This is a genomic window from Nonomuraea ceibae (assembly GCF_019396325.1).
Classification (GTDB): domain Bacteria; phylum Actinomycetota; class Actinomycetes; order Streptosporangiales; family Streptosporangiaceae; genus Nonomuraea; species Nonomuraea ceibae.
This window is the reverse complement of record NZ_JAHKRO010000065.1, coordinates 1-54,337: the sequence shown is the minus strand read 5'-3', so window position 1 is coordinate 54,337 and position 54,337 is coordinate 1. Positions and strand designations below refer to the sequence as shown.

49 protein-coding genes are annotated in these 54,337 nt (G+C 75.5%); 36 read left to right on the top strand and 13 right to left on the bottom strand.

What is annotated here, in order from left to right; all coding sequences use genetic code 11:
* The coding region (locus KME80_RS31605; RefSeq protein WP_219510136.1) for an NAD(P)H-binding protein at window positions 1-188 on the bottom strand (188 nt) is incomplete at its 3' end.
* A 100-nt stretch (window positions 189-288) separates the two neighbouring features.
* Here KME80_RS31605 and KME80_RS31600 point away from each other — a divergent pair.
* The 3 genes from KME80_RS31600 (at window position 289) to KME80_RS31590 (ending at window position 3,127) form a co-directional block, all read left to right on the top strand.
* The gene (locus KME80_RS31600) at window positions 289-660 is read left to right on the top strand and encodes a winged helix-turn-helix transcriptional regulator (protein WP_219510135.1); all 372 of its coding nucleotides are present in this window, start codon (window positions 289-291) and stop codon (window positions 658-660) included.
* Window positions 661-728: 68 nt separating this feature from the next.
* Window positions 729-866, top strand: coding sequence for a hypothetical protein (locus tag KME80_RS31595; protein WP_219510134.1), 138 nt, complete (start codon window positions 729-731; stop codon window positions 864-866).
* A gap of 56 nt (window positions 867-922) precedes the next feature.
* The gene (locus KME80_RS31590; RefSeq protein WP_219510133.1) at window positions 923-3,127 is read left to right on the top strand and encodes a bifunctional SulP family inorganic anion transporter/carbonic anhydrase; all 2,205 of its coding nucleotides are present in this window, start codon (window positions 923-925) and stop codon (window positions 3,125-3,127) included.
* Between the two features lie 55 nt (window positions 3,128-3,182).
* Here the strand turns inward: KME80_RS31590 and KME80_RS31585 are convergent, their stop codons facing one another.
* Window positions 3,183-4,013, bottom strand: a complete 831-nt coding sequence (locus KME80_RS31585) for an NAD(P)H-binding protein (RefSeq protein ID WP_219510131.1) — start codon at window positions 4,011-4,013, stop codon at window positions 3,183-3,185.
* A gap of 74 nt (window positions 4,014-4,087) precedes the next feature.
* On the opposite strand from KME80_RS31585, the gene KME80_RS31580 reads away from it, so the two are divergent.
* Complete coding sequence (locus KME80_RS31580; protein WP_219510130.1) at window positions 4,088-5,020, top strand: AraC family transcriptional regulator; 933 nt, start codon at window positions 4,088-4,090, stop codon at window positions 5,018-5,020.
* Here the strand turns inward: KME80_RS31580 and KME80_RS31575 are convergent.
* A complete protein-coding gene (locus KME80_RS31575; RefSeq protein ID WP_219510129.1) occupies window positions 4,977-6,665 on the bottom strand; it encodes a protein kinase domain-containing protein in 1,689 nt (562 codons plus the stop codon). The genes KME80_RS31580 and KME80_RS31575 overlap by 44 nt on opposite strands.
* 134 nt (window positions 6,666-6,799) lie before the next feature.
* Between KME80_RS31575 and KME80_RS31570 the strand changes: the two genes are divergently transcribed.
* Entirely contained in the window at window positions 6,800-7,819 is a 1,020-nt protein-coding gene (locus KME80_RS31570; protein ID WP_219510128.1) for a hypothetical protein, read from the top strand.
* A gap of 91 nt (window positions 7,820-7,910) precedes the next feature.
* A complete protein-coding gene (gene ilvA, locus KME80_RS31565) occupies window positions 7,911-9,161 on the top strand; it encodes a threonine ammonia-lyase IlvA (RefSeq protein WP_219510127.1) in 1,251 nt (416 codons plus the stop codon).
* Here the strand turns inward: ilvA and KME80_RS31560 are convergent.
* Window positions 9,145-9,756: an NAD(P)-dependent oxidoreductase gene (locus KME80_RS31560; RefSeq protein WP_219510126.1), complete on the bottom strand. Its 612-nt coding sequence runs from the start codon at window positions 9,754-9,756 to the stop codon at window positions 9,145-9,147. The two genes, ilvA and KME80_RS31560, sit on opposite strands and share 17 nt — an antisense overlap.
* A gap of 85 nt (window positions 9,757-9,841) precedes the next feature.
* Between KME80_RS31560 and KME80_RS31555 the strand changes: the two genes are divergently transcribed.
* The 3 genes from KME80_RS31555 to KME80_RS31545 all read left to right on the top strand — a co-directional run bounded on the left by KME80_RS31555 (window position 9,842) and on the right by KME80_RS31545 (window position 11,331).
* Window positions 9,842-10,444 carry a PadR family transcriptional regulator gene (locus KME80_RS31555; protein WP_219510125.1) on the top strand — a complete coding sequence of 201 codons (603 nt, stop codon included), beginning with the start codon at window positions 9,842-9,844 and terminating at the stop codon, window positions 10,442-10,444.
* Window positions 10,445-10,558: 114 nt separating this feature from the next.
* Window positions 10,559-10,936, top strand: a complete 378-nt coding sequence (locus KME80_RS31550) for an SgcJ/EcaC family oxidoreductase (protein ID WP_219510124.1) — start codon at window positions 10,559-10,561, stop codon at window positions 10,934-10,936.
* A complete protein-coding gene (locus KME80_RS31545; protein ID WP_219510123.1) occupies window positions 10,933-11,331 on the top strand; it encodes a hypothetical protein in 399 nt (132 codons plus the stop codon). Before KME80_RS31550 ends, KME80_RS31545 begins: the two co-directional genes overlap by 4 nt.
* A 22-nt stretch (window positions 11,332-11,353) precedes the next feature.
* On the opposite strand, the gene KME80_RS31540 is transcribed toward KME80_RS31545, so the two are convergent.
* Complete coding sequence (locus KME80_RS31540; protein WP_219510122.1) at window positions 11,354-11,800, bottom strand: Lrp/AsnC family transcriptional regulator; 447 nt, start codon at window positions 11,798-11,800, stop codon at window positions 11,354-11,356.
* Between the two features lie 147 nt (window positions 11,801-11,947).
* On the opposite strand from KME80_RS31540, the gene KME80_RS31535 reads away from it, so the two are divergent.
* The 3 genes from KME80_RS31535 (at window position 11,948) to KME80_RS31525 (ending at window position 14,783) form a co-directional block, all read left to right on the top strand.
* Window positions 11,948-12,814 (top strand): tryptophan 2,3-dioxygenase, encoded by an 867-nt coding sequence (locus KME80_RS31535; protein WP_219510121.1) that lies wholly within the window; start codon window positions 11,948-11,950, stop codon window positions 12,812-12,814.
* A gap of 95 nt (window positions 12,815-12,909) precedes the next feature.
* A complete protein-coding gene (locus KME80_RS31530; protein ID WP_219510120.1) occupies window positions 12,910-13,758 on the top strand; it encodes a fumarylacetoacetate hydrolase family protein in 849 nt (282 codons plus the stop codon).
* Window positions 13,758-14,783: a zinc-dependent alcohol dehydrogenase gene (locus tag KME80_RS31525; protein WP_219510119.1), complete on the top strand. Its 1,026-nt coding sequence runs from the start codon at window positions 13,758-13,760 to the stop codon at window positions 14,781-14,783. Before KME80_RS31530 ends, KME80_RS31525 begins: the two co-directional genes overlap by 1 nt.
* On the opposite strand, the gene KME80_RS31520 is transcribed toward KME80_RS31525, so the two are convergent.
* The gene (locus KME80_RS31520) at window positions 14,770-15,594 is read right to left on the bottom strand and encodes a DUF6114 domain-containing protein (RefSeq protein ID WP_219510118.1); all 825 of its coding nucleotides are present in this window, start codon (window positions 15,592-15,594) and stop codon (window positions 14,770-14,772) included. The genes KME80_RS31525 and KME80_RS31520 overlap by 14 nt on opposite strands.
* A gap of 2 nt (window positions 15,595-15,596) precedes the next feature.
* The gene (locus KME80_RS31515; RefSeq protein ID WP_219510117.1) at window positions 15,597-16,208 is read right to left on the bottom strand and encodes a DUF6230 family protein; all 612 of its coding nucleotides are present in this window, start codon (window positions 16,206-16,208) and stop codon (window positions 15,597-15,599) included.
* Between the two features lie 242 nt (window positions 16,209-16,450).
* Here KME80_RS31515 and KME80_RS31510 point away from each other — a divergent pair, with 242 nt between their 5' ends.
* The 5 genes from KME80_RS31510 to KME80_RS31490 are packed head-to-tail and all read left to right on the top strand — an operon-like array spanning window position 16,451 to window position 29,034.
* Window positions 16,451-24,427 (top strand): type I polyketide synthase, encoded by a 7,977-nt coding sequence (locus KME80_RS31510; RefSeq protein WP_219510116.1) that lies wholly within the window; start codon window positions 16,451-16,453, stop codon window positions 24,425-24,427.
* Between the two features lie 11 nt (window positions 24,428-24,438).
* A complete protein-coding gene (locus KME80_RS31505) occupies window positions 24,439-25,458 on the top strand; it encodes a 3-oxoacyl-ACP synthase III family protein (protein WP_219510115.1) in 1,020 nt (339 codons plus the stop codon).
* Window positions 25,452-27,149 carry a fatty acid CoA ligase family protein gene (locus KME80_RS31500; protein ID WP_219510114.1) on the top strand — a complete coding sequence of 566 codons (1,698 nt, stop codon included), beginning with the start codon at window positions 25,452-25,454 and terminating at the stop codon, window positions 27,147-27,149. The genes KME80_RS31505 and KME80_RS31500 overlap by 7 nt, the downstream gene beginning before the upstream one ends.
* Complete coding sequence (locus KME80_RS31495) at window positions 27,146-28,117, top strand: NAD-dependent epimerase/dehydratase family protein (RefSeq protein WP_219510113.1); 972 nt, start codon at window positions 27,146-27,148, stop codon at window positions 28,115-28,117. Before KME80_RS31500 ends, KME80_RS31495 begins: the two co-directional genes overlap by 4 nt.
* Complete coding sequence (locus KME80_RS31490; protein ID WP_219510110.1) at window positions 28,114-29,034, top strand: alpha/beta fold hydrolase; 921 nt, start codon at window positions 28,114-28,116, stop codon at window positions 29,032-29,034. Before KME80_RS31495 ends, KME80_RS31490 begins: the two co-directional genes overlap by 4 nt.
* Before the next feature lie 9 nt (window positions 29,035-29,043).
* Here the strand turns inward: KME80_RS31490 and KME80_RS31485 are convergent, their stop codons facing one another.
* A complete protein-coding gene (locus KME80_RS31485) occupies window positions 29,044-29,514 on the bottom strand; it encodes a TspO/MBR family protein (protein ID WP_219510109.1) in 471 nt (156 codons plus the stop codon).
* A 133-nt stretch (window positions 29,515-29,647) separates the two neighbouring features.
* Between KME80_RS31485 and KME80_RS31480 the strand changes: the two genes are divergently transcribed.
* Both KME80_RS31480 and KME80_RS31475 read left to right on the top strand, forming a co-directional pair.
* Window positions 29,648-30,565, top strand: coding sequence for a glycoside hydrolase family 16 protein (locus KME80_RS31480; RefSeq protein WP_219510108.1), 918 nt, complete (start codon window positions 29,648-29,650; stop codon window positions 30,563-30,565).
* A gap of 17 nt (window positions 30,566-30,582) precedes the next feature.
* Window positions 30,583-31,437, top strand: a complete 855-nt coding sequence (locus KME80_RS31475; protein WP_219510107.1) for an endonuclease/exonuclease/phosphatase family protein — start codon at window positions 30,583-30,585, stop codon at window positions 31,435-31,437.
* 5 nt (window positions 31,438-31,442) lie between these two features.
* Here the strand turns inward: KME80_RS31475 and KME80_RS31470 are convergent, their stop codons facing one another.
* Together KME80_RS31470 and KME80_RS31465 are read right to left on the bottom strand one after the other, a co-directional pair.
* A complete protein-coding gene (locus tag KME80_RS31470) occupies window positions 31,443-32,207 on the bottom strand; it encodes an ABC transporter permease (protein ID WP_219510106.1) in 765 nt (254 codons plus the stop codon).
* Window positions 32,204-33,139 (bottom strand): ABC transporter ATP-binding protein, encoded by a 936-nt coding sequence (locus tag KME80_RS31465; protein ID WP_219510105.1) that lies wholly within the window; start codon window positions 33,137-33,139, stop codon window positions 32,204-32,206. Before KME80_RS31465 ends, KME80_RS31470 begins: the two co-directional genes overlap by 4 nt.
* Before the next feature lie 112 nt (window positions 33,140-33,251).
* Here KME80_RS31465 and KME80_RS31460 point away from each other — a divergent pair, with 112 nt between their 5' ends.
* The 13 genes from KME80_RS31460 (at window position 33,252) to KME80_RS31400 (ending at window position 43,711) form a co-directional block, all read left to right on the top strand.
* Complete coding sequence (locus tag KME80_RS31460) at window positions 33,252-34,361, top strand: sensor histidine kinase (protein ID WP_219510104.1); 1,110 nt, start codon at window positions 33,252-33,254, stop codon at window positions 34,359-34,361.
* A complete protein-coding gene (locus KME80_RS31455; RefSeq protein ID WP_308126002.1) occupies window positions 34,358-35,026 on the top strand; it encodes a response regulator in 669 nt (222 codons plus the stop codon). The genes KME80_RS31460 and KME80_RS31455 overlap by 4 nt, the downstream gene beginning before the upstream one ends.
* A gap of 41 nt (window positions 35,027-35,067) precedes the next feature.
* Window positions 35,068-35,361 (top strand): ArsR/SmtB family transcription factor, encoded by a 294-nt coding sequence (locus KME80_RS31450; RefSeq protein WP_219510103.1) that lies wholly within the window; start codon window positions 35,068-35,070, stop codon window positions 35,359-35,361.
* Window positions 35,358-35,744: a VOC family protein gene (locus tag KME80_RS31445; RefSeq protein ID WP_219510101.1), complete on the top strand. Its 387-nt coding sequence runs from the start codon at window positions 35,358-35,360 to the stop codon at window positions 35,742-35,744. Before KME80_RS31450 ends, KME80_RS31445 begins: the two co-directional genes overlap by 4 nt.
* 218 nt (window positions 35,745-35,962) lie before the next feature.
* A complete protein-coding gene (locus KME80_RS31440) occupies window positions 35,963-36,484 on the top strand; it encodes a TlpA disulfide reductase family protein (protein WP_219510099.1) in 522 nt (173 codons plus the stop codon).
* Window positions 36,485-36,601: 117 nt separating this feature from the next.
* A complete protein-coding gene (locus KME80_RS31435; RefSeq protein WP_219510097.1) occupies window positions 36,602-36,805 on the top strand; it encodes a hypothetical protein in 204 nt (67 codons plus the stop codon).
* Window positions 36,806-36,891: 86 nt separating this feature from the next.
* Complete coding sequence (locus KME80_RS31430) at window positions 36,892-37,428, top strand: MauE/DoxX family redox-associated membrane protein (protein ID WP_219510095.1); 537 nt, start codon at window positions 36,892-36,894, stop codon at window positions 37,426-37,428.
* Between the two features lie 22 nt (window positions 37,429-37,450).
* Window positions 37,451-38,113, top strand: a complete 663-nt coding sequence (locus KME80_RS31425) for a peroxiredoxin family protein (protein WP_219510094.1) — start codon at window positions 37,451-37,453, stop codon at window positions 38,111-38,113.
* Window positions 38,110-39,966 (top strand): ABC transporter ATP-binding protein, encoded by a 1,857-nt coding sequence (locus KME80_RS31420; protein WP_308126001.1) that lies wholly within the window; start codon window positions 38,110-38,112, stop codon window positions 39,964-39,966. The genes KME80_RS31425 and KME80_RS31420 overlap by 4 nt, the downstream gene beginning before the upstream one ends.
* Window positions 39,963-40,385 (top strand): S26 family signal peptidase, encoded by a 423-nt coding sequence (locus KME80_RS31415; RefSeq protein WP_219510093.1) that lies wholly within the window; start codon window positions 39,963-39,965, stop codon window positions 40,383-40,385. Before KME80_RS31420 ends, KME80_RS31415 begins: the two co-directional genes overlap by 4 nt.
* A 79-nt stretch (window positions 40,386-40,464) precedes the next feature.
* The gene (locus KME80_RS31410; protein WP_219510092.1) at window positions 40,465-41,574 is read left to right on the top strand and encodes a TetR/AcrR family transcriptional regulator; all 1,110 of its coding nucleotides are present in this window, start codon (window positions 40,465-40,467) and stop codon (window positions 41,572-41,574) included.
* Complete coding sequence (locus KME80_RS31405) at window positions 41,571-42,206, top strand: transcriptional regulator (RefSeq protein ID WP_219510091.1); 636 nt, start codon at window positions 41,571-41,573, stop codon at window positions 42,204-42,206. Before KME80_RS31410 ends, KME80_RS31405 begins: the two co-directional genes overlap by 4 nt.
* Window positions 42,203-43,711 (top strand): pyruvate, phosphate dikinase, encoded by a 1,509-nt coding sequence (locus KME80_RS31400; protein WP_219510090.1) that lies wholly within the window; start codon window positions 42,203-42,205, stop codon window positions 43,709-43,711. The genes KME80_RS31405 and KME80_RS31400 overlap by 4 nt, the downstream gene beginning before the upstream one ends.
* 56 nt (window positions 43,712-43,767) lie before the next feature.
* On the opposite strand, the gene KME80_RS31395 is transcribed toward KME80_RS31400, so the two are convergent.
* Together KME80_RS31395 and KME80_RS31390 are read right to left on the bottom strand one after the other, a co-directional pair.
* A complete protein-coding gene (locus tag KME80_RS31395; RefSeq protein WP_219510089.1) occupies window positions 43,768-44,355 on the bottom strand; it encodes a histidine phosphatase family protein in 588 nt (195 codons plus the stop codon).
* Between the two features lie 45 nt (window positions 44,356-44,400).
* Window positions 44,401-45,402 carry an aldo/keto reductase gene (locus tag KME80_RS31390; protein WP_219510088.1) on the bottom strand — a complete coding sequence of 334 codons (1,002 nt, stop codon included), beginning with the start codon at window positions 45,400-45,402 and terminating at the stop codon, window positions 44,401-44,403.
* A 100-nt stretch (window positions 45,403-45,502) separates the two neighbouring features.
* Between KME80_RS31390 and KME80_RS31385 the strand changes: the two genes are divergently transcribed.
* On the top strand, window positions 45,503-46,339 hold the full coding sequence (locus KME80_RS31385) for a helix-turn-helix transcriptional regulator (protein ID WP_308126000.1): 837 nt from the start codon (window positions 45,503-45,505) through the stop codon (window positions 46,337-46,339).
* A 9-nt stretch (window positions 46,340-46,348) separates the two neighbouring features.
* Here KME80_RS31385 and KME80_RS31380 read toward each other — a convergent pair whose 3' ends face one another.
* The gene (locus tag KME80_RS31380; protein ID WP_219510086.1) at window positions 46,349-47,473 is read right to left on the bottom strand and encodes an FAD-dependent monooxygenase; all 1,125 of its coding nucleotides are present in this window, start codon (window positions 47,471-47,473) and stop codon (window positions 46,349-46,351) included.
* A 63-nt stretch (window positions 47,474-47,536) separates the two neighbouring features.
* Here KME80_RS31380 and KME80_RS31375 point away from each other — a divergent pair, with 63 nt between their 5' ends.
* From KME80_RS31375 to KME80_RS31365, 3 genes are all read left to right on the top strand, one after another.
* Window positions 47,537-47,998 carry a MarR family winged helix-turn-helix transcriptional regulator gene (locus tag KME80_RS31375; RefSeq protein ID WP_219510084.1) on the top strand — a complete coding sequence of 154 codons (462 nt, stop codon included), beginning with the start codon at window positions 47,537-47,539 and terminating at the stop codon, window positions 47,996-47,998.
* A gap of 88 nt (window positions 47,999-48,086) precedes the next feature.
* Window positions 48,087-49,256, top strand: a complete 1,170-nt coding sequence (locus KME80_RS31370) for a geranylgeranyl reductase family protein (protein WP_219510082.1) — start codon at window positions 48,087-48,089, stop codon at window positions 49,254-49,256.
* Between the two features lie 27 nt (window positions 49,257-49,283).
* The coding region (locus tag KME80_RS31365) for a type I polyketide synthase (protein WP_219510080.1) at window positions 49,284-54,337 on the top strand (5,054 nt) is incomplete at its 3' end.

Here is a 54,337-nt window from a genome sequence, read left to right as displayed (position 1 = left end):
GGGGGGGCGGCGACGGCCGCCGCGTCGGTGACGTCCCCGGCGGCGACGCGTACGCCGTCGTCCGCCGGGCCGGTGTAGCGGGACGGGTCGCGGACGACCGCGGTGACCTGGTGCCCGCGCCCGCGCGCCTCGGCGACCGCCTGCCTGCCCGCCCTGCCGCCCGCCCCGAAGATCACATACTTGCTCATGGCCGGAATACCTCCCGTTGCGTGGATGCTCCGGGAAAGGTAGCCGCAGCCGCGGTTACCTTCTGGATACCGCGCGACCGGCCGACAGGCGGGAGAGACCGTGACGCATCGCCTACCGCTGCCCCGGGACATGTTCGACGAGCTGTGCCCGTCCTCGCTGCTGCCGTTCCGGTTCGGCGACAAGTGGGCGGCCCTGGTCATGCGCTGCCTGGAGGACGGCCCGCGCCGCTTCTCCGAGCTGCGTGTGCCGCTGCACCGCGTCACCCCGAAGGTGCTCACGCAGTCGCTGCGCGGGCTGGAGCGGGACGGGTTCGTCTCGCGCACCGTGCACGAGGGGCCGAGGCCGGCGGTGGAGTACGCGCTGACGCCGCTGGGGCGCAGCATGCTGGAGCCGTTGTACGCCGCGTGCGCGTGGGCGGCCGAGCACTGGGACGAGCTGCTCGACGCCCGGGAGCGGCACCCGGCCCCGTGACCCCGCCGGCGGCTCGCCGGTCGTGATTATCACCGAGCGTGACCGGACCGGCTGGTAGCGTCGCTGCCGTGGCTCGGTTCAAGGGCTTGCCCGGCGGCGACGGATGGCGGCGCGCGATGACCGCCGCGGCCGTCGTCCTGCTGATCGCCGTCGTCCTGTCCATCGCCGCGATCGCGATCCTGCTCCAGACCGCCGGGCTCGACTGAACGTCGCCGGATTCGCCCCTGTCGTGCGGAGGTGTCGCTCCCCTAAGGTTTGCGGCATGAAAACCATTACTCTGAGTAGTTGGATAACTACTCTAAGACATGATGTTCCGGCATCACTGGTGGTGTTCCTCGTCGCCGTGCCCCTTTCGCTCGGCGTCGCCATGGCGGCCGGGGCGCCGCTCGCCTCCGGCCTGATCGCCGCCGCGGCGGGCGGGATCGTCGCCGGCTGGCTCGGCGGATCGGCCGTCCAGGTGAGCGGGCCGACGGCGAGCCTCACGCTGGTGATCGCCGGGCTGGTGCAGACCTACGGCTGGCGCGCCACCTGCTTCATCACCATCCTCGCCGGGCTGCTCCAGCTCGTCCTGGGGGCGTTCAAGGCGGCGCGCGCCGCGCTGGCCGTCTCCCCCGCCGTCGTGCACGGCATGCTGACCGGCGTCGGCATCATCATCGCCGTGGCGCAGCTCCGCGTCGTGCTGGGCGGCGACCCGCAGCACTCCACCTGGGCCAACCTGGTCGAGCTGCCCGGCCAGATCATCGACGCGCACGGCCACAAGGTCATGGTGGGCGTGCTCACCATCACCGTGCTGCTGCTCTGGGGCCGCGCGCCCAAGCACGTCCGGGCGGTCCCGGCGCCGCTGGCGGCGCTGCTCGTGGCCGCGGGCACGGCGTGGGCGTTCGGCTGGGACGTCACCCGCATCGACCTCACCGGCGCCGTCACCTCGTGGCAGCCGCCGCAGATCCCGCAGGGCGAGTGGCAGCTCGTCGCGGTCGGGGTGCTCCTGGTCGCCCTGCTGGCCGGGGCCGAGTCGCTGCTGTGCTGCGTGGCCACCGACGCCACGCACACCGGCCCGCGCGCCGACCTCGACAGGGAGCTGTCCGGCCAGGGCGCGGCGAACGTCGTCAGCGGCCTGCTCGGCGGCCTCCCGGTGGCCGGGGTGATCGTGCGCAGCACGACGAACGTGCGCGCGGGCGCGCGCAGCCGCTGGTCCGCCGTCCTGCACGGCGTCTGGGTGCTGCTCTTCGCGCTCTGCCTGGGCTGGACCATCAAGCTCATCCCCATGGAGGCGCTGGCGGCGCTGCTCGTCTTCATCGGCATCCGGACGATCAGCCTGGGCCACATCAGGAAGGTGCACGGCCACAACGAGGTGCCCGTCTACCTGGTGACCATGCTCGTCGTGGTCGGCGTCGGGCTGGCCGAGGGCGTCGTCGCCGGGCTCGGCCTGGCGGCGCTGCTGGCGCTGCGGCGGCTCACCCGCGTGACCGTGGACAAGCGGCCCGCGCCGGACGGCCGCCTGCACGCGACGATCTCCGGCTCGCTCACCTTCCTCGGCGTGCCGCGCCTGACGCAGGAGCTGCGCGCCATCCCGGCCGGCACAGCCGTGGAGCTGGACCTGAACATCGACTTCATGGACTACGCCGCCTTCGAGGCGCTGCACTCCTGGCGGCTGGACCACGAACGGCTCGGCGGCACGATCACCATCGACGAGCTCCACGACGAGTGGTACACGATGGCGGCCAGCGGGGCCCGCATGTTCCCGGCCAAGAGCCCGCCCCGGGCGGCCCACCACTGGTGGCTGCCGTGGGCGCACCACCGCCGCCTCCCGGCCGTCGCGGCGGCCGGGCAGTGCCGGCTCACGCAGGGGGCCGACGAGTTCCACCAGCACCGGGCGCCGCTGATGCGGTCCATCTTCACCGAGCTGGCCCGCGCCCAGCAGCCGACGCACCTGTTCATCACCTGCGCCGACTCGCGGGTGGTGCCCAGCCTGATCACCTCCAGCGGCCCCGGCGACCTGTTCACCGTGCGCAACCTGGGCAACCTGGTGCCGCGCGCGGGCTCGGACCTGGGCGACAACTCGGTGGCGGCGGCCATCGAGTACGCCACCCGCGTCCTGGACGTGCGGACGATCACGGTGTGCGGGCACTCCGGCTGCGCGGCGATGGTGGCGCTGCTCACCGGCCAGCGCGACCGGCCCGACCTGCCGGAGCTGGACCGCTGGCTGCGGCACGGCGATCCGAGCCTGGCCAGACTAGGCCCGCCGGGCGACGGCGAGCCGCCGCCCGGCGACACGCTCGACAGGCTCTGCCGGCTGAACATCCAGCAGCAGCTGGAGAACCTGCGGACCTACCGCGGCATCGCCGAGCGGGTCGAGGCGGGGCAGCTGGAGCTGGTGGGGCTCTACTTCGACATCGCCTCGGCGCGGGTGCACGTGGTGCCGCCCGCGCCCTCGGCGCCCTCGGTGCCCGAGCTCAGCCAGGGCTGACCGCAGGAGGTCACCGTGCCGCGCCCGGCGCGGTGACCTTCCGGTCGCGGCGGGGTCAGGCGCTCCAGGCTCCCGCCTGGGCGGCCTCCTTGACGTACGCGGCGAAGGAGCGCGGTTCGCGGCCGAGCGCGCGCCGTACGCCGTCGCTGACGTGCTCACCGGCGCCGTCGCGGATCCGGACGAGGAGTTCGGTCACCAGGTCCGCGGCCTCGGCCGGCAGCCCCTGGCCGGTCAGCGCGGCGGTGAACCCGGCCGGCTCCAGGGGCGTGTAGCGGATCTCCCGCCCGGTGGCCTCGGCGATCAGCTCGACGGCGGTGCGGAACGACAGCGCCTCCGGCCCGGACAGCTCGTAGATCTCGCCCGCGTGACCGTCGCCGGTGAGCGCGGCGGCCGCGACGTCGGCGATGTCGCCGGCGTCGACGAACGCCTCGCGCCCCTCGCCGGTCGGCAGCGCCAGCTCCCCCGCCAGGATCGGCTCCAGGAACAGGTCCTCGCTGAAGTTCTGCGCGAACCAGGCCGGGCGCAGGATCGTCCACTCCAGGCCCGTCGCGCGCACGGCGCGCTCGACCGGCTCCTGGTACGACTCGGCCGCGCCGGCCGGGCCGCGCGCCGACAGCAGCACGACCCGGCGGACGCCGCTCTCGGCCGCCGCGCCGGCGAACTCCGCCACGGTGGCGACCGGGACGGACTCGTGCATCGGGACGAGATAGAGCGCGCCCGCCCCGGCCAGCGCGGGCCGCCAGGTGTCACGGTCGGCGAGGTCGAAGGCGGGACTGCCGGAGCGGGAGGCCGCGCGGACGGGAAGGCCGAGCCGGTCGAGCCGGGCGGCGACACGGCGGCCGGTCTTGCCCCGGGCGCCGATCACGAGAATGGGTGAAACGGACATGCGGCCAGCACATCAGAGGCTCAGGGAGACGATCCATGGCCATCTGTCTCCGTCATATGTGAGATCGTCTCAGCATGGATCTGCTGGAGGACTATCTCGCGGGCGTCCGGGCGCAGGGCGCGGTCTTCTGCCAGTCGGTCGCCGAGCCGCCGTGGGCGGTGCGGTTCACCGATCCGGCGCCGCTGGCGCTGGGCGCGATGCTGCGCGGCGAGTCCTGGATCGTGCGTGCCGGCCTGCCGCCCGTCCGGGTCCGCGAGCGCGGCGTGGTGCTGGTGCGCGGCCTGCGGCCGTTCACCGTGGCCGACCGGCCGGACACCGAGCCCCAGGTGGTGATCGACGGCGCCGACCGGTGCTGGACCACGGCCGGCGGCCCGCAGGCGGCCGGGGCCGAGCTGCTGCTCGGGCCGCGCACGTACGGGTTCAGCGCCGACGGGTCCGACCTGTTCGTCACCGCCGAGTACCCACTGCGCGGCGACGTGTCCGAGCGCCTGCTCAAGGCGCTGCCCGAGGTGGCCGTCATCCCGGCGGAGCCGCAGTTCGCGCCGCTGCTCGACCTGCTGGCCGCCGAGATCGGCGGCCAGGAGCCCGGCCAGCAGGTCATCCTGGACCGGCTGCTCGACCTGCTGCTGGTGCGGGCGCTGCGGGCGTGGTTCGCCCAGCCGGGCGTCGACGCCCCGCCCGGCTACCGGGCCCTGGCCGACCCCCGGATCGGGCGGGCGCTGCGGCTGATGCACGAGCAGCCCGCCCGCCCGTGGACGGTGGCGGCCCTGGGCGCGGAGGTGGGGATGTCGCGGGCGGTGTTCGCCCGGCGCTTCGCCGAGCTGGTCGGGCAGCCGCCGCTGGTCTACCTGCGGGAGTGGCGCATGACGGCCGCCGCCGACCTGCTGCGCGTGCCCGGCGCCACCGTGACCGCCGTGGCCAGGCGGGTCGGCTACGCCGACGGGTTCGCGTTCAGCACCGCTTTCAAGCGGGTACGCGGCGTGCCCCCGAGTGCGCTGACCCGCTGAGCCTGGCCGCCTGCATGGCGCTCAGCCGCCGCACGTACAGCGCGGTGACGACCGCCGCCGGCACCGCCAGCAGGTGCGTGACGAGGATGGCCCAGCCGATCGGCTCCAGGTCGTACAGGTGGTACGACTCGTCGTCCAGCTCGTACTCCACGTCCCCCTGGCGGAAGAACTCCGTCCACGGCAGCCAGAAGACGGGCCAGGTCAGGAAGGTGGCCAGCCACACGGCCCACCAGGCGTGCAGGAGCCCGGCGGGGGCCATCGCCCGGTCGTGCCGGGGCGGGCTGGAGGCGTGCCAGACGTCGTCGGCGATCTGCTTGGGCAGCACCAGGCCGGCCAGCGGGACGAACCAGCCGTACACGGCCATGGCCGGGCGGTAGCGCAGCCTGCCGGGCGCGAGCCGTTCGGCGACCGCCCGCACCCGCGCGAACCAGAGCAGCCAGCACACCACGAGCGGCGCGCCGAGGACGGCCTGGACGACCATCAGCGGGATGGCGACCTCCTCGACGGGGTCGCGGATCTCCTCGTACGCCTCCAGCAGGCCGATCTGCTCGGCGTGCTCGCCGACCGTGAGCTGGTGGATCGCCGCGACCCCCGAGACCAGCGCGAACAGGGCCAGCAGGACGTACACGGCGATCTCGTACCCGGTGGCCGGGTACAGCGGGCGGCCGCCGCGCAGGTGCCGCCGCTCGTTGACGAGCAACGGCGGCCCGGCCACCGGGCCGGGCGGCGGCGGGGGCGCCGGCTGTTCGAGCGCGGTCAGCGCCAGGGTCCGGCGATCGGCGATGACCTGGGTGAGCGTCTCGGGCAGCCAGCGCACCGGGCCGGGGCCGTCACCGGCGGAGGCGAGGCCGGACAGCCGGTCCAGCACCTGCTCCAGGCCCGGCCGGGCGGCGGGGTCCTTGGCCAGGCAGGCCGCGACCAGCCCGGCCAGCGGGGCGGGCACCCCGGTCAGGTCGGGGTCGCCGTGCACCACCCGGTAGACGATCGCGTGGACGGGGCCGTCGCCGAACGGGCCCCGGCCGGTGGCGGCGTAGGCCAGCACGCAACCGAGCGAGAACACGTCCGAGGCCGGCCCGACCGGCTGGGCCGTGGCCTGCTCGGGCGACATGAACGCGGCGGTGCCCAGCACGGCGGCCGTCTGGGTCTGGCTGGTGGCGTCCAGCGCGCGGGCGATCCCGAAGTCGATCAGGCGGGGCCCGTCCTCGGCGAGGATGACGTTGGCCGGTTTGAGGTCGCGGTGCACGACCTCGCAGGCGTGCACGGCGGCGAGCCCTTCGGCCAGCCCGGCCCCCAGCACCGCGACCGACTCCAGCGGGAGCGGCCCGTGCTCGTCGACCGCCTGGTGCAGCGAGGGGCCGGGGATGTAGGCGGTGGCCAGCCACGGCGGGTCGGCGTCGGCGCCGGCGTCGACGACCTGGGCGGTGTAGAAGCCGCCGACCTTGCGGGCGGCCTCCACCTCGGCGGCGAAACGGCGCCGGAAGTGCGCGTTGTCGGCCAGCTGCGGGCGCACCGCCTTGACCGCCACCAGCCGCCCGCCGGGAGAGCGGCCCAGGAACACCTGGCCCATCCCGCCCCCGCCGAGCCGCGCGCGCAGCCGGTAGGGGCCGATCTGGGTCGGGTCGCCGTCGCGCAGGGGATGAGGCATGACACCGCTTCCGCGTAGAGATCGTCGCCGGGTCGGTGTCATGATGCCAAAACGCCGGACTCCGGGCAGGCGAAACCGGATCGGCGCAAGAGGGATGTGCGGCAAGATGATCACGTCGCCGTGAAGGAGGCCGCTTGCTCGCTTTCGCCTGCGCCGGGTGCGGGGCCGTGCTGACCGCGAAGGTGTCGCGGGTGGAGCTTCCCGACCACGCCGGGCAGAAGTACGGCCACGACCTGGTGCCCGCTCTCCTGGAGCCGGGCACGTACACGGTCGATCCCGGGAACGGGCGGCCGGGGCGGCCGGAGACGCCCGAGGAGGAAGGCGGCGTCCGGCTGCTGACCCTCCACCTCGACGGCCCGCCAAACAGGATCGGGCTCGCGCCGGGAGACGTCCGCGGCACGGTCGTGCTGACCGACCGGCTGGGCGGCTGCTGCTGCGGCTGGGACGGCCGGTACGGCCCGAACCTGGCGTGCGCGGGCTGCGGCGGCGCGGTGGCGACCCGGGTCGACGACTGCGGCCACTGGCAGGTGGTGTGGCTGGAGCCGGACGCCGTGCGTCCGGTCGCCGTCGAGGGGCCCGTCCAGCGGGTGATGGACTGGACGGAGCTGCCGGGCACGCCGCCCGTCGAGCCGGCCGGGTGCTGGAGCCCGGTGTGGGAGGCGGCGATCGCGGCGGCGCTGGCCCACCTCATGGTGGCCTCGGAAGGGCGGCGGGTGACCGTGCCCGACGGGCCGGTCGCCCGGGCGTTCCGGCCGGCGATCGACGGCCTGCTCCCCCGGGGCCTGCCGGAACGGCGTCTCGCCCTGGCCGGGCCCGGCGTGCCCGAGCCGGTCGCGGACCTGGCCCTGGTGCCCCGGCATCCGCAGACCGGCGCGGTGTGGCCGGGCGCGACGGCGGCGGCGGTGCCGCTGGCGGCCGGGGTGTGGGCGCGCCTGGCGTTCGCCGACGACCGGCGGCTCCTGCTCGCCTCGCCCCGGATGCCCGACGGCGTCCGGCGCGACGACCCGCCCCCGCCGCTCCCGCACCTGCCCTTCCGGCCGGACGGGAGGGTGTTCGCCGGGACGCTGGAGCGGCTGGGGGCGACCCGGGAGCCGTGGCTGCGCCGGATCCACGACCGGGTGAGGGACGCCCCCTTCGAGCCCCCGTTCGGGTAGCCGGCGGGCGCTGCCGTCGCGCCGGAACGTGCTGGTCGTGGCCGTGGCGGGTGCTAACGTACCTGGGTCCGCCGTCGTCCCTGGAGTGTGCATGAGCGACCGTCTCACCGCCTCGATGATCAGCCGGGCGGCCGAGCGGTTGCGCCCCGTGACCAGCCGCACGGCGCTGGAGCCCAACGAGCGGCTGTCCGGCCTGGTGGGCGGCCGGGTGCTGCTCAAGCGCGAGGACGCGCAGGTCTGCCGCTCCTACAAGGTGCGCGGCGCGTTCAACCTGATCGCCTCGCTCACGGAGGAGGAGCGGCGGCGCGGCGTCGTCTGCGCGAGCGCGGGCAACCACGGGCAGGGCGTCGCGTTCGCCTGCGCGCGGCTGGGCATCCACGGCCGCGTGTACGTCCCGTCGACCACGCCGAGGCAGAAGCGCGAGCGCATCGCGGCGCTCGGCGGCGACCGGGTGGAGGTCGTGGTGGGCGGCGGCACGTACGACGAGGCGAGCGACGCCGCGCACGCCGACAGCGACCGTGGCGGGGCCGTCTACGTGCACCCGTTCGACGACGTGCGGACGATGGCGGGGCAGGGCACGGTCGGCCTGGAGATCCTGGAGCAGTGCGGCGAGCCGCCGGGCACCGTGGTGGTCCCGGTCGGCGGCGGCGGCCTGATCAGCGGCATCGCCGTCTGGCTGCGCGAGCACGCGCCCGCCACCCGCATCGTCGGCGCCGAGCCGGCGGGCGCGGCCAGCATGCGGGCCGCGCTGCGGCACGGCGGGCCGATCGCGCTGCCGGAGCTCGACACGTTCGTGGACGGCGCCGCCGTCGGCAGGGCCGGCGAGGCCACGTTCCCGCTGGTCAAAGAGCTGGTGGACGAGGTCGTCGCGGTCGACGAGGGCGCGGTGTGCACGGAGATGCTGGACCTCTACCAGTCCGACGGCATCATCGCCGAGCCCGCAGGGGCGCTCGCGGGCGCGGCGGCGCGCGAAGTGCTGCCGTACGCGCCCGAAGGCCCCGTCGTGTGCGTGGTGTCGGGCGGCAATAACGACGTCAGCCGCTACAACGAGGTGCTGGAGCGCTCGCTCGTCCACATCGGGCTGCGCCACTACTTCCTGGTGACGTTCCCGCAGCGGCCCGGGGCCCTGCGCCACTTCCTGGACGAGGTCCTGGGCGAGGGCGAGGACATCATCGCCTTCGAGTACGTCAAGAAGAACAACCGCGAGACCGGTCCGGCGCTCGTCGGCATCGAGCTGGAGCGGGCGGGTGACCTGGACAGCCTGCTGGCCCGGATGAAGGCCGGTCCGCTCACGGTCGAGCGCATCCCGCCGGGCTCGCCGCTGTTCACCTTCCTCCTGTGAGGCGGGGGCCGCAGATGCCGAGGGCCCTGCCGATCAGGGCGGGATCCTCGGCGGTGTCGAGCAGCGCCATCGCGTAGTCGGCGCGGGAGAGCTGCGCCGCGCCGCCCGTGGCGTTGGCCTCGAAGTCGACGTGCACGCGCCCGGCGGGCGGCTTGTCGTTGAGCATGGTGGCGCGGGCGATGCTCCAGTCGAGGCCGCTGACCTGCAGCATGCCCTCGGCGCGGGCGAGGTCGGCGTACGCCTCGCGGAAGATCAGCCAGGCGAGCGTGACTGCGAGGCGGGGCCTGGTGGCGGGGATGGAGCGGCTGCTCGTCATCACCACCCGCCGGACGCCGTGCTCGCGCATGGCGGTGATGAGGGTGGCGGCGATCCGGCTGCCGCCGACCGCGGCGATGACGGCGTCCTGTCCCTGTACGGCCCGGCGTACGGCGTCGAGGTCGTGCGCGTCGCCCTGGTGCACGCCGGCCAGCTCGGCGGTGCCGGTGAGGAGTTCGGGGCGGCGGGCGAAGGCGGTGATCTCGTGTCCGCGCCGGACGCCCTGGGTCAGCACGTGCTTGCCGGTCCGGCCCGTCGCGCCGATGACCATGATCTTCATGATGATGCCTCCTTCTATATGGCAGTTTGCACTATAGCGATACTCATGGGCTATAGTGCAAACTGCACTAAGAAAAAGGAGAGTCATGGCACGACGTCCCGACCTGGTCGGCCTGACCGTGCTGGCCATGCTGTCGGTACGTCCCGCCCACCCGTACGAGCTGCACCGGTTCATCCTCGACACGCACAAGGACTACGTGACGGGGCTGCCGCGCAGCCTCTACCACGCGGTCGACAAGCTGGCCGGCGAGGAGCTGATCGTTCCCGTGGAGACCAGCCGCGAGGGCCGCCGGCCCGAGCGGACCATCTACGAGATCACCGGGGAGGGCCGCCAGGAGCTGGCGACCCGGCTCCGGGCGCTGCTGGAGAACCCGGGCGGCGAGCGCCGCGTCTTCACCGCGGCCGTCTCGCTCATCGGCGTCCTGCCGGTGCCCGAGGCGCTGCAGTCGCTGCGCACCCGGGCGGCGGCGCTCGAAGGGAGCGTCACCGCGCTCAACGGCCACCTGAAGGCGCTGCGCGACAGCGGCCTGCCCGACGTGCTGGCGCTGGAGCTGGACTACGAGCGGGCGCTGACCGAGACCGAGCTGGCCTGGGTCAGGCAGCTCATCGGCCGGCTGGAGTCGGGCGAGCTCGGCTGGTCCGACGCCTCCCGGCTCGACCAGCTCGACAAGGTGCTCGGCCAGCCATGACCAGAGGGCTGCCAGGGTGCGCCAACACCCCGGCAGCCGGACCACCGACAAGGCGCCTGCCCTGCCTGGAGTCGCATCCCCAGGATAGGCGCCGCGACCATGAGGAGTTGCGCCATGTCCGCCGACGCGGAGATCGTCACCATGCTCACCCGTCTCGCCGGCGCCTGGAACGCCGGCGACGCCGCCGCCTACGCCGCCCTCTTCACCGAGGACGCCGACTACATCACGTTCGCCGGCACCCACAGCAGGGGCCGGGAGGAGATCGAGTCCTCGCACCGGTGGCTGTTCGAGGGGCCGCTGAAGGGCTCCACCATGCCCGTCCCGGGCGACGTCCTGGTCAAGCCGCTGGCCGACGGCGCCGTGCTGGTGATCGCGCGGGGCGGCACCAGCGTCGGCGGCGACCTGCGCGACTCGGTCGTCAGCTTCACCGCCGTGCGCACCGCCGAAGGCTGGCGCTTCGCCTCCTTCCAGAACACCCGGGTGGCGTCATGACGAAGAAGACGCTGCTCGCCGAGGTGGCCGGGGTCGTCGAGGCGCCCGTCGCCACCGTGTGGGCCGCCGTGGCCGACGAGCTGCTGCCCGACGGCAGGCGCACCGGCCGCTTCACCGTCCAGGACGCGCCCGGTCACACCACCACCGTGGAGGTGCGGGACCGCACCCTCGCCTTCCAGGGCGGCTGGTGGTACCGGGGCGAGTGGAGCGTCGAGCCGCACCCGCAGGGGGCGCTGCTCGTGCACCGCGTCTTCAACGTGGCGCGGGTGGCCCGCTGGGCCGTGCCGCCGGCCAACCGCATGTTCGTCGGCTTCGCCGCCGCGACGCGGACGGCCTTCCTGGACGCGCTCGCCCGGACGGGACGCCGCCTGGGCTGCCCCACCCGCCCGGCCTGACCGCGTACGCCGCCCGCCCCGGTCAGCGGGCGGGCGGCGCCGCGACGACCGGCCGGTTCGCCAGCGGGCTCGAGAAGATCATCGTGCTCGACGGCTTCCCGTAGACGGCCAGCCGGTCGATCAGCGCCTCGAACGCCGCCATCGACGGGACCGCGATCTTGAGGATGCTGCACACGTCGCCGGTGACGCGGTGGATCTCCCGGATCTCCGGCCAGGCGGCCACCTCGGGGTCCCGCAGCACGCACGTCGGCCCGTAGCAGGTGAGCTGCACGAACGCGGCCACCTCCCAGCCGACCCGGCCCGGGTCCACCGTCGCGTGGTAGCCGGTGATCACCCCGGTCTCCTCCAGCCGCCGGATCCGCTCGGCCACGGCCGGCGGCGACAGGTGGACGCGGCGCGACAGCTCGTTGAAGGAGAGCCTCGCGTTCTCCTGGAGCTCGCGCAGCAGCTCCCAATCCATGGCGTCCATCACACGCTCTTTCGTTCACAAGGTGACCTGGCGGATATCCGTACCGAATATAAGGCCGGAGCCGGGAACGGCCATTTCATCGGCATTCCGTCACCCGGTGCCGCCTCGGCATCATGAGAGGACCGACAAAGCGAGAGGAGTGCCGCAATGCCACGCGTACGTCCGGTCTCAGCCGGTGAACGGGCCGAGCGGGCCAGGGCCGGGGGCGGGCTGCCGACCCTCGACTTCGAGCAGGAGACCCCGTACGACTCCTACGTCGGCACCGGCGCCCTCCTCGACCTGCAGCGGCCGCTCAGCGACGCGCCGGGCGAGATGTCGTTCCTGGTGATCACGCAGGTGATGGAGCTGTACTTCAAGCTCATCGCCCACGAGCTGCGCGGCGCCCAGGAGTCGCTGCGCGCAGACCGGGTGCCGGACGCCGTCGCCGCGCTGCGCCGCACCGGCCTGCACCTGGAAGGGCTGAACGGGAGCTGGCGCGGGCTGAGCTGGATGACGCCGTCGGACTTCAACCGCTTCCGCGACCTGCTCGGCGAGGCGTCAGGGCTGCAGTCGAGCATGTACCGGCTGGTGGAGTTCAGGCTCGGGCTGAAGAGCGAGGCGCTGCTGCGGCCGTTCAGGCGCAGCCCCGGCGGGCAGGCGCTGCGGCGGGCGTTCGCCGAGCCGAGCCTGTGGGACGACACCGTCGCGCTGCTCGCCCGGCACGGCCACGACCTGCCCGCCGGCGTGCTCGGCCGCGACCACGCCGCCGAGTACGAGCCGCACGAGGCCGTCGAGCGCGCCTGGGTGGCGGTCTACCGCGACGAGTCCCCCGCCAACCTGCTCAGGTCGCTCGGCGACGCGCTGACCGAGGTCGCCGAGCGGTTCGGCGACTGGCGCTACCAGCACGTGGCGGCGGTGCGCAGGTCGATGGGCGCCAAGCCGGGCAGCGGGGGCTCCAACGGGCTGGCCTGGCTGGAGCGCAGCATGACCCGCGTGGTCTTCCCCGAGCTCTGGTCGGCCCGCACCCACATGTAGACCGGAGGGGATCTTCCGTTCGGCGGGCCGAGCGTCTAACGTCCGGAACGGCCGCGGGCCGCCCGTGCCCGGCCGGTCCGTGAGGAGAACCGCTCGTGCAACTCATGCGCATCGGCGCGCCCGGCGCCGAGAAGCCCGTCGTCCGCGTGGACGACGCCCACTACGTCGACGTCTCCGATGTCACGCCCGACTTCGACGAGCGGTTCTTCGGCTCCGGCCGCATCGCCCTGCTGCCCGAACGGGTCGCCACCGGCGAGCGCCGGCCGTTCGCCGGGGAGCGGATCGGCGCGCCGATCGCCCGGCCGCACCAGATCCTGTGCATCGGCCTCAACTACGCCGACCACGCCGCCGAGGCCGGGCTGCCGGTGCCGGACGAGCCGATCCTGTTCACCAAGTCGCCCAACACCCTCGTCGGACCCCACGACGACGTGCGCATCCCGCGCGGGTCCACCAAGACCGACTGGGAGGTCGAGCTGGGCGTCGTCATCGGCCGCCGCACCTCCTACCTGGACTCGCCGGACGGGGCCCGCGACGCCATCGCCGGCTACTGCGTGGTCAACGACGTGAGCGAGCGCGCCTTCCAGATGGAACGCGGCGGCCAGTGGTCCAAGGGCAAGTCCGCCGAGACGTTCAACCCGGCCGGGCCGTGGCTGGTCACCCCGGACGAGATCCCCGACGTGCGCGACCTCGGCCTGTGGCTGGACGTCAACGGGGTACGGCGGCAGACCGGCTCCACCAAGACGATGATCTTCGACCCCTACGTGATCGTGCACCATCTGAGCCAGTTCATGGTGCTGGAGCCCGGCGACCTGATCAACACCGGCACCCCGCCCGGCGTCGGCATGGGCCGCGACCCGCAGGTCTGGCTGCGGCCGGGGGACGTCGTCGAGCTGGGCATCGACCGCCTGGGCCGCCAGCGTCAGCGCGTCGTCGGACCCCGGTAGTGCGGGCGCTCGTCCTGACCGGGCCGGGCCGGGCCGAGGTCCAGGAGGTCGAGCCGCCCGCCGCCATGCCCGGCGAGGTGGTGGTGGACGTCGAGCGGGCCGGCGTGTGCGGCACGGACGCCGAGCTGTTCAGCGGCCGGATGAGCTACCTGCGCACCGGCCGGTCCCGGTATCCGCTGCGTCCCGGCCACGAGTGGTGCGGCCGGGTGAGCGCGACCGGCGACGGCGTCGACCCGGCCTGGCTGGGGCGGCGCGTCACCGGCGACACGATGCTCGGCTGCGGCCGGTGCGCGCGCTGCCTGGCGGGCCGCCACCACGTGTGCGCGGACGTGGCGGAGCTCGGGATCAGCCGGGGCCGCCCCGGCGCGCTCGCCGAGCAGGTCGCGGTGCCCGTCACGGCGCTGCACCCGCTGCCCGGCGCCGTGGACCCGGCGGCGGGGGCGCTGGCCGAGCCGGGCGGCAACGCGCTGCGGGCCGTCCGCGCCGCCGCGCTGGAGCCGGGCGAGCGGCTGCTGGTGCTGGGCACGGGGACGATCGGCCTGCTCGTGGCGCTGTTCGCGCGGGCCAGGGGCATCGGCGTCCACCTGATGGGGCGCGACGAGGACTCCCTGGAGCCCGCCCGGCGGCTCGGCTTCGACCGCCTCTGGACCCGGGAGTCGCTGCCGCCGGCGCCCTGGGACGCCGTCGTCGACGCCTCCAACGCGGCCGGGCTGCCCGCTCTCGCGGCGCGGCTCGCCGAACCCGGCCGGCGCGTCGTCTGCATCGGCCTGTCCGGCAGCCCGTCCACGCTCGACACGCGGGACCTGGTGCTCAGGGACGTCACCGTCGTCGGCGTCCTCGGCGGGTCCGCCGGGCTGGCGGGAGCCGTCGCCGCCTACGCCGACGGCTCCGTGGACCCCCGCCCGCTCGTGGCCGCCACCGTCGGGCTCGACGAGACGGCCGGGGTGCTCGCGGGGCGGCGTCCGGCCGGGGCCGGGCCCGGGCCGAAGGTGCACATCGACCCCCGGCGCGTCAGGGGCGGGTGAGCGCCCGCTGCGTCAGGCCGTCGAGCCGGGCGCGGGCGGCGCGGACGAGGGGCCGGTCGGCCTCCACGTCCGTGACCGTCATGGACGGCAGCGGCAGGGCGGGCAGGGGCAGCACCGGGGTGAGCGTGAGCGGGACGCCGCCGACCTTGGCGCGCAGCCGGGACACGTACAGGACGACGCCGCCCGACAGGCTCAGCCGGGCGAAGCGCTGCCGGGTGGCCCGGCCGGGGCCGCCGGTCCAGTGCAGGCCGTCGGTGATCTCGACGGCGGACATGGACAGCTTGAGCCGGGCGCCCGCCGGTCGGCGCACCACCTCGATCCGCGCGCCGTGCACGGTCAGCCGCGCGGCCGTGAGGCCGGACCGAGCGGGCTCGGCGGGCTCAGCGGGTGTGGCGGGGTGCGGGAGGGCGAGGGCGAAGGCCACGGGGACGGCGGCGAGGGCCCGCAGCGGGTCACGCGCCGGACGCTCCCGGCGCGCGGCGGGGGTCCAGGCGCACAGCAGGGCGCCGCCGGTGAGCCCGGCGAGCATGCCGACGCCGAAGCCGCCGAAGTTGGACGTGACGAAGGACCCCAGCGACAGCGCGATGGCGGTGATCCCGAGGAACACCCGCTGCCCGAGCTGCCACCAGCTCAGCAGCCCGGCGGCGACGAGGAGCAGCCCGGCCAGGTAGCCGGAGATCCCGGCGACGCCCTGCCGGACGAGGAGCGGGAGCGGGGCGAGCGGCGCGAGCAGGATGACGGCCCCACCGGCGATCACCCACAGCCCTCCCCAGAAGGGACGGCTGCGGCGCCACCGGCGGAATCGGATCATGATCAGAAGCACTCGTGGTCGCCGGGCAGAAAGCTCAGCCGCAGCCCGTTGAGCCGGAAGGTGCCCGCGTTGACGGCGTAGGCGGTCTGCCGCAGGCCGGTGATGCGCACGGTGCCGGCCCGCTGGCCGATGTCGCCCCGGCGGCCGGTCCGCCCGGCGGGGGCGCCGAGGGTGGCGGCGTCGACGCCGATCTCGATGTCGCCGAACTCGGCGTCGCCGGAGAGCTGGTGCAGGTCGATGACCAGGTTCGTGACCTCCACGGGCCGCTCGCCGTCGCCCGCCCTGACCAGGAACGTGACGGGCCCGGCGGGGGTGCGGACGAGCGCGGACTGGCACAGGCCGGTGATCCGCGCCCTGCCGATCACCGAGACGAGGACCGGCCGCTGCCCGGCGGTGGTCGCGGCCACGTCGCCGTACTGGGCGAACCCCTCCCCCACGAGCCGGTCCGCCGACACCTTGAACCGCTCGCCCGACAGCGCGAAGGACGCCGCCACGCCGCCCGTGCCGGTCAGGCCGACGAGGAGCGCGGCCGCCGCCAGCGCGGGGACGAGCACGGCGGCGAAGCGGCGCCACCGGGTGCCGCCCGCCGGGCCGGGCACCGGCTCACCTGACATCACGCCCCGCCTCCGCTCAGGTGCGGTGTGGTCGCCGGAACGGGCGAACCGGCACGCCACAGTATAGAGACCCATCGCACACAATTGACTACTCTCGGCGACACTGGCCAGATTTCCAAAGCCCACCACACCATCCCTTAACGGGAGGCATCACCGTCACCAGGGAGGAACACGAACAGTCGCTATTCGGTCACGTACGGCTGTGGTGCCATGGGGGCGCGGACGAGCGGAAGGGTGACGGAATGAGCGCAGGCGGGAACGGGCAGGCGTGGCCGCGCCAGGCGGTGGCGATCGTGGGCGTGGGGTGCCGGCTCCCCGGCGGCATCCGCGACCTCGACGGACTGTGGCAGGCGCTGCTGCGCGGCGACGATCTGGTCGGCACCGTGCCGCCGGACCGCTTCGAGGCCGACCGGTACGTCGACGAGTCCATCCCTCGCCTCGACCGCAGCTACACGCGGGCCGGCGGCTTCCTCGACGACGTCACCGGCTTCGACGCCGCCTACTTCGGGATCTCCCCCAAGGAGGCCGCCTCGATGGACCCGCAGCAGCGGCTGCTGCTGGAGATGGCGGCCGAGGCGTTCGACGACGCCGGCATCGACCCGGCCCGCCTGGCGGGCGGCGACACGGGCGTGTTCGTCGGCGTCTCCGACCCGTCGTACGGGGTGCTGCAGGCGCTCGAACCCGGCGGGATGGGCCCGTACACGATGTCCGGCATGGCGCTGTCGATCGCCGCGAACCGGCTGTCGCACGCGTTCGACCTGCGCGGGCCCAGCATGAGCATCGACACCGCGTGCTCGTCGGCGCTGCAGGCGGTCGAACGGGCCTGCCGGGCGCTGGCGGACGGCTCCGCCAGCACGGCGCTGGCCGGCGGCGTGAACGTGCTCCTCAACCCGATGGGGTTCATCGGGTTCAGCCAGGCGGCGATGCTGTCGCCGACCGGGCGGTGCCGGGCGTTCTCGGCCGACGCCGACGGGTTCGTCCGGGCCGAGGGCGGCGGCGTGGTCGTGCTCAAGCTGCTGGACGACGCGCTCGCCGACGGCGACCGGGTGCACGGCGTCATCGTCGGCGCCGCCGCCAACAACGACGGCCGCACGATGGGGCTGGCGCTGCCGAGCACCGAGGCGCAGGAGGCGCTGCTGCGCCAGGTGTACTGGAAGGCCGGCGTCGACCCCGACGAGGTCGCGTACGTGGAGGCCCACGGCACCGGCACGCAGGCCGGCGACCCCGCCGAGTGCGGCGCGCTGGGACGGGCGCTCGGCACGGCCCGGTCGAGCGGCCCGCTGCCGATCGGCTCGGTCAAGACGAACCTCGGCCACCTGGAGCCCGCCTCCGGCATGCCGGGGCTGTTCAAGGCGCTGCTCGTGCTGCGGCACCGGACGATCCCGGCGTCCCTGCACGCCTCGGTGCCGAACCCCGCCATCGACTTCGACGGGCTCGGGCTGAGCATCGTCACCGAGCCGCGCCCGCTGCCCGAGACGGGCGGGCGGACGGTGGTGGGGGTGAACTCGTTCGGGTTCGGCGGCGCGAACGTGCACGTGGCCGTCGCCGCGCCGCCGTCGGTGGGGTCGTCGTCGGAGGGGGCGTCCGGGGTGCCGGGGCGGGTGGAGGGGGCCGTCCCGATGCCCGTCGTCGTGTCCGCGCGCTCCGGCGGCGCGCTGACGGAGGCCGTCGCGCGCGCCGCCGCGCACCTGGAGACGGTAGGCGCGGACGGCTTCTACGACGTCGCCTACACCGCCGCGCGCCGCCGCGGCCTGCACCGGCACCGCGCCGTCGTGCTCGCCGCCTCCCCCGCGGAGGCGGCGGGCGGCCTGTCCAGGCTGTACGCGACCGGGGACGAGACCCGGACGGGCGCATCGGCGCCCAAGGCGGTCACCGGCGAGGCCGTGGAGCACGGCCGGGTCGCCCTGGTGTTCTGCGGCAACGGGTCGCAGTGGGCCGGGATGGGCGCCGACCTGCTCGGCGAACCCGCGTTCCGGCAGGCCGTCGAGGCCGTCGACGGCGAGCTGGCCGACCGGCTCGGCTGGTCGGTGCTGCGCGAGCTGGAGCTGCCGCCGGACCGGTGGCGGCTGTCGGCGACCGAGGTGGCCCAGCCGCTGCTGTTCGCGGTGCAGGCCGGGGTGGCGGCGATGCTGGAGGCGGCGGGCGTACGGGCCGGGGCGGTGCTGGGGCACAGCGTCGGCGAGGTCGCCGCCGCGTACACCTCAGGCGCGCTGTCGGCCGCCCAGGCCGCGCGGGTGATCGCCGCCCGCGGGCTGGCGCAGTCGGCGACGCGCGGCCAGGGCCGGATGGCGGCCGTCGGGCTGCCCGAGGCCGAGGCCCGGCAGCTCCTCGCCGGCTACCCCGGCGTGGAGGTCGCCGCCGTCAACACCGCCCGGGACGTGACCGTCGCCGGGCCCCAGGGGGCGCTCAAGCTGCTGGGCGAGGACCTGGCGGCGCGCGAGGTCTTCTACCGCGAGCTGGACGTGGAGTATCCGTTCCACAGCGCCGCCATGGACGCCGTACGCGAACCGCTCTGCGCGGCGCTGGAGGGGCTGCGGCCGTCTCGGGCGCGGATCCCCATGGTGTCGACGGTCTCGGGCGAGACGCTGACCGGCGAGGAGCTCGATGCCACGTACTGGTGGCAGAACGTACGGCGGCCCGTGCGGTTCGCGGAGGCGGTGGACCGGGTGCTCGCCGACGGGTACGACGTGCTGGTGGAGGTCGGGCCCCACCCGGTGCTCCGCTCCTACCTGCGCCGCCTCTCCGCCGCCGCCCACACCCGCACCGCCCTCATCCCCACCCTCCACCGCCCCCCTGCAACCGACCCCGCACCCGACACCCCGCAGCCCCCCGCGAACGGCGCGGAGGACACCCCTTCCGTGGGAGCGGACCAGTCCCCGGCGGGTCCCGCGAACGAGGCCCCGGGTGACGGCGGCACGGAAGACGCCACCACGGACAGCGCGGAAGACGCCCCGGCGAGCAGCGCGGAAGACGCGCCTGATCCCGGGACGGAGGGCGCCCCCCCGAACGGCGCGCACCCCGCTCCGGCGGACGGCCCGGGGGAAACCCTCGCCACGGATGCTCCGGTGGGGGTGGCAGCCGGGGCTGTGGTGGCCGGGGGGCCGGCGGCGGTCGGGGCGGCGGTGGCGGGGGTCGTGGCGGCCGGGGGTGAGATCGACTGGGACCGGTACTTCCCGCGCCCCGGCGTGGTGCGGTCGCTGCCCGCCTACCCGTGGCAGCGGCAGCGCCACTGGACCGGTGGCCCGCTGAGCTGGGCGCGCTCCATCGGCGACCCGGCGATCGTGCACCCGCTGCTGGGCCAGCGGCTGCCGACGCTCGAACCGTCCTGGTACGGGGAGATCGACCAGGTACGCGTGCCGTGGGTGAACGACCACCGGGCGGCCGGGGCCGCCGTGATGCCCGCGACCGGCTACCTGGAGATGGCGCTGGCCGCCGGGCGGCACGCGATCCCGGAGGCGGCCGACGCGGTCGAGATCGACCGGGCGAGCATCACCCGCGCCCTGGTGGTGCCGCCCCCGAGCGGGGAGCCGGTCTGCGTGCAGACGTCGCTGTCCGCAGAGACGGGCATGATCACCGTGTCGAGCACGAATCGGCGCGGGCAGCATTCGCGCGAGCACTTCCGGGCGCGGGTGCGGCCGCTGCTGCGTACCGCCCCGCCGCCGCTCGACCTGGCCGAGCTGCGCGCCCGCGTCGCCGAGCCCGTCGACGTGCCCGCCTACTACGCGCGGGCGGCCGAGGGGCGGATGGCGTGGGGGCCGACGTTCCGGGTGCTCACGGGGCTGTGGCGGGCGCCGGGTGAGGTGCTGGGCGCGTACACCTGCCCGGACCAGCAGGACGAGCGCTACGAGGCACACCCGGTGCTGCTCGACAGCGCCCTCCAGGCGGGCGTGCTGTGGCTGGTCGACCTGCTGGTGGACGGCACCGGCTACATGCCCGCGGCGATCGGCGCCGTCCGCGTGTGGGGCAGGCCGGACCCGGAGGGCTTCCTGCACGTACGGGAACGTTCCAGCAGCCTGGAGGAGGTGTGCTGGGACATCACGATCACCGGGACGGACGGCCGGGTGGCGGCCGAGATGGACGGCGTCCGGCTGCGCCGCATGCCGGGCACCCACACGACCCGGCCCGAGCGCTACCACGTCGAGCTGCGCGCGGCCCCCCGCCCCACCGACCCCGCCGCCGCCTGGCCGGGCCCCTCTCCGGCCGCGCTGCTCGCCGGCGCGGCCGACCGGCTGGCCGAAGCGCGCTCGGCCTGGCGGGACCTGCGCTATCCGGCGTACGCGGCCCTCCTGGAGGAGACCTCCGCCCACGCCCTCGCCGCGGCGCTGGCGGCCTTGACCACCGGCGAAGCCGAACCGGCCGCCGAGAACGTACCGGCGGCCGAGAGCGCGCCGGGCGCCGAGAGCGCGTCGCCGACCGGGAGCCGGCCGACCGGCGCGAGCCGGCCGGGCGGCGGAGGGCTGGACGTGGAGGGGCTGATCGGTGTGTGCCGGGAGCCACGGCATCGGGAGCTGGTGCGGGCGGCGTTGCCGCTGCTGGAGCGGTACGGGGTGCTGGAGCGGCACGGCGACGGGAGCGTACGCCTGGTCGGGGGTGCGCCGGACCTGCGGAGGCTGGTAGAGGCGGGGGCGGCGTTCCCGGCGCAGACGGCGCTGGCGGTGCGGGCCGCGACGCGGCTGCGGGAGGTGCTGGCCGGGGAGGTCGAGGCGGCCGACGTGCTCGGCGCGGACGGGGCCGCCGACCTGCTGGAGCAGTATCACGACATCGGGCCGGTGAGCCTGTTCGCGAACCGGATCGCGCGGGCGCTGGTCGAGCAGGTCGTCCAGGGGTGGCCGGTGGATCGGCCGCTGCGCGTGCTGGAGGTGGGGGCGGGCACCGGCGGCACCACGGCGGCGCTGCTGCCGGTCCTGCCGGTCGACCGGACCCGCTACACCGTCACCGACGTGGCGGAACCGGCGCTGGCCCGGCTGCGGCAGCGGCTGTCCGGGGCGGACGTCGTCGACTTCGGGCTGCTCGACCTGGACGTGGACCCGGGCGAGCAGGGGTATGCGGAAGGCGCGTTCGACCTGGTGGTGGCGGGCGGGTGCCTGCATGCGGCCCGGGACGTGGCCGGGGCGCTGCGCGGGCTGGGGCGGCTGCTCGCGCCCGGCGGGAAGCTGCTTGCGGCGGTGCCGCACCGGGAGGGGCCGCCGTTGCCGCTGCCGGAGCTGACGCCGGAGTTCCGGGACGCGCCGCCGGACGCGCCGACGCGGTCCGCGCGGCAGTGGACGGAGCTGCTGACCGAGGCGGGCTACGCCGATGTGGTGCGGGCCGGGCCCGAGGAGGACCCTGACGTGGGCGGCTTCTCGGTGCTGCTCGCGACCTCCCCCGCCGGCGCGTCCGCGGACCGGGCGGCGCTGCCTGACGGCGGGGCTGAGGGCACCTGGGTCCTCATCGCGGAGGATGCCGGCGACCCGGTGGTCGCCGAGCTCGCGGCGCTGCTGCGGGAGCGCGGCGGCCAGGCGGTGGTGGCCCCTCCCGGCGACGACGCCGCCGTGTGGGCCGCCCACGCCTCCACAGCCGACAGGATCACGTACGCCCTGATCCTGGGAGAGCCTGCCGAACCGGACACCCCCGCGCCCTCAGACGCCACCGAGCCGCGGTCAGCCACCACACCCCCGGAGGTCGGCGAGCCGCTGGAGGCCGCCGGGCGGGCCGAGGGTGGCGGGGCGCTGGGCGTCGGCGTGCCGCATGAGGTTGTGGGGCGGGTCGTACGGCGGGCGGGGGTGCTTCGGGGGCTGGCGGTGGCCTGTGAGGAGCTGCCGCAGAGCCTGCCGGTGCGGTTGTGGCTGGTGGCCCGGCCGTGCGGGGCGCTGCCTGAGCCGGAGGGCGGGGAGGTGCACGCGGAGGACGCGGCCACGTGGGGGACGGTGCGGTCGCTGGGGAACGAGCAGCCGCGGCTGGACGCCCGGCGGGTGTGCCTGCACCGGGGCGGCGACGCGCGCCGGGACGCGGAGCGGCTGGCGGCGGAGCTGCTGGAGCCGGGCGACGACGACGAGATCCTCCTGGCGCGGGCGGGGCGGTTCACGCCTCGGCTGGTGCGGTCGGCGCCGCCGGCCGTGCGGGCGGCCGCAGGGGACGCGTACCGGCTGGCGGTGCGGGATCCGGGGCTGGCGTACGAGCTCGTGTGGGAGCGGACCGCGCGGCCGGAGCCGGGCCCGGGGCAGGCGCTGGTCGAGGTGGGGGCGATCGGGCTGAACTACCGGGACGTCATGTTCGCGGTGGGCCTGCTGCCGTCGGAGGCCGTGGAGGCCGTGTTCGGCGGGCACGAGCTGGGCCTGGAGTGCGCCGGGACGGTCGTGGCCGTGGGGCCGGGCGTGACGCGGTTGCGCCCGGGGGACCGGGTGGCGGCGGCCGGGCCGGTGGGGTTCGGCAGCCATGCGGTGATCGAGGAGTGGACGGCCATCCGCATCGCGGACGGGCTCGGCTTCGCCGGGGCGGCCACGCTGCCGATGCCGTACTCGACCGTTCATCACGCGCTGCATCACTGCGCGAGGATCCGGGCGGGTGAGACGGTGCTGGTGCACGGCGGCGCGGGCGGGGTCGGGCTGGCGGCGCTGGAGTACGCGCGGGCGGCCGGGGCGCACGTGATCGCGACGGCGGGCAGCGAGGCCAAGCGGGACCTGCTGCGGGCGCTGGGGGCGGCGCACGTGCTGGACTCGCGAAGCCTGCGCTTCGCCGAGCAGGTGCGGGAGCTGACCCGCGGGCGGGGCGTGGACATCGTGCTGAACTCGCTGGCCGGGGAGGCCGTGAGCCGGAGCCTGGAGTGCCTGCGGCACGGCGGGCGCTTCGTCGAGCTGGGCAAGCGCGACATCTACGAGAGCCGGCATCTGGCGCTGCGGCCGTTCGGGGACAACATCGCGTTCTACGGCGTGGACGTGGGCACGCTCATGTGGAAGGACCCGGCGCTGATGGCCGAGCACATGGCGACGCTCCTGACGGTGACGGACATGCGTCCGCTGCCGCACACGGTGTTCCCGGCGGAGCGCGTGGCGGACGCGTTCGCGCTCATGCGGCATTCCCGGCACATCGGGAAGGTCGTGGTCTCGCTGGATCCGCGGGACGAACCCGGCCTGGTGCGCTTCCGTACCGCCGTGCGGCGGGGCTCGGGCACGTACCTGATCACGGGTGGCCTGAGCGGGTTCGGCGCGGAGACCGCGCGGCGCCTGGCGGGGGCGGGGGTGCGGCGGCTGGCGCTGGTCAGCAGGCGCGGCGCGGCCACGCCGGAGGCGGACGCACTGCTGGAGGAGCTGCGCGGGCTCGGCGCGGAGGCCACGGCGCACGCGGCCGACGTCGCCGACCGCGACGCCGTGGCCCGCGTGCTGCGCGAGCTCGACGAGGCCGGGCACCCGGTGCGCGGCGTCGTGCACGCCGCCATGACGCTCGACGACGCCGCGCTCGCGGACCTGTCCGACGACCGGTTCCGGGAGGTCCTGCGGCCGAAGATCGCCGGCGCGCTGGTGCTGGACGAGCTCACGGCGGGGCTGCCGCTGGAGGCGTTCGTGCTGTACTCGTCGCTGACGACGATCGGCAACATCGGGCAGTCGCCGTACGTGTCGGCGAACCTGTTCCTGGAGGCGCTGGCCAGGCGGCGGCGGGCCCGGGGCCTGCCCGCGCTCGCGGTGTGCCTGGGCGCGCTGGCCGGCACCGGCGTGCTGGCGCACGGCACCCAGGCGGAGGCGCTGGCCAGGCTCGGCATCGGCTCCATGGACCCGGCCGTGGCGCTGGCCGCCGTGGACGACATGCTGGCCGACGGCTCCGACGTGGCCGTGATCGGCCGCTGCGACTGGGCCAGGCTGCGCCAGGCGCTCCCGGGGCTGCGGCGGCCGTGGCTGTCGGCGGTGCTGCCGCCCGGCGCCGACCAGGCCCCCGACGTCGAGGACCTGCTGGGGAAGCTGGCCCTGATGGACGCCGAGGAGGCGCACGCGTACGTCGTCGAGCAGATCACCGAGCTGCTGTCGTCGGTGCTGCTGGTCCCGGCCGCCGACATCGACCCGGACCGGCGGCTGGACGAGTACGGCCTCGACTCGCTCATGGCCACGCAGCTCCTGCTGTCGATGCGGCACGCGTTCGCGGTGGACATCCCGCCGATGGAGCTGATCCGCGGGGCCGGGACCGTCAGCGACATCGCCCGCACGGTGCTCCTCCACCTGGGGCTGCAGGCCTCGCGCCCGGCTTCCTGAGGAGGAGGCGCATGACCGCCGTTCACGCCCGGGTGGCCGGAGTGGCCGCCCACCTGCCCGAGACCACGATGACCACGGCCGAGCTGGAGGACCGGCTCGCCGCCCGCAACCCGGGGATGGACCTGCCCCGGAGCGTGATCCACAAGGCCAGCGGGGTGCGGCGCAGGCACGTCGCGCCGCCGCACGAGATGCCGTCCGACCTGGCCGCGCACGCGGCCCGCGCGCTGCTGGCCGAGCACGACCTGCACGCGCGCGACCTCGACCTGCTTGTCTACGCGGGGGTGACCATCGACCTCATCGAACCGGCGACCGCGCACATCGTGGCGGCGAAGCTGGGCGCCGGCTGCCCGGTGTTCGACGTGCGCAACGCCTGCAACAGCGTGCTGAACGCGATCCAGGTGGCCGAGGCGCTCATCGTCACGGGACGCCACCGGCGGGTGCTGATCTGCTGCGGCGAGCTGCCGACCGCGTTCATGCCGTGGACGCTGTCCGGGGCCGACGAGTTCCTGACGATCGCCGCCGCCTACACGGTGTCGGACGCCGGGGCCGCCCTGCTGCTGGAGCCCTCCGTGGAGCCGGGCGTGCTCGGCCACCGGTTCGCCGCCCAGTCGCTCGGATGGGACGCCGCCACCGTGCCGCTGCTCAACCTGACCTCCGACCCGGCATCCGACTGGCCGGTCATCCGGCCGCTCACCGTCGACGCCGTCGAGCTGGTGCGCGGCATCGAGGCGACCGACCACGCCGTCTTCACCGACCCGCTCGCCGCGCTCGGCCTCACCTGGGACGACTTCGCCGCCGTGTGCGTGCACCAGGCGTCGCTGCCCGCGCTGTGGAAGTTCTGCGACCACGTCGGGATCCCGCAGGGCAAGGTGGTCGTCACCATCGCCCAGCACGGCAACCTGGTGGCGGCGACGCTGCCGGTCCAGCTCGCCCAGGCGGTCGCCTCGGGGCGGGTGCGGCGCGGCGACCTGGTCGCGCTCGTCGGGCTGGCGAGCGGGTTCAGCGCCGGCACGGTGGTGGTGCGGTGGTGACGCCGGCGCCGGTGAGCGAGCTGGTCACGCGGGCCGAGCGGTGGGCCGCCGACCGGCCGGACGCGGTCGCCTGCCAGGTGGGCGGGCGGGCGCCGCACGCGGTCAGCTACGCGGAGACGGCCGAGGCGGTGCGGGAGACGACGGCCGCGCTGGCGCTCGCCGGGGTGCGTCCGGGCATGCGGACGGTGCTGCTGGTGTTCCCGGGCGTGGAGCTCGGCGTGCTGGCGCTGTCGCTGCTGCGGCTGGGGGCGGTGCCGGTCATGGTCGATCCGGGGCTGCCGTGGGCGGCGGTGCGGCGGTGCCTGGCGCGGGCGGAGCCGGAGGCGTTCATCGGCGTGCCGCTCGCCCAGGCGGCCCGGCTGGCGCTGGGCTGGGCGCGGCGCACCAGCCGCGTCACGATCACGGTCGGGCCGCGCCGGTTCTGGCCGGGCCCGACCCTCGACGGCCTCCGAGCCACCGCCCGTGCCGACGCCCGTGCCGACGACCGCGCCGACGACCGCGCCGACGCCCCTGCCGACGCCCGTGCCACCGCCCGCGCCACCCCCCGTGCCGACGCCCGCGCCACCGCTCCCGCGCCCGGGCCCGACGATCTGGCGCTGATCGCGTACACGTCCGGGTCGACCGGCCCGCCGAAGGGGGTGCCGTTGCGGCACCGGCATCTGACGGCGCAGCTCGACCTGCTCGCCGGGCTGGACGCCGTCCGCGCGGGCGCGTCCGTCCTGTCGACGTTCGTCCCGTTCGCGCTGGGGGCCGCGGCGCTCGGCGCGACCGCCGTGCTGCCCGACCTGGACCCGCGCCACCCGCTGCGGTTCGACCCGGCGGCGCTGGCCGAGGACATCCGCCGCTACCGGGTGTCGGCGGCGTTCGCCGCGCCCGCGCTGCTGGACCGGCTGGCCCGGCACTGCGCGGCCCGGGGGCTGGTGCTCGGCTCGCTGGACACGGTGGCCGTGGCGGGCGCGCCGCTGTCGCTGCCGACGCTGGAGCGCGTGCGCGCCTGCCTGCCCGGCGGGGCGCGGGTGCTGTCGGTGTACGGGGCGACCGAGTGCCTGCCCGTGGCCGCGATCGAGGGGCGTGAACTGACGGCGGCGCTGGCCGCGCACCCGGGGATGGGCACCTGTCTGGGCACGCCGCTGCCGGGGGTCGAGGTCCGGGTCATCGGGGTCACCGACGACCCGATCGCCCGGTGGGACGACGACCTGGTGGCGCCGCCCGGCGCCGTCGGCGAGATCGTGGTCTCCTCCCCCGCCGTCAGCGACCCGTACCTGGACGATCCCCACGCGACCGCCCTGGCCAGGATCGCGGACGGCGACCGGGTCTGGCACCGGATGGGCGACCTGGGCCGGCTGGACGAGGACGGCCGGCTGTGGTTCGCGGGCCGCAGGTCCGAGCGCGTCCGCGCGCCGGGCGGCGACCTGTACCCCGACCACGTCGAAACGCTGCTGGCGGGGACGCCGGGGGCGCGCCGGGTCGCGCTGGTGGGCGCGGGGCCGCGCCCGGTGCTGGTGGTGGAGCCCGAGGACGGCGTCCGGCCCGGCGCGGCACGGGCCGCGCTGCTGGCGGAGGCCGCGCGGCACCCGGCCACGGCGGGGCTGCGCGACGTGCTGGCGCATCCGCGGTTCCCGGTGGACGCCCGGCACAACAGCAAGATCCGCCGCGATCTGCTCGGCGTCTGGGCCGGGCGGCGGCTGTGAACGTCCTGGTGACCGGGGGCGGCGGGTTCCTCGGCCTGGCCGTGTGCCGCCTCCTGGCCGGGCGCGGCGACAGCGTGCGCGCCCTGCACCGCCGCCGGCACGCCGGGCTGGAGGCGCTCGGCGTCACCCAGTGCCTGGCGGACGTCCGCGACCCGGCCGCCGTGCGCGCCGCAGTGGACGGCTGCGAGGCCGTGGTGCACTGCGCGGCCATGACGGGGACGTACGGCGCTTACCGGGACTTCCGCGAGGTCAACGTGGACGGCACCCGCAACGTGCTGGACGCGTGCGCGGCCGGCGGCGCGCGGCTGGTGCACGTGTCGTCGCCGAGCGTCGTCCACGACGGGCGCGACCTGGAGGGCGTCGACGAGTCCGTCCCGTACGCCACCCGCTTCACCGCCGCCTACCCGCGCACGAAGGCGATGGCCGAGCGGATCGTGCTGGCGGGGCCCGTCCCGGCCGTGGCGCTGCGCCCGCACCTGGTCTGGGGGCCGGGCGATCCGCACTTCCTGCCCGGGTTCGTGGCGAACCGGCGGCGGCTGTGGCTGCTGGGCCGCGAGGACCGGACGATCGACACCGTCTACGTGGACAATGCGGCGGACGCCTGCGTGCTGGCCCTGGACCGGCTGCGGCCCGGGTCGCCGCTGTGCGGGCGGGCGTACTTCGTCACGCAGGGCGAGCCGTGCGGCTTCGGCGAGTGGGTGAACGCGCTGCTGGCCGCGGCCGGGCTGCGGCCGGTGCGGCGGCGGCTGCCGGTCCGGGCGGCGCGGGCGGCGGCCTTCGTCCTGGAGCGGCTGGCCGGTGTGCGGGACGGCTGGGAGCCGCCGCTCACCCGGTTCCTGGTGGAGCAGGCGTCGACCGCGCACTGGTTCGACATCTCGGCCGCGCGCCGCGACCTCGGCTACCGGCCGCGCGTGAGCATGGCCGACGGGCTGGCCCGCCTGGCCGCGCACCTCTCGGAGGCCCCGTGACCCGGTTCCCCGGCTACCCGTTCACGTCCCACTGGTACGCGCATCCGTCCCGGGGCGGGCTGCGCCAGCACTACGTGGACGAGGGGGCGGGGCCGCCGGTGCTGTTCGTGCACGGCAACCCGTCCTGGAGCTACCTGTGGCGGCGGCCGGTCGCGGCGCTGCGGGACCGGTTCCGCTGCGTGGCGCCGGACCATCTCGGCATGGGCCTGTCGGACAAGCCGTCCGCCGAGGAGCACGAGCACACGCTCGCCTCGCGCGTCGACGACCTGGACGCGCTGGTGGGGCATCTCATCGCCCGCCGGGGCGCGCCCGGCCGGGGGTGGACGCTGGTCATGCACGACTGGGGCGGGCCGATCGGCATGGCGTGGGCCTGCCGCCACCCGGGCCGGGTCGCCCGCCTGGTCATCCTCAACACGGCGGCCTTCCCGAACCCGCACGGCGAACGGGTCCGGCTGCCGCTGCGGGCGCCGCTGTGGGTGCTGCGCCGCACCCGGCTGGGGGCGCGGCTGTTCCTGCGGCACAACCTGTTCGCGCGGGCCGCCACCTGGCGTCCGCTCGGCGTGCGCCGCCGCATGCCCGCGCACGTGCGGGCGGCCTTCCTGGCCCCGTACGACCGGCCCGCGCACCGGGTGGCCGTGCAGCGGTTCGTGCACGACATCCCGCTGCAGCCGGGCGATCCGGCGTGGCCGCTGCTGGAGGGGACCGCCCGGCGGCTGGACCTGTTCGCCGGGCTGCCCGCGTTCGTCGGGTGGGGGCTGCGCGACCCGGTGTTCGACCCGGCCGTGCTGGCCGAGTGGCGCCGCCGCCTGCCCGCGGCCCGGGTGCGCGTCTACCCGCGGGCCGGGCACTACGTGCTGGAGGACGCGCACGAGGACCTGGTCCCCGAGATCCGCGCGTTCCTGACCGGGTCCGCCTGAACCGGCTGTTCAGGCTCCGGGGTTCTTGCGGGCGATGGCGGCGTTGAGCGCGGTGGCGAACAGCGTCCATCCGGCGTAGGGCAGCAGGAGCAGCCCGGCGCGGCGGTCGGCCGTCCAGCCCCGGCGGACGAGCAGCGCGTTGGAGGCGTTCAGCACGGCGATCTCGGCGAGCGCCGCGCGCGGGGCGTGCGCCCGGAAGAACAGGGCCGGCCAGGCGGCGTTGAGGAGCAGGTTGGCGGCCAGCGCGCCGCGGAACGCCCGCCGGTCCTCCTCCCGCCCGTTCGACAGGGCCCGGACGCCGGCGTAGGTGATGAGCCCGTACAGGGGCGTCCACACCAGGCCGAACGCCTGCGGCGGGGGCTGCCACGACGGTTTCGCCAGCCGCCGGTACCAGGCGGAGCGCGCGTCGGTGGCGAGCGTTCCGGCGACGGCGGCGGCGGTGACCCCGAGCGCGGTCTTCAGCAGGAGTTTCCCCTTCATGGCGATCTCCTGCCCTCGGAGCGCGCTCCCGCACCTCGGTCAGGGGCCGGCGATCCCCCTCTCGCGGAACCTCGCGTCCTGGGGCATACTTATGCCGGTTGACCATGATCACTGACCCCCGGTGAAGGGCACCATGGCTGAGCGTGGCATCGACCGGCGACGGCTCCTGACCGTCTGCGGCCTGTCCCTGGGGCTGGCCGCCCTCCCCACCGGGGTGCGGGCCGCCGCCTCGCCGCCCGACCCCCGGCCCCGCCGCGCCGAGGCGACGTGGGAGAACATCATCGAGAAGTCCTCCTTCAGCAGCTGGGCCGCGTTCGACCAGGAGTGGAACCGCCTCTACCCGTGGGACGGCGACGCGGACACGCACAACGGCGCCGCGCTGATGCACGCCGGCCAGATCACGCTGTCGGAAGGCGTGCTCACCCTGACGGCGACCCGGCTCGCGGCGGCGCAGGGCACCAGCCCCCACGCACCGCACGCCCCGCTCTGGTACCGCTCGGGCGCCGTCCACGCCAAGGAGCTGATCCTGGTCGACGACCAGTTCCCCGAGTACGACATCGAGGGCGAGTTCAGCGCGCAGACCGGGCCGGGCGTCTGGCCGGCGTTCTGGACAACCGGCGAGTGGCCGGCGTGGCCGCCGGAGAGCGACATCCTGGAGTACGTGGGCGACTCCACGAACCTCTTCAACACCTGGAACAAGACCTCCAGCGGCGACGAGGGCGAGGAGTCCGGCGGCGACCACTTCGTCACCCGGGCGAAGGTCCCCGTCGCCGACCCGGCGGCCTGGCACACGTACCGGGTGTGGATGTACAAGCAGGGCCCCGACGTCATGATCGACTACTACCTCGACGGCACGTGGGTGGCCACCCACCGGGGCAGGAACTGGGCCGGCGTCCCGCAGCGCCTCATCATCAACCTGCAGATGGGCTCGTACGCCTCCGGGCTGGACGGGCCCGGCGACGCCGGCTGGGCCGACCAGCTGCCGGGGCCCACCGGAGACACCCTGCTGCGCGCCCGCAACGTGTGGGCGGGGCGCACCCGCGCCTGGTAGCCGCCGGGGCCGCGCCCGTGAAGGTGGAGCCGCTGGCCGTCACGAGCCTCCCGCCGATGGGCGCCAAGGCCGCGGAGCTGACCGCGAAGGCCCGCGGCGGCACGGCCAGGACCGCCTCGCCGCAGCGGGCGCGGGCCGCGCGGGCGTTCCACGAGCTCCAGCTCAACCTGTGCAACAGCGGCAAGGCCGCCTGCTACGCCGACGGGCAGGCCGTCTTCGAGGGCGGCGACCTGATCTACGTGCTGGCCCCCGACCTGGTGACGCTGAACGAGATCTGCTCCGTCGACCTGCCGGACTACCTGCAGCCGTCGCTGGCCGAGGCGTGGCCGGACGACTGGACGTACTCCGTCTTCCAGCCTGCGCTCAACAAGGCCACCGGCCAGCCGATCACCTGCACGAACGGCGGCACGTACGGCAACGCGGTGCTCGGCCGGGTCCCCGCGGACCTGTGGCAGGGGGCCGACGGCTGGGCCGGCCAGTACACGACGCAGGACAGCGGCAACGAGGTGCGCACGTTCGCCTGCGCGTACGCGATCGGCGACCACCTGTCGTGCGCCACCCACCTGAGCGCGGCGAGCGAGGCGATCGCGCTGGCGCAGTGCCGGGCGCTGATGTTCGACGCCGTGCCGTACATCAGGTCGGAGGAGGGCATCTCCGGCAAGACGGTCGTCGGCGGTGACTTCAACCTGGAGTACGACACCTCCGACCCGGAGAACGTCCAGAAGTGCGTGCCCGCGGGCAACGTCCGCAAGGGCGACGGCGACGTCCAGCACGTGATCTTCAGCAACGACTTCGCCTTCACCGGCCGCTCCACGTTCGGGATGACGCACACCGACCACGACGCCCTCCTCATCAAGCTCAGCAAGCCGTGAGCGGGTCAGTCCCAGCGGAAGAAGGCTGAGGCGACGGCCGTCCCCACGACCACGCAGCCGGCCAGGCCGATCAGGTGGGCGCCCTGCACCGGGGCGCCCGCCCAGGCCGCCGACAGCGCCTCGACCCCGGCGCCGAACGGCAGCCACTCCCCCACCGCGGCGACCGGCCCCGGCAGGCTGTCGCGCCCGCCGAACATGCCGCCGGTGGCCCCCAGCAGGAAGAACAGGGTCAGGCCGATCGCCACGGCGGAGTTCGGCGTGGGCGACAGCGCCGCGACGATCAGCCCGGTGGCGTACATGGCGGCCACCATCAGCGCCAGCACGCCGACCGCGGCGCCCGCGCGCACAGGCGGGTTCGCGCCGAAGGCCAGCAGGGCGAGCACCCAGGCGGCGGCGATGCCCACGGCGATCTGCGCCACCCCGACCGCGGCCTGCGCGACCAGCACCATCAGCGGCGAGGCGGGCGTCACGCCGAGGCGGCGCAGGATGCCGCTGCGCCGGTAGTAGGCCAGGAAGCTCGGCATGTTGACGACGCCGGTGGTGGCCGCGACCATCGTGAACACCAGCGGCAGCACGTACACGTCGAGCGCGGTCCGGCCGTTGCCGACGCTCTGACCCCCGGCGGCGGAGGCGTTCATCACCAGGATGAGCATCGGCAGGCCGATCGGCACGATCAGCCCGGCGGTGTCGCGGGCCACCATCTTGAGCTCGCAGACCAGCAGCGTGCCGAAGGCGCGCGGGCCCGGCCGGTGCGCGGTGACGTCGGTCATCGGGGATCCTCCTCCTCGGCGCCGAGCCGGTGCCCGGTCAGCGCGACGAACGCGTCCTCCAGCCCGGCCCGCTCGCTGCGGGTCTCGGTGGCCACGACGCCGGCGCGCACGAGCGCGACGCTGACGGCCTGCAGCAGCTCGCCGTGCCCCTCGACGACGACCCGGCCGCCGTCGGCGCGCACCCGCTCGACGCCGGGAAGCCCTTCCAGCAGGCCCTCCGGTACGGGCGTCGCCGCGTGGAAGGTGATCCGCTGGGCGAACCCGGCGCGTTCGACGAGCCCGGCAGGCGAGCCGAGGGCGACGACCCGGCCCGCGTCGAGCAGCGCGACCCGGTCGCACAGCCGCTCGACCTCCTCCATCGCGTGGCTGACGAGCAGGATGGTCACGCCGGAGTCGCGCATCCGCTCGACGGTGGACCACATCTGGCGGCGCGCCTCGGGGTCGAGCCCGGTGGTGAGCTCGTCGAGGATCACCACGCGGGGCCGCCCGACGAGGGCGAGCGCGATCGACAGCCGCTGCTGCTGGCCGCCGGACAGGCTCTCGAACCGGTTGCGGGCCGAGGCGGTCAGGCCGACCGACTCGATCAGCTCCCCGGCCGGCACCGGGTCGCGGTAGAAGGTCGCGTACAGGCGGACCAGCTCGGACACGGTGAGCGCGGCGTGCAGGGTGGCGTCCTGCAACTGGACGCCGAGGACCTGGCGCAGCCGGGCCCGGTCGCGCCGCGCGTCCAGGCCGAGGACGCGGACCGCGCCGCGGTCGGGCCGCCGCAGCCCGGCGATCAGCTCCACGGTGGTCGTCTTGCCTGCCCCGTTGCGTCCGAGGATGCCGAAGATCTCCCCGGCGTCGATCGACAGGCTGACGTCCTCGACGGCGACCTTGGGCCCGTAGCGCTTGTGCAGTCGTTCCGCCTCGACGGCGGGCGTTGATGACATGTCCCGGACGTTAGGCGGGGGCCGCCGACCGGCGCCTGTGCCGATCGTCAGCATCGGCGGCCGTGACTTTCGGCACCCCCGGACTGCCGGGAGTCGCCATTACAGTGGCGTCATGCGGCGAATCGAGCCGGACACGTGGGCGGGCCTGGCGATGCTGCTGGTGTGTGTCGCGGTGGGCACCCCGACGCTGCTCGGCGCGGCCGGGACGCGCGTCCCGCTGCCGGTGTGGGGGGTGCAGTTCGCGCTCCTGCTGGCCACGCTGATGGGCGCCGCGCTCTGGGAGGACAGCCGCCCCCTGCTGTCGCGGGCGTGCTACGGCGCGTCGATCGTGCTGGGCTGGCTGACGCTGCTGACCGCGCCGAACGCCGGATGGCTGCCGATCCTGCTGGTCTGCACCGCGACCATGGGCGCGTACGTGGCCCCGCCCTGGGCCGCCCCGGCGGTGATCGCGCTCAACAGCGTCGTCATCGCCGTGACCGCGGGCCTGGCCGGCGCCGATGCCGCCTCGATCGGCCTGCAGACGCTGCTCTACCTGCTGATCCAGGTGGCGGGGCTGCTCAGCTCGCTGTCGATCCTCCGGGAGCAGCGGATGCGCCGCGAGCTGGCGGAGGCGCACGTCGAGCTGCGCGCGGCGAGCGTCATCCTGGCCGACACCGCCCGCGCCCACGAACGGCTGCGCATCTCCCGCGAGCTGCACGACCTCATGGGGCACCAGCTCACCGCCCTCACGCTGGAGCTGGAGGTCGCCCGCCACCAGGAGGGCGACGCCGCCCGCGCCCACGTCGAACGCGCCGGCGAGGTGGCCCGCACGCTGCTGAGCGACGTGCGCGCCACCGTGGGCCGGCTCCGCGCCGACGCCCCCGAGCTGCGCGCGTCGCTGCGCGCCGTGGTGCGTGACATCCCCGGCCTGGACGTCGACCTGCGGATCGACGACGACGTGCGGCCCTGCGAGGAGGTGACGCTGACGCTCGTCCGCGTCGTGCAGGAGATCGTCACCAACACGATCCGGCACGCCGGAGCGACCTCGCTGCGCGTCCGGATCGAGAGCGCGCCCGACGGAGGCGTCCGGCTCACCTCGGCCGACGACGGGCGCGGCAGCCCGCTGCTGCGGCTCGGCAACGGGCTGCGCGGCCTGCGCGAGCGCGTCGACGCCGTGGGCGGCCAGGTGCGGTTCGACGGCAGCTCCGGGTTCCGCGTGACCGCCACGGTGCCGGGGCGGTGACCGGGGTGACCCAGGCGATCCGGGTGATCGTCGTCGACGACCAGACGCTGGTCCGGCAGGGCATCCGCAGCCTCCTCGACCTGACCGAGGACATCGAGGTGGCCGGGGAGGCCGACGACGGCATGGCGGCGCTGGCGGCGATCGAGGAGCACGCCCCGGACGTCGTCCTGCTCGACCTGCGCATGCCGCGTCACGACGGCCTCTGGACGCTCGACGCGCTGCGCGAGCGGGCGGGCGGCGCGCCGCCGGTGCTCGTGCTGACCACGTTCGACGACGACACGCTCGTGCTGGACGCGATGCGCGCGGGCGCGGGCGGCTACCTGCTGAAGGACGTGACGCTGGAGCGGCTGACCGGGGCCATCCGGGTGCTGGCCGGAGGGGGGACGCTGATCTCGCCGTCGATCACCGACCGGCTCATGCGGGCGGTGCGCCGCCGCCGTCCGCCGGACGGGACCGGCCTGCCCGCCGTCCAGCCGCTCACCGAGCGGGAGCTGGAGGTGCTGCGGCTGGTCGCGGAGGGCTACAGCAACCGGGAGATCGCGCAGGCGCTGTTCCTGGCCGAGGGCACGGTCAAGAACCACGTCTCGACCGTGCTGCTCAAGCTGGGGGCGCGCGACCGGACGAACGCGGTGCTGCGCGCCCTGCACGCCGACCTCCTCGGCTGACCGCTTGATAGGCAAGTGACGACTTGCCTATTGTGGGGCGCATGGCGGATGATGTCTTCAAGGCCCTGGCCGATCCCACCCGCCGTCGCATCCTCGACGCGCTGGTGCAACGGGATGGCCAGACGCTGTTCGAGATCTGCGCGCGCCTGGTGACCGAGCACGGATCGGGCCTGACCCGCCAGGCGATCAGCCAGCATCTGGCCGTCCTGGAGTCGGCCGGCCTGGTCCGGACGCGCCGCCAGGGCCGCTACAAGTTCCACGACCTCGACACCGAACCGCTTGAGCGCGCCATGACCCGGTGGCTCAAGCCCCGCACATCTGAGGAGAACCCATGAGGATCCACCTGACGAGCGTCTTCGTCGACGACCAGGAGAAGGCGCTGCGCTTCTACACCGACGTGCTCGGCTTCGTGAAGAAGAACGACGTGCCGCTGGGCGAGGACCGCTGGCTCACCGTCGTCTCACCCGAGGCGCCCGACGGGACCGAGCTGCTGCTGGAGCCCGACGGCCACCCCGCCGTGAGGCCCTACAAGGCGGCGCTGGCTGCCGACGGCATCCCGGCCGCGTCGTTCGCCGTGGACGACGTGACCGCCGAGTTCGAACGGCTGCGCGCGCTCGGCGTCACCTTCACCCAGGAGCCGCTGGAGATGGGCCCGGTCACCACGGCCGTCCTGGACGACACCTGCGGCAACCTCATCCAGATCGCGCACAGCAAGTAGCCCCGCGCCCGGCCTCCCCCGCCGGGTGACGGCAGGCGTAAATGAGGAAAAGAGTTCTTACCCACTCATCCCCGATATCCAAACTCCGCATTTGACAGGCGGAAACTCCACCCCAAACTGGGCATTGCGGTCACGTTCTTTTTGATAGATCATCGACGCGTGGCCCCCGCCACCGATGCCCCTAGGCTCGGAGGACGCCTGTCGTGATTTTCGCTGTCGTGGGACTGGTATTCGTCGGCGTGATCGGCCTGGTCAACCTGGCGATCCTGCTGGTCCTGCTCCGCCGGTGGCGCGAGCTGGGACCGGCCGGAGGCGCGGGCGGCCGGGGAATCGTCCGGACCATCGATCGAATTCCGAGTTTCTCCGCCGAAGCCCTCGACGGCGCCACGGTGACCGAGCGCACGCTGCTCGGAAAGGAGTCCCTGGTCGGATTCTTCTCGCTCACGTGCGAGGCGTGCGTCACGGCGGTGCCGCTGTTCGCCGCGCACGCCGAGCGGCTGCGCGCCGCCGGGGGGATCTCCCTGGCGATCGTGCACGGCGACGACGCGGCCGGCAGCGAACTGGCCGCGATGCTCCGCGACACGGTCGACCTCGTGATCGCCGAGGACGCGCGCGCCGAGCTGTCCCGACGCTACGGCGCCAGGAACTACCCGACCTACGCCTGGTACGGCCCCGACGGCGTGGTCACCACGGCGGGCGCGGGCGTCGCCGCCCTGCGGACCGAGCTGGTCGCCCCCTAGCGCCTCCCGGAGGCCGCCCCCCAAGCCCGCGCGGGCTGCCGGCCACGGTGAACACCCCCTATCCGTGGTCCGGAGCCCGCGTGCGGAAAACCGATCCACTCACCCCAGAGGAGAGGCATGATCCAGAGCCTGACCCGGCGTGTCACCCGCGCGGTCGAGACCCTGCTCCCCAAGGCCACCGCCGACGCCGGATGCACCCCCGAGTCGTGGATGGAGTACAAGGTCCAGGGCGGTGTGTGCTTCGGCCGCACCTGCTCGCTCAACGGCGCCTGCGTGAAGCACTGCGGCGCCTGGTACAGCTACAGCCACAACTACTGCTGATCCCCGCGTGAGCTCAACGCGCGCGGCCGCACCCGCCAGAGCGGCCGCGCGCGTGCCCCCCTTTCCCGGAGCTTCCTGGAGCTTTCGTGCTGTACGTTTCGCTCGCCTGCCGTCTCACCCTGGTGGCGGTGCTGGCGCTCGCGGCGGTGGCCAAGCTGCGCTCCCCGCGGGTGTTCGCCGCCTCGCTGGCGGGCTTCGACGTCGTCCCGGCGCGGCTGCGCGGGCCGCTGGCCGTGCTGGTCCCGGCCGCCGAGCTGCTGGTCGCGCTCCTGCTGGCGCTGCCGCCCACGGTCACGGCGGGGTTCGTGGCCGCGACGGCGCTCTGTCTCGGGCTGACGGCCGTCCCGGTGCTGGTCGTGGCGCGCGGCAAGCGGGTGACCTGCGCCTGCTTCGGCGCGAGCGAGGCGCCGCTCGGCGTCCGGCACATCGCCCGCAACGCGGTGCTCCTGGCGGCGGCGGTCACGGGCGCGGCCGTGGCGCTCCCGGCGGGCGGCGGGATGCCGCCCGGCGTGCCCGGGATCGTGCTGGCCGTGGTCTCGGCCGGCGTGCTCACCGCCCTGATCGTCTTCGTCGACGACCTCGCCTCGCTCTTCGCCTCTCCCTCGTCGGCCGGGGGCCGCTGAGGCGGCGCCGGAAGGGACCTCCGTGGAACACCTTGCCGCAGGACTCGTCCTGGTCACGGCGATCACCGCGCTGAACGCGGTGCTGACCCTGGCCCTGGTACGCCGCTGGCGGAGCCTGACGAGCTCCCCGCCGGACGCCCACGACCACCACGACCACCACGACCACCACGACCACCACGGCCACGACGGCCACGACGGCCACGACGGCGCGCCGGATCTGGGCATCGCGCCCGGCAGCCGGATGCCCGCGTTCTCCGCCGTCGCCGCCGACGGCTCGGCAGTCACCCGCGAGACGCTGATCGGCCGGCCCGCGCTGGTGGCGTTCCTGTCGCTGGACTGCTCGGGCTGCGACGACAGCCTGCCCGCCTTCGCCGAGCGCGCACGGCGCGTCCGCGAGGCGGGCGGCCGGGTGCTGGCCACGGTCGTCGGCGTCGACGCGGCCGGGAGCGAGCTGGCCGCCCGGCTGCGCGACCTCGCCGACCACGTGGTGCCCGAGTTCCTCGACGCGCCGGTCGGGGCCCGGTTCGGGGCGCGCTACTACCCCGGGTTCGCCCACTACGACGCCGACGGCATCGCCGTGACGGCCGGCGTCGGCCTGGCCGCGCTGGACGCCCCGGACGACGTACGGGACGTACGGGACGGCGTACGGATGGACACGCGGGACGGGGAGACGGCGGCGCGGTGAGGGGCGGCGACGGCGCGGAGGGCGTCTCCATCCTGCGCGCGATGGCGGCCGCGTACGCCCTGGCCTGGCGGTCCTGCCCCGGCATGCTGCTCGTGCAGGGCGTCACGGCGGTGGTCGGCGGTACGGCGCCGGTGGCCGCCGCCTGGCTGACCAAGGTCGCGCTCGACGAGCTCGCCTCCCCCTCCCCCAGGGCGGGCGCGCTGGTGTGGGTGGCGGCCGGGATCGGCGCCCTGGGCGTGGCGCTGGCCACGACCTCCGCCGTCACCGCGTACGCGCAGGGGCGCGCCCGGCGGGCCATCGGGCTGCGGTCGCACGACCGGCTGTTCGAGGCCGTCAACGGGATGAGCGGCCTGGCGCGGCTGGAGGACCCGCGCTTCCACGACCGGCTGCGGCTGGCCCAGCAGTCGGCCGAGCACGCCCCGGACCAGCTCGTCCAGATGGGCCTGGCCACGGTGCAGGGGGCGCTCGGCGTCCTCGGGTTCCTGGGCGCGCTGGTGGCGATCAGCCCGATCATGGCGGGGGTCGCGGTGCTGGCCGCCGCTCCGGCGATGGCCGCCCACCTGGCGCTGAGCAGGCGGCGGGCGGGCCTGATGTGGCGGACGAGCCCCGGCATGCGGCGCAAGCTCTTCTACCAGATGCTGCTCACGGATCTGCAGGCGGCGAAGGAGGTGCGCCTGTTCGGGCTGGGCGGCTTCCTGAAGGGCCGGATGCTCACCGAGCTGCGCGCCGCCAACCGTGCGGAGGACCGGCTGGAGGGCGGCGTGGTGCGCGTCCAGGTGTCCCTCGCCGTGCTCGGCGCGCTGCTGTCGGCCGGCGGGCTGGTGTGGGCGGTGCACGCCGCGGCGGGCGGGCGCATCGGCGTCGGCGACGTGTCGATCTTCATCGCGTCGCTGGCCGGGGTCCAGTCGGGGCTTGCGGCCCTGGTGCAGGGCATCGCCGCCGGGCACCAGTCGGCGCTGGTCTTCCATCACTACCTGGCGGTGACAGGGGTCGCGGACGACCTGCCCGTGCCCGCCCGGCCGCGCGGGCTCGCCCCGCTCGCACGTGGGATCGAGCTGCGCGACGTGTGGTTCCGCTACGGCGAGGACTCCCCGTGGGTGCTGCGCGGGCTGAGCCTGACGATCCCGTACGGGACGAGCGTGGCGATCGTCGGGCTGAACGGCGCAGGCAAGAGCACGCTCGTCAAGCTGCTCTGCCGCTTCTACGACCCGCAGCGCGGCAGCATCCTGTGGGACGGCGTGGACGTGCGAGACGTCCCGGTGGCGCGGCTGCGCGAGCGGATCGGCGCGGTGTTCCAGGACTACATGGACTACGACCTGACCGCCGCCGAGAACATCGGCCTGGGCGACCTGGCCGCGCTCGGCGACCGGGACCGGATCCGCGCCGCCGCCCGGCGGGCCGGGGTCCACGAGGTCGTCGAGCGGCTGCCGTCGGGCTACGGGACGCTGCTGAGCCGGGTCTTCCACGCGGGCGAGGAGGACGACGGCGACGGCCCGGCGAGCGGCGTGCACCTGTCGGGAGGGCAGTGGCAGCGCCTGGCGCTGGCGCGCGGGCTGATGCGGCAGGGCCGCGACCTGATGATCCTGGACGAGCCCAGCTCCGGCCTCGACGCGGTGGCCGAGGCGGCGGTCCACGACCGGCTGCGGGAGCTGCGCGCGGGCTCCACCAGCGTGCTGGTCTCCCACCGGCTGAGCGCCGTGCGCCGGGCCGACCGGATCGTCGTCGTGCAGGACGGCCGCGTGCTGGAGAGCGGCGACCACGCCTCGCTCACCGCGTCGCCGGACGGCGCGTACGCCCGGCTGTTCCGCACCCAGGCGGCGGGCTACCGCGAGGACCCGGTGGCCGCCGAGTGAGCCTGTTCCTGGCCTGCGCGGTGGTCCTGCTGGCCAGGGGCGCGGTGGCGGCGCGGCTGCTGCTGTCCACGGTGACCGTGCGGGGCGGCAGCATGTCGCCGGCCCTGTCCGACGGGGACGTCCTGCTGGTGCTGCGCGGCCGCCGCCGGGTGCGGGCGGGCCGGATCGTGGTCGTGCGGCGGCCCGCGCCGGGCACGGGCTGGGCCGGGCCCGCCGGGACCGGCTGGTACGTCAAGCGGGTCGCCGCGGCGCCCGGCGACCCGATGCCGCCGTGGGCGCCTGCCGGGCTGCCCGACCGGGTGCCGCCGGGGGCGCTGGTGCTGCTCGGGGAGCACCCGGGCTCGGAGGACTCCAAACAGTGGGGCCTCTGCCCGGCGGAGCTGATGTACGGGGTGATGCTGCTGCGGCTGTCACGGTGACCCCACCACATTTCGAATGACGCTATCATCTGGATTGCATGAACATTTGGATTGCAGTCGTCGGAGGAGAGGTGTGGCGATGGTCCGGCTGACACGCGCCCAGCAGCAGGCGCGCACGCGCGCGGCGGTGCTGGCGGCGGCGCGGGAGGAGTTCGTGGAGCACGGTTACGCGGCGGCCAAGGTCGACCGGATCGCCGAGCGGACCGACCTGACCCGCGGCGCCGTCTACTCGAACTTCCCCAGCAAGCGCGCGCTCTACCTGGCCGTGCTCGTCGACCTGGTGGAGAACGCGCCCACGGCCGCGCCCAGCCCCACGGCGTCGCTGCCGGGCGCGCTCGGCGCGTTCGCCAGGACGTGGCTGGAGCGGCTGCCCCTCGTCGACGACCCCGCCGCCGGAGGCCGCCTGCAACTGCGCTCGCTCGTGGGCGTCGTCGACGACGAGCCGGGCCGCGCCGTGCTGGCGCAGCTCGCCCGCCTGGAGGCGCTGCTGCTCGCCCTCGGCCTGGAGTCGTGCGAGCCCGACCCCCGCGCCCCGCGCCGCGTCCGCCTGGCCGAGCTGGTGCTGACCATGCTGAACGGCTCCGGCCTCATGGCCGAGCTGGCGCCCGGCTTCGGCGACCCGTTCGACCGGGCGCTCGCCTGCGAGCACCTGGCCGGGCTGGCGGGCGAGCGCGGCCTCGGCGACACCTGGGACCCGCCGTACCTGACCTTCGTCGGGCTCGCCGAGCGGTGCCGGGAGCCGTGGGACCCGCCCACCGGACTGCTCGACCACCTCACCGGCAGGCCCGCCGACCTGGGCGCCGACGGCCTCGTCGTGGCGCTGGGCGCTCGGCGCCTGTCGGCCGCCGAGGAGGCCGTGCGCTCGGCCCGGCCCGGCGAGCAGGTCACGGTGGCCGTCGTCACCGCCGACCCGGCCGAGACCGGCAGCCTCGTCCGGCTCCGGGTCAGCGACCTCACCGCGTGCCTGCGCCGGGTGTTCCCGCCGGAGGCGTGGGGGCACGTACGCCTGATCGTGAGCGACGGCGCGGTGGCCGCCGCCGCCCTCGGCGTGAACGGGTACGACGACCAGACGGAAGCGGCCGTACGGGTCCGCGACGGCATGGTCGTCGCCCGCAGCCAGGGCCGGGGCGCCGCCTACGCCGCGGCCACCGGCGAGAGCGCGCACGACCCTCGGGGGGCCGGCGCATGAGCGGGCTCCCCGGGACCGGGCTTCCCGGAATCGAGCACGGCGCGGTGCTCCTGCACACGCTGCGCTGCGCGGGCTGGTGCGCCGTCGAGCGGCTGGCCGTGGCCACCGGCCTGGACGAGGCCACCACCGAGTCCGAGCTGATCGACCTCGCGGTCGCCGGGCTGGTCACGCGCACATCCGGCGCCTTCGCCGCGTGGGGGCTGACCGACGCCGGCCGCGCCGCGAACGCCGAGCGGATCGCCGCCGAGCTGGAGTCGGCCGGGACCCGTCCCGCGCTGCTCGCCGCGTTCGAGCGCTTCCTCGTGCTCAACCCCGAGCTGCTCGACCTCTGCGCCGCCTGGCAGCTCCGGCCCGTCGACGGCGTCCTGACCGCCAACGACCACAGCGACCCGTCCTACGACGCCCGCGTCGTCGCCCGCTTCGAGGACCTCGACCGGCGGGCCGAGGCAGTCTGCGCCGACCTGGCCGGGGCGCTGCCGCGCTTCGGCCGCTACCGGGTCCGGCTCGCCGAGGCGCTCGGCCGGGCCCGGGCGGGGGAACGGCGCTACCTGGCCGACGGCACCGCCTCCTACCACGCGGTGTGGGCCGAGCTGCACGAGGACCTGCTCGTGACGCTGGGGATCCCCCGATGAGGTGGATCCGCCCGCTCTCCGCGCGGACCGGGGAGAGCGCCGCCGTCATCGGCGCCAAGGCGCACGGCCTGGTGACGCTGCACCGGCTCGGGCTGCCGGTCCCCGCCGGGTTCGTCGTCACCACCGAGGCGTGCCGGGCGTTCCTGCGCGACGGCCGGCTGCCCGGCGGGCTCGCCGACGAGCTCGCGAGCGCCGTGCGCGACCTGGAGGCGGCGACGGGACGCCGGTTCGGCGGGCCGGGGACGCCGCTGGCCGTGTCGGTGCGCTCCGGGGCGGGCGTGTCGATGCCCGGCATGATGCACACCGTGCTCAACCTGGGCCTCACCGCCGAGGCGGCGGCCGGGCTGGCGGCCGAGACCGGCGACGTCCGGTTCGCCGAGGACTCGCGGCGGCGGTTCCTGGCGAGCCTCGCCGCCGCCACCGGCGACGCGCGCCTGGCGATCCCCGGCGACCCCGCCGCGCAGCTCGAGCTCGCGGTCCGGACCGTCTTCGCGTCGTGGGACACGCCGCGGGCGCGCACGTACCGGGAGCTGCACGACATCCCGCACGACCTCGGCACGGCCGTGATCGTGCAGGCGATGGTGTACGGCAACCGCGACGGCCGCAGCGGCACCGGGGTCGCCTTCAGCCGCGACCCCACCACGGGCGAGAACACCCCGTTCGGCGACGTGCTCTTCGGCCACCAGGGCGAGGACGTCGTCTCCGGCCGGTCGCTCACCCTCCCCCTGCGCGAGCTGGCCGGCCGGGAGCCCGCCGTGTGGGCCGCGCTGGCCGGCGCGCTGCGCCGGGTGGAGCGGCACTACCGGGACGCGTGCTACGCCGAGTTCACCTTCCAGGCCGGGGAGCTGTGGATGCTGCAGGTCCGGCCCGGCGGGCTCACCGGCGGGGCCGCCGTCCGCGTCGCCACCGAGCTGGCCGGCGAGGGGCTGATCAGCCGGCGGGAGGCGCTGCTGCGGGTGTCGCCGCAGCAGCTCCGGCACGTGCGCACGCCGCGCCTGGCGGCCTCGGCGCGGGCCGCCGTCGTGGCCCGGGGCGTCGGCGCGTGCCCGGGCGTGGCGTCCGGGAGGGTGGCGACGTCGACCGAGGCGGCGGTGCGGATGGCCGCCTCGGGGCCGGTCATCCTCGTGCGGCCGGAGACGTCGCCGCACGACATGCGCGGCCTGGCCGCCGCGGCGGGGATCGTCACCGCGCGCGGCGGGCCCGCCAGCCACGCGGCGGTCGTCGCCCGGTCGATGGGCAAGCCCGCCGTCGTCGGCGTCGCCGGGCTGGTCGTCGGCGCCGGGTCGGTGACGGCGGGGGGCCGGATCATCGAGGAGGGCGCGCTCGTCACGATCGACGGCTCCGGCGGCGAGGTCGCCCTCGGCTCCGCCCCGGTCTCCACGGACGAAGCCGGCCCCCACCTGCGCCGCCTGCTCGCCTGGGCGGACGACGTGTCGGGCGGCGACCCCGCCGGCGACGAGGCCGCCCGCCTCGCCGCCGCCCACGCCGCCCTCCGCACCCCCTGAGGCCCGGCCGGTCCCGTACGCCCTGAGCCCTGCGCCCCCGCCGGGGCTGTGCGGGCTCAGGGGCGGATGCGGGGGCCGAAGCCGGTCCAGCGGAGGTCCGGCGGGAGGTGGCCCATGTCGTTGTAGAGCAGCACCGCAGGGGCGGCGCGGTCGTGGAAGTCGATCGCGGTGAGCGCGGCGTTGCCGCAGTTGAGGCCCAGCCAGCGGGCCGGGGGCGCGTCGAGGGCGTGCCGCACCAGCCAGGCCACCTGGTAGGCGTGCGTAATCAGGACCTCGTGGGTCTCGGTCTCGGCGGGCCTGGCGAACCGGTCGGCCAGCGCCGCCGCGAGCCTCGCGCCCTCGGCCGCCTCGGCGGGGTCGTACCCGTCGAAGAACCCCGCCCACTCGGCGGGCATCTCCTCGGGCACGTGCGGCACGTGGTCCACCAGCTCGGCGGCCTCGCGTACGGGGACGCCTGGCAGGCGCCCGCCGACGATCTCGGCGCACCGGACGGCGCGTGGCAGCGGCGAGTGCCACACGGCGTCGACCGGCAGGGCGGCGAGGCGGTCCCCCAGCAGCTCGGACTGCCGGTGGCCCACGTCGGTGAGCGTCCCGAACGCGTCCGCCGACCCGTGCCTCGCCACGTACAGATGCCTTGTCGCCATGCCCGACCCACCTTGCCCAATGCTGTCAACATTCAGATGATGGCATCATCCTAGCGGCCGTTCGCTGTCCAGGTCGGCCATGTGCCGGCTGGGGTACCGGTCGCCCTTGGCGGCGCCGCGCGGGATCAGCTCCTCGATCCGGGCGAGCTCGTCGTCGCCGAGGGAGACGCGGACGCTGTCGACCAGCGCGCCGACCTGGTCGAGGCGCCGCGCGCCCACGACGGGCACGATGTCCTCGCCGCGGGAGGCGACCCAGGCGATCGCCAGTTGCGCGATCGTGGCGTCCTTCGCGGCGGCCAGGTCCGCCAGCCGCACGGCCAGCGCGGCATTGTGCTCGCGGTTGCCGTCCTGGAAGCGCGGCGACGCCGCCCGCATGCCGCCGGTGGTCCCGCCGCCGATGAGGCCGCGCGACAGCACCCCGTACGCGGTGACGCCGATGCCGAGCTCGCGGCACGCGGGCAGGATCTCGTCCTCGATCCCCCGGCTGAACAGCGAGTATTCGAGCTGCACGTCGCAGATGGGGGCGACGGCCGCGGCGCGGCGGACGGTCGCGGCGCCGACCTCGCTCAGGCCGACGTGCCGCACGTACCCCTGCTCGACCAGCTCGGCGATGGCGCCGACGGTCTCCTCGACGGGGACGGCCGGGTCGAGCCTGGCCGGGCGGTAGACGTCGACGTGGTCGACGCCGAGCCGCCGGAGCGAGTACGTCAGGAAGTTCCGCACGGCGGCGGGGCGGGCGTCGAACCCGGCGTGGCTCCCGTCGGGGCCGCGCAGGGCGCCGAACTTGACCGAGAGCACGACCTCGTCCCGGTCCCGCCCGGCCAGCGTGCGCCGGATCAGCAGTTCGTTGTGCCCGGATCCGTAGAAGTCGCCGGTGTCCAGGAGGGTGCCGCCGGCGTCCAGGTAGGCGTGCAGGACGCGTACGCCGTCGTCGTCGCGCACGGGCCCGTACGCGCCGGACAGGCCCATCGCGCCGAGGCCGGGCGAGGAGACGGCGGGGCCGGTGCGGCCGAGGCGGCGGGCGGTGAGCTGGGTCTTCGTCGTCATGCCTCCCACTGTGCGCACCGCCGCGCAGCGCAGCCAGGCACGGCCCAGCCAGGGACGGACTGTCCCTGGCTGGGCGCGGCCTCATCCCTAGACTGGAGGCGTGATCGACCGTGCCGGGCTCGCCGACTTCCTCCGCCGGCGCCGCGAGCTGCTGCGCCCCGCGGACGTGGGTCTGCCGGCCGGCGTGCGGCGCCGGACGCCGGGGCTGCGGCGGGACGAGGTGGCACAGCTCGCCGGCATGTCCGCCGACTACTACGCCCGGCTGGAGCAGCGGCGCGGCGCGAACCCGTCGGAGCCGATCGTGGCCTCGCTGGCGCGGGCGCTCCGCTGCGACCTGGACGAGCGCGACCACCTCTACCATCTGGCCGGGCTCGCTCCCCCGGCGCGCCGGGCGGGCCGGCACATCCGGCCCGGCCTGATCAGCCTGGCCGGCCGGCTCACCGACGTGCCGGTGTGCATCTGCACCGACCTGAACGAGGTCCTGTGGCAGAACGCGCTCGCCGACGTCGTGCTCGGCCCGCGCCGCCCCGGGCAGGCGCAGATCATCTGGCGGTGGTTCACCGAGCCGGGCGCGCGCGACCACTTCCCGGAGGAGGACTGGCCGCGCCACTCGCAGGCGCACGTCGCCGACCTGCGGGCGACGTACGCGCGCCGGGCCGGCGAGGAGGACGTCGTCCGGCTGGTGCGCGGGCTGCTGAGGCGCAGCGCCGAGTTCCGCGAGCTGTGGGAGCGGCACGAGGTGGCGGTGCGCCGGTTCGACCGCAAGCGGTTCGCGCACCCGGAGGTCGGGCTGCTGCACCTGACCTGCGAGGTCCTGCTCACGCCCGAGGCGGACCTCAAGGTGCTGGCGTTCTTCCCGACCGAGGGCACCGACGCGAAGGAGAAGCTCGACCTGCTGCGCGTCATCGGGACGCAGGACCTGCGACCGGCCCGGTGAGGGCGGCGCTCAGGGGGAGGCGGCGGCCGTGAGGCGGTTGCTGAACCGGGCGAGCATCCCGCTCTGCGACGTCTCGGAGAACAGCCGCCCGATCACCGGCGGAATCCGCCAGTTGGCCGGGCTGCGCCGGGCCAGGCTGGACACCAGGGAGACGTGCTTGTAGCGGGCCCGTTCGTAGGCGCGCAGCCGTTGCGCCACGTCGCCGCCCTTGGCGAGCTCGCGCCCGAGCACCCAGGCGTCCTCGAACGTCTGGTTGGCGCCCTGCCCGAGGGTCGGCGGCATGAGGTGGGCGGCGTCGCCGACCAGGGTGACGCGACCCTTGCCCCACTCGCGGCGCACCTTCTGCCAGTGGTGGCCGAAGAAGTCCAGGTCGGACTCGGACGCCTGGGCGAGCACCTCGGGCACCGGCGAGGCCCAGTGGCCGAAGCGCCGCCTCAGCTCGGCGAGCGGCGCGGCGGGGCGCGGGTCGCCGGGCTTCCACCGCACGTCGAACCACCACTGCAGGTTCCCGTCGCCCGCCGGGATGAGCCCGCACGCGCCCTCCCGGCCGGTGATCATCAGGTGCACGTGGGTGCGGGCCAGGTCGATGTCGATCCGGCTGAGCGCCTGCCAGGTGCCGAAGGCGGCCGTCCGGATGGGCACGTCGCCCCACAGCTCGCGCCGGACGACGGAGTGGTGGCCGTCGGCGCCGACGAGCAGGTCACCCGTGGCGGTCGAGCCGTCGTCGAAGACGGCGGTGACCCGGTCGGCGTCCTGGGTGACGCTCCGGCAGCCCGTGCCGAAACGGATCAGGTCGCCGGGCAGCCCCTCGGCCAGGCGTTCGAGCACGACGCGGCGCGAGACCGACTTGTTGGCGAAGCCGTAGCGCGCCTCCGCGTGGGTCATGTCGGAGCGGAGGCGGAGCCGGCCGTCCGACGTCATCGCGTCGATCCGGTCGAACCTCCCGCCCGCGCCGTCGAGGCTGACGCCGAGGTCGTGCAGCACGGCGGCGCCGTTGCTGAAGATGCTCAGCCCCGCGCCGCCGGTCCGCATGGACTCGGCTCGTTCGAAGATCCGCACCCGGTGCCCGGCGGCCAGCAGGCTCCGGGCGACGGCCAGGCCGCCCACACCCGCGCCGATGACTAGAACGTCCATTATCTCTCCAAACCGGAATCTCTCCGATTCAAAGATACATCGATGTGAAGTACATTGGGCCGGGTGACCGACAAGCATCCAGAAGAGGACGTCTTCCGCGAGTTCCTGATCGCGGTCATGCTGCACATCGAGGCCATCGCCGACCGGCTCGGCGTGCACCACGTGGACGTGGCCGCCCTCATCCTGCTGGAGATGCGCGGCCCCCTCGCGGTCGGGGCGATCGCCGAGGAGCTGGGCCTGCCGTCCGCCTCCACGACCCGGCTCATCGACCGGCTGGAGAAGGCCGGCTACGTGCGGCGGGTGCGCGGCCGCCGCGACCGGCGCACGGTCACCGTGGAGCCGATCGAGGAGGGCATGGCCGCCTACCACGCCACCCGGATCGCCTCCGAGCGGCACCTGGAGAAGATCGCCGCACACTACTCGCCGGAGCAGGTACCGCTGATGCTGGGCATGCTCGGTGGCGTCGCCCGCGCCTACCGCTCGGCGACCAGGGAGCTGCGCGAGGGCTCCGAACACTCTTCGTAATCAATTCGTCACTCTCCGGTTATCAACCCTTCGCCTTCCCGGGCGTTCCGGCGGCTCCTCACGGACGGTTACCGTCCGGAAGGAGGGGGTGATCGCCATCCACGGAGTCTGGGACGTGGTGGTCGTCGGCGCCGGTCCCGCGGGCGCCACGGCGGCCCGCGTGGCGGCCGAGGCGGGATGCGCGGTGCTGCTGCTGGAACGTGCCACCATCCCGCGCTACAAGACGTGCGGCGGGGGCCTGATCGGCGGCGCCCGGGCGGCGCTGCCCGACGGCCTGCCGGTCCGGGTCCGGGACGTCGCCCGGACGTTCGAGTTCACCTGGGAGGGACGCAGGCGCCGCGCGCTCACCTCCGCCGGGGAGCAGCCGATCCAGATGGTGTTCCGCGACGAGCTGGACGCCGCCCTCACCGTCGCCGCCGCCGACGCGGGCGCCCAGGTCCGCGACGGCACGCCGATCGCCGGGCTGGAGGACGACGGGCTGGTCAGCGTACGGACCTCGCGGGGTGAGACGATCCGCGCCCGGGCCCTGGTCGGCGCGGACGGCAGCGCCGGCCGGATCGCCGGGCACGTCGGGGTGCGCTGCGAGCAGATCGACCTGGCGCTGGAGGCCGAGGTGCCGGTCGGCGACGACGCGGCCGCCCGCTGGCGCGGCCGGATGCTCATCGAGTGGGGGCCGCTGCCGGGCTCGTTCGGCTGGGTGTTCCCCAAGGGCGACATCTGCACCGCCGGTGTGGTGGCCTCCCGCGGCCAGGGCGAGGCGACCCGCGCCTACCTGCGCGGCTTCCTCACGCGCCACAGGCTCGCCGAGGCCGAGCCGCTGCACGACACCGGCCACCTGACGCGCTGCCGCCACCCCGATTCGCCGCTCGCCCGGGGCCGGGTCGTCGTGGCCGGTGACGCGGCGGGACTGTGCGACCCGTGGTCACGCGAGGGCATCTCGTTCGCGTTGCGCTCCGGCGCCTGGGCGGGCGAGGCGGCCGCGCTGATCGCCGCCGCGGCCGACGACGCCGCCGTCACCCGGGCCGCCGACGACTACACCCGTACGGTGACCGCCACGCTCGGCGCCGAGATGGCGGCCTCCCGGCAGGTCATGGACCTGTTCACGCGGCGTCCCGGCCTCGTGCACGGCGCCCTTACCAGGGTGCCGCCGGTGTGGCGGATGTTCGACCGCTACGTCAACGGCGAGACGACGATCCCCGCGCTGGTCCGCCATCCGGTGGCCCGCGCGGCCCTGCGGGCGTTCGGCCGCCTGGCCTGAATGCCCGCCGACAGAGAGGACACGCATGTGAGCCCGCCGAACGAGCACCGCCGGCAGGTCCCGGTCGCCATCGTGGGAACCGCGTGCCGCGCGCCGGGCGGCGTGACCGACTCCGCCGGCCTGTGGCGCCTGCTGCTGGACAAGCGCGACGCCGTGGCCGGGTCCGAGCCCGGCCCGCGGTGGGCGGAGCACGAGCGCGTCGTCCCCGCCGACCTGGCCGCCACCGGGATGCTCGGCAACGGCGCGTTCCTCGACGGGATCGAGCTGTTCGACCCCGCGTTCTTCGGCATCCCCGTCAAGGACGCCTCCTCCGTGGACCCGCAGCACCGGCTGCTGATGGAGACCGGGTGGGAGGCGCTGGAGAACGCCGGGATCGCGCCCCGCTCTCTCGGCGGCTCGGCCACCGGCCTGTTCGTCGGCATCTCCAGCACCGACTACGCCAAGCGGTTCACCCTGCACGACGTGGACATCTACCAGGGGATCTCGGCCGTCACGTCGGGGGCGCCGGGGCGGATCTCGTACTTCCTCGACGTCAACGGGCCCTCGCTGGCGGTGGACGCCGCGTGCGCGTCCTCGCTGGTGGCGGTGCACCTGGCGTGCCGGTCGCTGCACGACGGCGAGACCGACCTGGCGCTGGCGGGCGGGGTCACGATCCAGTTGGAGTGGGCGGGCATCATCGGGTTCGCCCGCGCCGGGGCGCTGTCGGCGCGGGGCCGCTGCGCGGCGTTCGACGAGAGCGCCGACGGGTTCGTCCGGGGCGAGGGCTGCGGGATGGTCGTGCTCAAGCGGCTGCCCGACGCCGTGCGCGACGGCGACCGGGTCCTCGCCGTGATCACCGGCACGGCGATCAACCACGCGGGGCGGGTGCGGGGCATCACGCAGCCCTCGCGGGCCGCGCAGCGGGCGGTGCTGGGCACGGCGATGCGCGTGGCCGGCCTGTCCCCGGGCGACGTGCAGTACGTCGAAGCGCACGGCACCGGCACGCCGGTCGGCGACCCGATCGAGTTCGCCGCGGTCGACGACGTGTACGGGGCGGCCGATCGGCCGTGCGCGCTCGGCTCGCTCAAGACCAACATCGGGCACCCGGAGAGCGCGGCCGGGGTGCTGGGGCTGATCAAGGCGGCGACGGCCGTGCACACCGGCCTGATCCCGGCGAACCTGCACTTCCAGCGGTGGAACCCCGCCGTGCGGGCCGAGGACACCCGGTTCTACGTGCCCACGGAGACGACGCCGTGGGAGGACGCGCCGGGGCCGCGCCGCGCCGCCGTGTCGGCGTTCGGCGTGACCGGCGCCAACGCGCACGTCGTCGTCGAGGAGCCCCCCGCCCGGCGGCCCCGCCGGGCCGCCGCCCCCGCCCGTACACGCGTCCACCCGGTGTCGGCGGCGACCCCGGGCGGCCTGGCCGCGACCAGCGCCCGCCTCGCCGACCACTTGGAGGCGTCCCCGGAGAACGCCCCGGAGCCGGCGGACGTGGCGCACACGCTCGCGGTGCGGCGCAGCCCGCTGGCCCGGCGTGCCTGCGTGCTCGCCGAGGGCCGGGACGACCTCGTGGCCGGGCTGCGGGCGCTGGCCGAAGGGCGCGACGACGACCGGGTGCTGACGGGAGCGGCCGGGCACGCGGGCGACCCGGTCTGGGTGTTCTCGGGGCACGGGTCGCAGTGGGCGGGGATGGCCCGCCCGCTGCTGGACCGCGACCCCGCCTTCACCGAGACGATCGACAGCCTGGACCCGCTGGTCACCGCGCAGGCGGGGTTCTCGCTGCGGCAGCGGCTGGCCTCCGGCGAGTGCGGCGAGCGGATGGACGAGGTGCAGCCGCTGGTGTTCGCCGTGCAGACCGGGCTGGCCGCGATGTGGCGGCGCTGGGGGGTGCGGCCCGCCGCCGTGGTGGGGCACTCCATGGGCGAGGCCGCCGCCGCGGTCGCCGCGGGCATCCTGCCGCCCGAGGACGGCATGCGGATCACGCTGATCAGGTCGGCGATGCTGCAGCGGGTGGCGGGCGGCTGCATGGTCAGCGTGGCGCTGCCCGCCGACCAGGTCGCCGCCGAGATCGAAGGGGTGCCGGGGGTGTCGGTGGCGGTGGTCACCGCGCCGTCCTCGACCGTCGTGGCGGGCCGTGCCGAGGCTGCCCGGGACCTCATGCGCCGCTGGCAGGAGCGCGGCGTGTTCTGCCGGCGGATCGCCGTGGTCGTGGCGGCGCACTCGCCGCAGGTCGAGCCGATCCTCGACGATCTCGCGGCGGAGGTGTCCTGGCTGGCGGGGGCGGCCCCGGAGGTGCCGTTCTACTCCACGAGCGAGGACCCGCGCCGTACCGTCGTCTTCGACGCCGCCTACTGGACCGCGAACCTCCGCAATCCCGTACGTTTCGACCTGGCATGCCAGGCGCTGATCGAGGACGGGCGGCGGCTGTTCCTGGAGGTGTCGCCGCACCCGCTGCTGACGCAGGCGGTGGAGGAGACCGCCGCCGCGATGGGCGCGCCGGTGACCACCGTGGCGTCCCTGGAACGCGACCTCGACGGGCGGACGGCGATGTGCCGGGCGGCGGCGGCCCTGCACCTGGCCGGGGCCCCGGTCGACCTGGACGCCGTCAACGGCGGCGGCGCGCCGGTCGTGCTGCCGCCCACCGCGTTCGACCGGGCGCGCTTCTGGGAGCCGGCCGGCGGCGGACGAGCGGCCTCCGGCCACATGTGGCTGGGCGGGCGGGTGGCGGTGCACGACCCCGACGCCGGCGACCGCACCCGGCACGTGTGGGAGGCCGACCTGGGCACGGACCGGGTCGGCTGGCTCGGTGAGCACACGCTGCACGGCAGCCCGGTGGTGCCCGGGGCGGCGTACGTCGAGCTGGTCCTGTCGGCCGCCGGTGAGCTGCTGGAGTGCCCGAACGGGCGGATGCGCGTGAGCGAGGTGCGGTTCGAGCGCCTGCTGCCGCTCGGGGCGAGCGTGCCGGTCCACGTCAGCGCGACGGTCTCGGGCGAGCGGGCGCACGTGGAGATCTCCCGGCGGCACGGCGGCACGTGGGAGCTCGTCGCGTCGGCGTCCGTCGTCCGCTCCGGACCGCCCGGCGACCGGCCGCCGCTCGTGCCTCCCGTGGTGGCCGAGGACGAGCCGGAGGCCCTGTACGAGGCGCTCTCCCGCACGGGGCTGGGGTCGGGGGCAGCCTTCCGCTCGATCGCGGCCGTCACCCCGGACGGCGTGACCCGGCTGCGGGTGCCCGGCGAGGCCGTCATCCGCGCCGGGGCGCCCCGCGTGCACCCGGTGCTGCTCGACGGCTGCATCCTGTCGGCGGCCGTCGGCCTGGTGGAGGACGACGAGGGCGCGGCGGGCCCCGGCCGGCCGTGGCTGCCCGACGGCATTGCGGCGATCGTCCTGCCGGACGAGCCGGGCCTGATCACCTGGGTCCGAGCCGAGGTGCGGGCGGACGGCGACACGGCGACGGGCCGCGCCGACCTGTACGCCGAGGACGGCCGCTGGCTGGGCGCGCTGGAGGGCCTGCACTTCGTCCGGGCCTCCGGCGGCTCGCGGGCCCGCACCCTGGACGGGAAGCTGGTCGAGCTCGCCTGGCGCCCGGCCGGCCCGCCCGGCGCGAGGGAGGCGGCCACCGGACGGTGGGCGGTGATCGGCGAGCCCGGCGACCCGGACCGCACCACGGAACGCCTGGCCGAGGCCCTGTCGCGCGGACGCCCCGAAACGGTGAGCGTGCACACGACGGGCGAGGACGTCGATCCGGCCGCGCGGGCCGTCGTCTGGTGCGCCACCGGGCGGCTCGACGGGCTGGACAGGCTGACCGAGTTCACCGCGCTGCTCGGCGCGCTCGCGCGGACCGGCAGCCCGCCGCGCCTGTGGCTGGTGAGCCGCCTGGCCCGCCCGGTGCTCGACGGCGACCCGGTCGACCCCGACGTGTGCGCGCTGCGCGGCCTGCTGCGCGTCGCCTCCTTCGAGCAGCCGGACGCCGCCGTGAGCTGGGTGGACACCGATGACACCGCCGATGACACCACCGGCGGCACCTCCAATGACACCGCCGGCGGCGCCCTCGGCGGCCTCGCCGCCGTAGCGGCCGAGGTACTGGCCGGCGGCGACGAGACCGAGGTCGCCTGGCGTGCCGGTCAGCGGTACGTGGCGCGGCTCGTGCCCGCCCCGCTGGGCGCGCGGCCCGCGCCGCCCTCGCGCACCGTCGAGGCGGTCGCCGGGCGGGAGGAGTACGTGCTGCGCGCCGATCCGGAGCGTGGCCTCGACGGCGTGCGGCTGGTGGCGACCGGGAAGCCGCCCGCGTCGCCGGGACCCGGCCAGGTGCTCCTGCGGGTGCAGGCGGCGACCGTGCACTTCCGCGACGTCATGATCGCCCTGGGCGTCTACCCGACCGAGGACGGCAGCACGCCGGAGCTCGGCTCCGACGCCACCGGCGTGGTGGTGGCCGTCGGCGAGGGCGTCGAGGACCTGCGGCCAGGCGACCGGATCTCGGCGCTGACGCCGCACGGGACCGGCTCGCTCGGCTCGCACTGCCTCGTCCACGCGGATCTGGCCGTGCGCCTGCCGGCCGACGCCGACCCGGTCACGTTCGCCCCGGTGGCCGCCACGTACGGCACGGTGTGGCACTGCCTGGCCGACGTGGCGCGGCTCGCGCGCGGGGAGACGGTGCTCGTGCACTCGGCGGCGGGCGGCACCGGGCAGGCCGCGGTCGCGGTGGCGCGGCTGCTCGGGGCCGAGGTCATCGCCACCGCCGGCACCGAGGAGAAGCGCCGCCACCTGCGGCTGCAGGGCGTCGAGCACGTCTTCGACTCCCGCGGCCTCGGCTTCGCCGGCGAGGTGCTGCGCGTCACCGGCGGGCGCGGCGTCGACGTGGTGCTCAACTCGCTCAGCGGCGACGCCATGCGCGCGTCGCTGACACTGCTCGCGCCCGGCGGGCGGTTCGTCGAGATCGGCAAGCGTGACCTGCACGAGGGCGCCCGCGTCGACCTGAGGACGTTCCGCCGGGGCAACACGTACGCGGCCGTCGACGTCGCGCTGGCGGCGGTCGAGCGGCCGGCGGCCATCCGGGACCCGGCGGTCAAGGCGATCGCCGAGATCGCCGCCGGGCGGCTGGCCCT

Excerpts from the sequence above, each read along its gene's own strand:
- KME80_RS31590 (WP_219510133.1), top strand. The coding sequence starts at position 923 with ATGAAAACCATTACTCTGAGTAGTTGGATAACTACTCTAAGACATGAT.
- KME80_RS31405 (WP_219510091.1), top strand. The coding sequence starts at position 41,571 with ATGAGCGGGCTCCCCGGGACCGGGCTTCCCGGAATCGAGCACGGCGCG.
- KME80_RS31550 (WP_219510124.1), top strand. The coding sequence starts at position 10,559 with ATGTCCGCCGACGCGGAGATCGTCACCATGCTCACCCGTCTCGCCGGC.
- KME80_RS31410 (WP_219510092.1), top strand. The coding sequence starts at position 40,465 with ATGGTCCGGCTGACACGCGCCCAGCAGCAGGCGCGCACGCGCGCGGCG.
- KME80_RS31435 (WP_219510097.1), top strand. The coding sequence starts at position 36,602 with ATGATCCAGAGCCTGACCCGGCGTGTCACCCGCGCGGTCGAGACCCTG.
- KME80_RS31445 (WP_219510101.1), top strand. The coding sequence starts at position 35,358 with ATGAGGATCCACCTGACGAGCGTCTTCGTCGACGACCAGGAGAAGGCG.
- KME80_RS31480 (WP_219510108.1), top strand. The coding sequence starts at position 29,648 with ATGGCTGAGCGTGGCATCGACCGGCGACGGCTCCTGACCGTCTGCGGC.
- KME80_RS31400 (WP_219510090.1), top strand. The coding sequence starts at position 42,203 with ATGAGGTGGATCCGCCCGCTCTCCGCGCGGACCGGGGAGAGCGCCGCC.
- KME80_RS31485 (WP_219510109.1), bottom strand. The coding sequence starts at position 29,514 with ATGAAGGGGAAACTCCTGCTGAAGACCGCGCTCGGGGTCACCGCCGCC.
- KME80_RS31585 (WP_219510131.1), bottom strand. The coding sequence starts at position 4,013 with ATGTCCGTTTCACCCATTCTCGTGATCGGCGCCCGGGGCAAGACCGGC.
- KME80_RS31575 (WP_219510129.1), bottom strand. The coding sequence starts at position 6,665 with ATGCCTCATCCCCTGCGCGACGGCGACCCGACCCAGATCGGCCCCTAC.
- KME80_RS31555 (WP_219510125.1), top strand. The coding sequence starts at position 9,842 with ATGGCACGACGTCCCGACCTGGTCGGCCTGACCGTGCTGGCCATGCTG.
- KME80_RS31560 (WP_219510126.1), bottom strand. The coding sequence starts at position 9,756 with ATGAAGATCATGGTCATCGGCGCGACGGGCCGGACCGGCAAGCACGTG.
- KME80_RS31450 (WP_219510103.1), top strand. The coding sequence starts at position 35,068 with ATGGCGGATGATGTCTTCAAGGCCCTGGCCGATCCCACCCGCCGTCGC.
- KME80_RS31540 (WP_219510122.1), bottom strand. The coding sequence starts at position 11,800 with ATGGACGCCATGGATTGGGAGCTGCTGCGCGAGCTCCAGGAGAACGCG.
- KME80_RS31545 (WP_219510123.1), top strand. The coding sequence starts at position 10,933 with ATGACGAAGAAGACGCTGCTCGCCGAGGTGGCCGGGGTCGTCGAGGCG.
- KME80_RS31505 (WP_219510115.1), top strand. The coding sequence starts at position 24,439 with ATGACCGCCGTTCACGCCCGGGTGGCCGGAGTGGCCGCCCACCTGCCC.
- KME80_RS31515 (WP_219510117.1), bottom strand. The coding sequence starts at position 16,208 with ATGTCAGGTGAGCCGGTGCCCGGCCCGGCGGGCGGCACCCGGTGGCGC.
- ilvA (WP_219510127.1), top strand. The coding sequence starts at position 7,911 with ATGAGCGACCGTCTCACCGCCTCGATGATCAGCCGGGCGGCCGAGCGG.
- KME80_RS31395 (WP_219510089.1), bottom strand. The coding sequence starts at position 44,355 with ATGGCGACAAGGCATCTGTACGTGGCGAGGCACGGGTCGGCGGACGCG.
- KME80_RS31390 (WP_219510088.1), bottom strand. The coding sequence starts at position 45,402 with ATGACGACGAAGACCCAGCTCACCGCCCGCCGCCTCGGCCGCACCGGC.
- KME80_RS31460 (WP_219510104.1), top strand. The coding sequence starts at position 33,252 with ATGCGGCGAATCGAGCCGGACACGTGGGCGGGCCTGGCGATGCTGCTG.
- KME80_RS31510 (WP_219510116.1), top strand. The coding sequence starts at position 16,451 with ATGAGCGCAGGCGGGAACGGGCAGGCGTGGCCGCGCCAGGCGGTGGCG.
- KME80_RS31380 (WP_219510086.1), bottom strand. The coding sequence starts at position 47,473 with ATGGACGTTCTAGTCATCGGCGCGGGTGTGGGCGGCCTGGCCGTCGCC.
- KME80_RS31535 (WP_219510121.1), top strand. The coding sequence starts at position 11,948 with ATGCCACGCGTACGTCCGGTCTCAGCCGGTGAACGGGCCGAGCGGGCC.
- KME80_RS31580 (WP_219510130.1), top strand. The coding sequence starts at position 4,088 with ATGGATCTGCTGGAGGACTATCTCGCGGGCGTCCGGGCGCAGGGCGCG.
- KME80_RS31470 (WP_219510106.1), bottom strand. The coding sequence starts at position 32,207 with ATGACCGACGTCACCGCGCACCGGCCGGGCCCGCGCGCCTTCGGCACG.
- KME80_RS31465 (WP_219510105.1), bottom strand. The coding sequence starts at position 33,139 with ATGTCATCAACGCCCGCCGTCGAGGCGGAACGACTGCACAAGCGCTAC.
- KME80_RS31520 (WP_219510118.1), bottom strand. The coding sequence starts at position 15,594 with ATGATCCGATTCCGCCGGTGGCGCCGCAGCCGTCCCTTCTGGGGAGGG.